General features: G+C 61.8%; 62 protein-coding genes and 1 tRNA gene (1 of these 63 cut by a window edge). 32 read left to right on the plus strand and 31 right to left on the minus strand.

The genetic code is table 11. The annotated features are described in order from the left end of the window. The 3 genes from EV686_RS15785 to EV686_RS15795 all read left to right on the plus strand — a co-directional run. A partial coding sequence (locus EV686_RS15785) for a type I secretion C-terminal target domain-containing protein (protein ID WP_165972646.1) occupies nt 1-3,095 on the plus strand: 3,095 nt, incomplete at its 5' end. A 296-nt stretch (nt 3,096-3,391) separates the two neighbouring features. Next, nucleotides 3,392-4,204, plus strand: a complete 813-nt coding sequence (locus EV686_RS15790) for an RpnC/YadD family protein (protein WP_132477921.1) — start codon at nt 3,392-3,394, stop codon at nt 4,202-4,204. An 8-nt stretch (nt 4,205-4,212) separates the two neighbouring features. Continuing rightward, nucleotides 4,213-4,503, plus strand: coding sequence for a transposase (locus tag EV686_RS15795; RefSeq protein ID WP_132477922.1), 291 nt, complete (start codon nt 4,213-4,215; stop codon nt 4,501-4,503). A 73-nt stretch (nt 4,504-4,576) separates the two neighbouring features. Here the strand turns inward: EV686_RS15795 and EV686_RS15800 are convergent, their stop codons facing one another. Beyond that, on the minus strand, nt 4,577-5,359 hold the full coding sequence (locus EV686_RS15800) for an IclR family transcriptional regulator (protein WP_132477923.1): 783 nt from the start codon (nt 5,357-5,359) through the stop codon (nt 4,577-4,579). Nucleotides 5,360-5,506: 147 nt separating this feature from the next. On the opposite strand from EV686_RS15800, the gene EV686_RS15805 reads away from it, so the two are divergent. From EV686_RS15805 to trxA, 11 genes are all read left to right on the plus strand, one after another. Then, nucleotides 5,507-6,745: a thiolase family protein gene (locus tag EV686_RS15805; RefSeq protein ID WP_132477924.1), complete on the plus strand. Its 1,239-nt coding sequence runs from the start codon at nt 5,507-5,509 to the stop codon at nt 6,743-6,745. Between the two features lie 9 nt (nt 6,746-6,754). After that, nucleotides 6,755-8,299, plus strand: coding sequence for a class I adenylate-forming enzyme family protein (locus EV686_RS15810; protein ID WP_132477925.1), 1,545 nt, complete (start codon nt 6,755-6,757; stop codon nt 8,297-8,299). Nucleotides 8,300-8,332: 33 nt separating this feature from the next. Then, nucleotides 8,333-9,313, plus strand: coding sequence for a Bug family tripartite tricarboxylate transporter substrate binding protein (locus EV686_RS15815; RefSeq protein WP_243650918.1), 981 nt, complete (start codon nt 8,333-8,335; stop codon nt 9,311-9,313). A 245-nt stretch (nt 9,314-9,558) separates the two neighbouring features. After that, nucleotides 9,559-10,200 carry a transglutaminase-like cysteine peptidase gene (locus EV686_RS15820; protein ID WP_132477998.1) on the plus strand — a complete coding sequence of 214 codons (642 nt, stop codon included), beginning with the start codon at nt 9,559-9,561 and terminating at the stop codon, nt 10,198-10,200. 30 nt (nt 10,201-10,230) lie between these two features. Continuing rightward, the gene (locus EV686_RS15825) at nt 10,231-12,210 is read left to right on the plus strand and encodes a bifunctional diguanylate cyclase/phosphodiesterase (protein WP_377747824.1); all 1,980 of its coding nucleotides are present in this window, start codon (nt 10,231-10,233) and stop codon (nt 12,208-12,210) included. Between the two features lie 361 nt (nt 12,211-12,571). Then, nucleotides 12,572-14,029, plus strand: coding sequence for an aspartate ammonia-lyase (locus EV686_RS15830; RefSeq protein ID WP_132477927.1), 1,458 nt, complete (start codon nt 12,572-12,574; stop codon nt 14,027-14,029). 250 nt (nt 14,030-14,279) lie between these two features. After that, nucleotides 14,280-15,269 (plus strand): asparaginase, encoded by a 990-nt coding sequence (locus tag EV686_RS15835; protein WP_132477928.1) that lies wholly within the window; start codon nt 14,280-14,282, stop codon nt 15,267-15,269. Between the two features lie 111 nt (nt 15,270-15,380). Further along, entirely contained in the window at nt 15,381-16,001 is a 621-nt protein-coding gene (locus EV686_RS15840; protein ID WP_132477929.1) for a LemA family protein, read from the plus strand. Nucleotides 16,002-16,007: 6 nt separating this feature from the next. Further along, entirely contained in the window at nt 16,008-16,961 is a 954-nt protein-coding gene (locus tag EV686_RS15845; protein WP_207901829.1) for a TPM domain-containing protein, read from the plus strand. Nucleotides 16,962-17,047: 86 nt separating this feature from the next. Then, nucleotides 17,048-17,554 carry a TPM domain-containing protein gene (locus EV686_RS15850; RefSeq protein ID WP_132477930.1) on the plus strand — a complete coding sequence of 169 codons (507 nt, stop codon included), beginning with the start codon at nt 17,048-17,050 and terminating at the stop codon, nt 17,552-17,554. 115 nt (nt 17,555-17,669) lie between these two features. Further along, nucleotides 17,670-18,050 (plus strand): thioredoxin, encoded by a 381-nt coding sequence (trxA, locus tag EV686_RS15855; RefSeq protein ID WP_132477931.1) that lies wholly within the window; start codon nt 17,670-17,672, stop codon nt 18,048-18,050. A 30-nt stretch (nt 18,051-18,080) separates the two neighbouring features. On the opposite strand, the gene EV686_RS15860 is transcribed toward trxA, so the two are convergent. The 13 genes from EV686_RS15860 to EV686_RS15920 all read right to left on the minus strand — a co-directional run bounded on the left by EV686_RS15860 (nt 18,081) and on the right by EV686_RS15920 (nt 29,614). Beyond that, a complete protein-coding gene (locus EV686_RS15860) occupies nt 18,081-19,604 on the minus strand; it encodes a DUF3482 domain-containing protein (protein ID WP_243650920.1) in 1,524 nt (507 codons plus the stop codon). After that, nucleotides 19,601-21,022 carry a DUF2868 domain-containing protein gene (locus EV686_RS15865; protein WP_132477932.1) on the minus strand — a complete coding sequence of 474 codons (1,422 nt, stop codon included), beginning with the start codon at nt 21,020-21,022 and terminating at the stop codon, nt 19,601-19,603. The genes EV686_RS15860 and EV686_RS15865 overlap by 4 nt, the downstream gene beginning before the upstream one ends. A gap of 42 nt (nt 21,023-21,064) precedes the next feature. Then, nucleotides 21,065-21,466: a YkvA family protein gene (locus EV686_RS15870; protein ID WP_132477933.1), complete on the minus strand. Its 402-nt coding sequence runs from the start codon at nt 21,464-21,466 to the stop codon at nt 21,065-21,067. 94 nt (nt 21,467-21,560) lie between these two features. After that, on the minus strand, nt 21,561-21,809 hold the full coding sequence (locus tag EV686_RS15875) for a GlsB/YeaQ/YmgE family stress response membrane protein (protein ID WP_132477934.1): 249 nt from the start codon (nt 21,807-21,809) through the stop codon (nt 21,561-21,563). Nucleotides 21,810-22,015: 206 nt separating this feature from the next. Beyond that, nucleotides 22,016-22,303 (minus strand): hypothetical protein, encoded by a 288-nt coding sequence (locus EV686_RS15880; protein WP_132477935.1) that lies wholly within the window; start codon nt 22,301-22,303, stop codon nt 22,016-22,018. A gap of 111 nt (nt 22,304-22,414) precedes the next feature. After that, nucleotides 22,415-23,932 (minus strand): polyphosphate:AMP phosphotransferase, encoded by a 1,518-nt coding sequence (pap, locus tag EV686_RS15885; RefSeq protein ID WP_132477936.1) that lies wholly within the window; start codon nt 23,930-23,932, stop codon nt 22,415-22,417. A 129-nt stretch (nt 23,933-24,061) separates the two neighbouring features. After that, nucleotides 24,062-24,367, minus strand: a complete 306-nt coding sequence (locus EV686_RS15890; RefSeq protein ID WP_132477937.1) for an antibiotic biosynthesis monooxygenase family protein — start codon at nt 24,365-24,367, stop codon at nt 24,062-24,064. A gap of 113 nt (nt 24,368-24,480) precedes the next feature. Beyond that, a complete protein-coding gene (locus EV686_RS15895) occupies nt 24,481-24,666 on the minus strand; it encodes a tautomerase family protein (RefSeq protein WP_132477938.1) in 186 nt (61 codons plus the stop codon). Nucleotides 24,667-24,720: 54 nt separating this feature from the next. Then, a complete protein-coding gene (locus EV686_RS15900) occupies nt 24,721-25,701 on the minus strand; it encodes a Bug family tripartite tricarboxylate transporter substrate binding protein (RefSeq protein ID WP_132477939.1) in 981 nt (326 codons plus the stop codon). 91 nt (nt 25,702-25,792) lie between these two features. Further along, nucleotides 25,793-26,869, minus strand: coding sequence for an isocitrate/isopropylmalate dehydrogenase family protein (locus EV686_RS15905; RefSeq protein WP_132477940.1), 1,077 nt, complete (start codon nt 26,867-26,869; stop codon nt 25,793-25,795). Between the two features lie 36 nt (nt 26,870-26,905). Next, nucleotides 26,906-27,319 carry a cupin domain-containing protein gene (locus tag EV686_RS15910; protein WP_132477941.1) on the minus strand — a complete coding sequence of 138 codons (414 nt, stop codon included), beginning with the start codon at nt 27,317-27,319 and terminating at the stop codon, nt 26,906-26,908. A 25-nt stretch (nt 27,320-27,344) separates the two neighbouring features. Then, on the minus strand, nt 27,345-28,715 hold the full coding sequence (locus EV686_RS15915; RefSeq protein WP_132477942.1) for an NAD-dependent succinate-semialdehyde dehydrogenase: 1,371 nt from the start codon (nt 28,713-28,715) through the stop codon (nt 27,345-27,347). Further along, nucleotides 28,712-29,614 (minus strand): amidohydrolase family protein, encoded by a 903-nt coding sequence (locus tag EV686_RS15920; protein ID WP_132477943.1) that lies wholly within the window; start codon nt 29,612-29,614, stop codon nt 28,712-28,714. The genes EV686_RS15915 and EV686_RS15920 overlap by 4 nt, the downstream gene beginning before the upstream one ends. Before the next feature lie 169 nt (nt 29,615-29,783). On the opposite strand from EV686_RS15920, the gene EV686_RS15925 reads away from it, so the two are divergent. The 4 genes from EV686_RS15925 to EV686_RS15940 are packed head-to-tail and all read left to right on the plus strand — an operon-like array spanning nt 29,784 to nt 31,879. Continuing rightward, nucleotides 29,784-30,662: a GntR family transcriptional regulator gene (locus EV686_RS15925; RefSeq protein ID WP_132477944.1), complete on the plus strand. Its 879-nt coding sequence runs from the start codon at nt 29,784-29,786 to the stop codon at nt 30,660-30,662. Beyond that, nucleotides 30,659-31,051, plus strand: a complete 393-nt coding sequence (locus EV686_RS15930) for a YchJ family protein (RefSeq protein WP_132477945.1) — start codon at nt 30,659-30,661, stop codon at nt 31,049-31,051. Before EV686_RS15925 ends, EV686_RS15930 begins: the two co-directional genes overlap by 4 nt. Nucleotides 31,052-31,092: 41 nt before the next feature. Beyond that, nucleotides 31,093-31,374: an acylphosphatase gene (locus tag EV686_RS15935; RefSeq protein WP_132477946.1), complete on the plus strand. Its 282-nt coding sequence runs from the start codon at nt 31,093-31,095 to the stop codon at nt 31,372-31,374. Continuing rightward, the gene (locus EV686_RS15940) at nt 31,352-31,879 is read left to right on the plus strand and encodes a DNA-deoxyinosine glycosylase (RefSeq protein ID WP_132477947.1); all 528 of its coding nucleotides are present in this window, start codon (nt 31,352-31,354) and stop codon (nt 31,877-31,879) included. The genes EV686_RS15935 and EV686_RS15940 overlap by 23 nt, the downstream gene beginning before the upstream one ends. Nucleotides 31,880-31,929: 50 nt before the next feature. Here EV686_RS15940 and EV686_RS15945 read toward each other — a convergent pair whose 3' ends face one another. Together EV686_RS15945 and EV686_RS15950 are read right to left on the minus strand one after the other, a co-directional pair. Then, a complete protein-coding gene (locus EV686_RS15945) occupies nt 31,930-32,913 on the minus strand; it encodes a Bug family tripartite tricarboxylate transporter substrate binding protein (RefSeq protein ID WP_132477948.1) in 984 nt (327 codons plus the stop codon). Between the two features lie 26 nt (nt 32,914-32,939). Then, entirely contained in the window at nt 32,940-33,890 is a 951-nt protein-coding gene (locus tag EV686_RS15950) for an alpha/beta hydrolase (RefSeq protein WP_132477949.1), read from the minus strand. A 123-nt stretch (nt 33,891-34,013) separates the two neighbouring features. Here EV686_RS15950 and EV686_RS15955 point away from each other — a divergent pair, with 123 nt between their 5' ends. Beyond that, nucleotides 34,014-34,910 carry a LysR family transcriptional regulator gene (locus EV686_RS15955; RefSeq protein ID WP_132477950.1) on the plus strand — a complete coding sequence of 299 codons (897 nt, stop codon included), beginning with the start codon at nt 34,014-34,016 and terminating at the stop codon, nt 34,908-34,910. A 37-nt stretch (nt 34,911-34,947) separates the two neighbouring features. On the opposite strand, the gene EV686_RS15960 is transcribed toward EV686_RS15955, so the two are convergent. Beyond that, nucleotides 34,948-35,697 carry a LysR substrate-binding domain-containing protein gene (locus EV686_RS15960; RefSeq protein ID WP_132477951.1) on the minus strand — a complete coding sequence of 250 codons (750 nt, stop codon included), beginning with the start codon at nt 35,695-35,697 and terminating at the stop codon, nt 34,948-34,950. A 41-nt stretch (nt 35,698-35,738) separates the two neighbouring features. On the opposite strand from EV686_RS15960, the gene EV686_RS15965 reads away from it, so the two are divergent. From EV686_RS15965 to EV686_RS15995, 7 genes are all read left to right on the plus strand, one after another. Beyond that, complete coding sequence (locus tag EV686_RS15965) at nt 35,739-36,551, plus strand: Bug family tripartite tricarboxylate transporter substrate binding protein (protein ID WP_132477952.1); 813 nt, start codon at nt 35,739-35,741, stop codon at nt 36,549-36,551. Then, complete coding sequence (locus EV686_RS15970) at nt 36,548-37,033, plus strand: RidA family protein (protein WP_165972648.1); 486 nt, start codon at nt 36,548-36,550, stop codon at nt 37,031-37,033. The genes EV686_RS15965 and EV686_RS15970 overlap by 4 nt, the downstream gene beginning before the upstream one ends. 149 nt (nt 37,034-37,182) lie before the next feature. After that, entirely contained in the window at nt 37,183-37,725 is a 543-nt protein-coding gene (locus EV686_RS15975) for an RNA polymerase sigma factor (RefSeq protein ID WP_207901831.1), read from the plus strand. Between the two features lie 54 nt (nt 37,726-37,779). After that, the gene (locus EV686_RS15980) at nt 37,780-38,682 is read left to right on the plus strand and encodes a FecR family protein (RefSeq protein ID WP_132477954.1); all 903 of its coding nucleotides are present in this window, start codon (nt 37,780-37,782) and stop codon (nt 38,680-38,682) included. Nucleotides 38,683-38,780: 98 nt separating this feature from the next. Next, nucleotides 38,781-41,330 (plus strand): TonB-dependent receptor, encoded by a 2,550-nt coding sequence (locus EV686_RS15985; protein ID WP_165972649.1) that lies wholly within the window; start codon nt 38,781-38,783, stop codon nt 41,328-41,330. A 1-nt stretch (nt 41,331) separates the two neighbouring features. Next, nucleotides 41,332-42,504, plus strand: coding sequence for a YncE family protein (locus tag EV686_RS15990; protein ID WP_132477956.1), 1,173 nt, complete (start codon nt 41,332-41,334; stop codon nt 42,502-42,504). 23 nt (nt 42,505-42,527) lie between these two features. Then, nucleotides 42,528-42,603 (plus strand) — tRNA-Thr (locus EV686_RS15995). Nucleotides 42,604-42,618: 15 nt separating this feature from the next. Here the strand turns inward: EV686_RS15995 and EV686_RS16000 are convergent. The 12 genes from EV686_RS16000 to EV686_RS16050 form a co-directional block, all read right to left on the minus strand. Beyond that, nucleotides 42,619-43,707, minus strand: coding sequence for a site-specific integrase (locus EV686_RS16000; RefSeq protein ID WP_132477957.1), 1,089 nt, complete (start codon nt 43,705-43,707; stop codon nt 42,619-42,621). Between the two features lie 213 nt (nt 43,708-43,920). Beyond that, nucleotides 43,921-44,049, minus strand: coding sequence for a hypothetical protein (locus EV686_RS19030; protein WP_279389491.1), 129 nt, complete (start codon nt 44,047-44,049; stop codon nt 43,921-43,923). Continuing rightward, nucleotides 44,046-44,516, minus strand: coding sequence for a hypothetical protein (locus EV686_RS16005; protein WP_132477958.1), 471 nt, complete (start codon nt 44,514-44,516; stop codon nt 44,046-44,048). Before EV686_RS16005 ends, EV686_RS19030 begins: the two co-directional genes overlap by 4 nt. A gap of 97 nt (nt 44,517-44,613) precedes the next feature. Next, nucleotides 44,614-46,386 carry a ParB/RepB/Spo0J family partition protein gene (locus tag EV686_RS16010; protein WP_132477959.1) on the minus strand — a complete coding sequence of 591 codons (1,773 nt, stop codon included), beginning with the start codon at nt 46,384-46,386 and terminating at the stop codon, nt 44,614-44,616. A gap of 2 nt (nt 46,387-46,388) precedes the next feature. Then, nucleotides 46,389-47,699 (minus strand): reverse transcriptase/maturase family protein, encoded by a 1,311-nt coding sequence (locus tag EV686_RS19035; protein ID WP_279389492.1) that lies wholly within the window; start codon nt 47,697-47,699, stop codon nt 46,389-46,391. Continuing rightward, nucleotides 47,696-48,541 carry a four helix bundle protein gene (locus EV686_RS16020; RefSeq protein WP_132477960.1) on the minus strand — a complete coding sequence of 282 codons (846 nt, stop codon included), beginning with the start codon at nt 48,539-48,541 and terminating at the stop codon, nt 47,696-47,698. Before EV686_RS16020 ends, EV686_RS19035 begins: the two co-directional genes overlap by 4 nt. Before the next feature lie 66 nt (nt 48,542-48,607). After that, entirely contained in the window at nt 48,608-49,321 is a 714-nt protein-coding gene (locus tag EV686_RS16025) for a hypothetical protein (protein ID WP_132477961.1), read from the minus strand. Nucleotides 49,322-49,379: 58 nt separating this feature from the next. Next, nucleotides 49,380-49,841, minus strand: coding sequence for a single-stranded DNA-binding protein (gene ssb / locus EV686_RS16030; RefSeq protein WP_132477962.1), 462 nt, complete (start codon nt 49,839-49,841; stop codon nt 49,380-49,382). After that, the gene (locus tag EV686_RS16035; protein WP_132477963.1) at nt 49,828-50,076 is read right to left on the minus strand and encodes a hypothetical protein; all 249 of its coding nucleotides are present in this window, start codon (nt 50,074-50,076) and stop codon (nt 49,828-49,830) included. Before EV686_RS16035 ends, ssb begins: the two co-directional genes overlap by 14 nt. Further along, nucleotides 50,076-50,354: a hypothetical protein gene (locus EV686_RS16040; RefSeq protein WP_132477964.1), complete on the minus strand. Its 279-nt coding sequence runs from the start codon at nt 50,352-50,354 to the stop codon at nt 50,076-50,078. Before EV686_RS16040 ends, EV686_RS16035 begins: the two co-directional genes overlap by 1 nt. A 2-nt stretch (nt 50,355-50,356) precedes the next feature. Then, a complete protein-coding gene (locus tag EV686_RS16045; RefSeq protein WP_132477965.1) occupies nt 50,357-50,632 on the minus strand; it encodes a hypothetical protein in 276 nt (91 codons plus the stop codon). Between the two features lie 307 nt (nt 50,633-50,939). Then, entirely contained in the window at nt 50,940-51,395 is a 456-nt protein-coding gene (locus tag EV686_RS16050) for a hypothetical protein (RefSeq protein ID WP_132477966.1), read from the minus strand. On the opposite strand from EV686_RS16050, the gene EV686_RS16055 reads away from it, so the two are divergent. Continuing rightward, a complete protein-coding gene (locus EV686_RS16055) occupies nt 51,394-51,693 on the plus strand; it encodes a helix-turn-helix domain-containing protein (RefSeq protein ID WP_132477967.1) in 300 nt (99 codons plus the stop codon). The two genes, EV686_RS16050 and EV686_RS16055, sit on opposite strands and share 2 nt — an antisense overlap. Nucleotides 51,694-51,697: 4 nt before the next feature. Here EV686_RS16055 and EV686_RS16060 read toward each other — a convergent pair whose 3' ends face one another. Both EV686_RS16060 and EV686_RS16065 read right to left on the minus strand, forming a co-directional pair. Beyond that, nucleotides 51,698-51,946 (minus strand): hypothetical protein, encoded by a 249-nt coding sequence (locus EV686_RS16060; RefSeq protein WP_132477968.1) that lies wholly within the window; start codon nt 51,944-51,946, stop codon nt 51,698-51,700. Nucleotides 51,947-52,093: 147 nt separating this feature from the next. After that, entirely contained in the window at nt 52,094-52,336 is a 243-nt protein-coding gene (locus tag EV686_RS16065) for a hypothetical protein (RefSeq protein WP_132477969.1), read from the minus strand. Nucleotides 52,337-52,686: 350 nt separating this feature from the next. Here EV686_RS16065 and EV686_RS16070 point away from each other — a divergent pair, with 350 nt between their 5' ends. From EV686_RS16070 to EV686_RS16090, 5 genes are all read left to right on the plus strand, one after another. Next, on the plus strand, nt 52,687-53,139 hold the full coding sequence (locus EV686_RS16070; protein ID WP_165972650.1) for a phage regulatory CII family protein: 453 nt from the start codon (nt 52,687-52,689) through the stop codon (nt 53,137-53,139). A 33-nt stretch (nt 53,140-53,172) separates the two neighbouring features. Continuing rightward, nucleotides 53,173-53,421 carry a helix-turn-helix domain-containing protein gene (locus EV686_RS16075; RefSeq protein WP_132477971.1) on the plus strand — a complete coding sequence of 83 codons (249 nt, stop codon included), beginning with the start codon at nt 53,173-53,175 and terminating at the stop codon, nt 53,419-53,421. Between the two features lie 133 nt (nt 53,422-53,554). Continuing rightward, entirely contained in the window at nt 53,555-54,043 is a 489-nt protein-coding gene (locus tag EV686_RS16080) for a hypothetical protein (protein ID WP_132477972.1), read from the plus strand. A gap of 313 nt (nt 54,044-54,356) precedes the next feature. After that, nucleotides 54,357-54,794, plus strand: coding sequence for a hypothetical protein (locus EV686_RS16085; protein ID WP_132477973.1), 438 nt, complete (start codon nt 54,357-54,359; stop codon nt 54,792-54,794). A 175-nt stretch (nt 54,795-54,969) separates the two neighbouring features. After that, on the plus strand, nt 54,970-55,110 hold the 5' end (the start) of the coding sequence (locus EV686_RS16090; protein WP_132477974.1) for a hypothetical protein. Its footprint extends 330 nt past the window's final position; only the first 141 of its 471 coding nucleotides appear in the window; it begins with the start codon at nt 54,970-54,972; its stop codon lies beyond the right edge, outside the window.

Genomic DNA, 55,110 nt, shown 5'->3' on the forward strand with positions numbered 1-55,110 from the left:
ACACGCTTGATGGCCGTGCGGCGCATGATGATGCCGCGGCAACGGGTGCGTCCGACCAGAAGCAGGATGACTTCGCGGTACGTGCGACGGACAGCGATGATGACGTGTCGCCGGAGGCGACGCTGAGCATCAGCATCAACGACGATGGTCCTGCGGCGAATGACTTTATTGGAGTAGGAGAAGTAACGGAAGACAGCGCAGCAGCCAACAGTGTGGGTGGCAATCTGCGCACGGACGGTGGCAACACCTTCGGCGCGGACGATGCAGCTGCAGCGAATGCGCTGACGTACACGAACGTGCAGGCGACGCTGAACGGCAACCCGGTTGATCTGGCTGACTACGGCACGCTGAGCGTGGATACGGCCACGGGCGAGTGGAGCTTCGTGCTGGATAACACGAAGCCCAAGACGCAGGCGCTGGGCGCGGGCGAGACGGTGAACGTGTCGTTCGACTACACGCTGACGGACAAGGACGGCGATACGGACGGCGGCAAGGTCAACTTCGCGATCAATGGCCAGAATGATGAACCGGTTCTAGAAGCTCACACTAAGGAAATCCTTGAAGATAATATTGCTACTGGCAATGTGCTCGTTGGTGCGGCGGATGCCGAGGACGATGATCTGAGCGTCACGCAGTTCACTGTGAACGGCACACCTTACGCCGCCGGTACGACGGCGATAATTGCCGGCATCGGCGAATTCACCATTTCCTCAAATGGCGATTACATATTCACGCCGGCACAGGATTGGAATGGTGCCGTCCCACAGGTCACGTACGAGGTTTCGGACGGCACGGACACCAGCAGTTCTACGCTGGACATCGATGTTCTGCCGGTCAACGATGCTCCGACATCCGAAGATGCTTCCGGCAACGTCACAGAGGGACTGACTTACGTCTTTGGTGCAAGCGACTTCGCGTTTGAAGATGCGGTGGAAGGCGATGCCATGCAGTCCGTGATCATCGACTCACTGCCTTCCGGCGGCACGCTGCTGCTTGACGGTGTGGCGGTGACGCCGAATACGTCGATCAGCGCGGCTGACCTGGCTGCGGGCAAGCTGACGTTTGTGGCCGATGCAAACCCTGGCGAAAACGCCGAGTTTTCGTTCAACTTCCGAGTCCAGGACGCTGGTGGCATTGACAATGGTGGTGTTGATACTTCCGGCCAGCACACATTCACGTTGACTGTGGACCAGTTCATCAGTGGCAATAATCTGAACAACAACAATATCAAGGGCGGGGCGGGCGACGATGTGCTTCTGGGCGACCAGGGCGGTCTGCGCACGAACGTGGTGTCCGGCGCCAGCTACAACATCGCGTTGGTTCTGGATGTGTCGGGTTCGATGAACGATAAATGGGGTCCAGGTGCTCCTACTTGGCCTTGGCAGGCTGACAACAGGCCTACCCGCCTGGATACGGCCAAGGCATCCCTGAAGGCGCTGCTGAGCAACCAGCTCCTGACGCACGATGGTGACATTAACGTCACGCTAATCACCTTCGGTGGAAGCAGCAGCACCAACCAGATATCGATTGAAGGCCTGAATGCCTCCAACATTGATAGCATCCTGGACAAGATCACGAGCCTGACGGCAAGCGGCAGCACGCCTTATGGTTCTGGATTCAACTCGGCTAAGAGTTGGTTCGATTCTATGGGTAATAATAGCGACTATGATGATTACCAGAATTTGACCTTCTTCCTGACGGATGGTGCGCCTACTGATAACGCTAACAATCGGGATAACGCGTTCGACGCCCTGAGTAATGTCAGCATGGTGCATGGTATCGGCATCGGCAGCGGTATCTCTCAGAGCACACTTAATCGTTATGACAATACAGATGTGCAAAGCGTGGTGATCGATACCGGCAGGTCTGAAAATCATGCTAATTTTGATAACAACTCGGGTGTCAATAACGTCGACAACTGGGGGCATACAGGCAGCGGATCCGTCACCAAGAACGACAACGCCATGCGCATTGCGGACAACAATTCCGCAGCGAACCAGTCCTCTACCGTCACCATGGCGGAAGCGCACAAGATGGTCGTAGCGGATGGCCTGGGTGCGTTCTTCCGGTTCAGTGCGTCGACGGGTTCGTGGAGCAATAATAACGATGTCTTTACATGGCGCTTGTTGAAGTGGGATGCCGATGCCAACAATGGGCAGGGAGATTGGGTGGTCGCACAGTCCGGTAACAACACTGGCACTGTGACGACTTCGCATCACGGACCTGGTGAATACCTGCTGCAGTTCGATGTCAATAATCAATCCGACAATAATGCTCATGTCACCATCGACAATATCCGGATCCACAAGACCATCAGTACGGGTCAGTCCCAGGTCGTGACTGATCCGTCGCAACTGGAAGCGGTTTTGGTCGGCGGTACTGAGTTCGATGAGCCGGCGCCCGTTGGTGACGATACGATCTTCGGTGGCGACGGCAAGGACATCATCTTTGGCGATGCCATTAACACGGACAGCCTGCCGTGGGGTGTGGACGGCAATCCTTCCAAGCCCGCCGATTACAGCCAGACCGGCCTCGACGCGCTCAAGGATTTTCTGGCGTTGAAACTCGGCCATGCAGCGACGGATGCCGACCTGTATGAGTACATCACAGAGAACCACGAACTCTTCAATGTGGTTGGCGACACGCATGGCGGTACCGATACCCTGCATGGCGGCAAGGGTGATGACATTCTCTATGGTCAGGGCGGCAACGATACCCTGATCGGTGGTGAGGGGGATGACATCCTGTATGGCGGCGAAGGCGACGACATCTTCAAGTGGGAAGAAGGAGATGCTGGCGTTGATGCAGTAGCGGTCGATACCATCATGGATTTTGGTGTTGGTAACGACAGCCTGGATCTGGCTGAGCTTCTGGTTGGTGAGAACAGTGGCAACCTGGATCAGTTCTTGAGTCTCGAACAGATTGGTGCGGACACCGTCATCAAGGTCAGTACTGATGGAACTCTGGGCCAAGGCCATAATCAGGAGATCATCCTCAAGGGTGTTGACCTGAGCGACCTTACCGGAGGCGCCACTACGCAGGCCGATATGATCCAGAACCTGATCCAGCAGGGCAAGCTGAATGTCGATCAGTAATTTCCGCTAGCGGAGTTTTCTGCACGACACTCTTCCCCCGCCAGACAACCGTATCACATGGTTGTCTGGCGGGGGATTGTTTTTCAGGGCTAAAGCGCTATGGCGGCAGTGCGGCCGCTCCCTGTGATATCGCAACGTTATATTCAGAATGTCTTTTGTCAGTACTGTGGGCAGTTGCGGAGGCGTCGTCCCTTGGCAAGACAATTGCATCATGCGTACTTCCCGATCTGACGTAAAAGCGAATGTTTCTGTAGAGTGATCGCATGTTCGATGCATTCCACAGGAAGCGCCGCCTTATGTCCCATACGACATCTTCCGTGTCAGCAGCATTGCCCGTCTTTCGCTACGGCAGCGCCGTCTGGCGCAATGCCGTCTTCCGCCTGGCCGAGCCGTCCGCTGTCGACAGCATTCCTGACCAGCCCGCAGTCGACGGCGCAGCGGGCAAACCCGCCGCCAACGACTACGATTCCCCCTGGAAAGACGCGCTGGAACAATTCTTCGAACCCGCCATGGCCCTGCTGATGCCCGAGCTGCATGCGCGGGTGGACTGGTCGAAGCCGGTGGCGTTTCTCGACAAGGAATTCCAGGCCTTGTCGCACCACCTGCCAGCCGGGCGGCAAGTGGTGGACAAGCTGACGCGGGTGTCTGGCCTGGATGGCTCTCTCATGTTTATCCTGGTGCATATCGAAGTCCAGGGCGGGGCTGCGCGATTGTCGCTGTTGCGGCGTATGGCCGAGCGCATGGCGTTTTATGCGTTTCGCATCCGCGATGGTTTCCGGCCGGATTCCGCCAATGGCAATCTGGCCTTGTTCAGCATGGCGGTTCTGACCAACAGCCATCGTGGACCGCCGGTTTTGACGCGGGCGTGGGAGTTCCTGGGGTGCGCGTCGACGTTCCAGTGCCCGGTGGTTCATCTGGGCAATGGTGGGAGCGCTGGGAGGAACTGGAAGCCCTGGCGCGAACGAATCCATTTGCCGTTGTCGTCATGGCGCAGTTGCTGGCGCACCGGCACAAGGGAGGGGATCGGCTCGTTCCGAAAACCTGGCTGGTTCGGCTGTTATACGAGTACAACTACTCCCGCGACGCTATACTTTCCGTATTGCGTCTGATCGACTGGATGCTGACGCTGCCGTCCGCGCTGGCGCCGGACTTTGAACAGGCCACGCGAGCCATCGAACAGGAGTACACCATGTCATTTGTCATGAGTTTCGAGCGCAATGCCGAGGCGCGTGGTAAAGCAGAGGGCATGCTTTCCATTCTGCAGTATCAGCTATCCCGAAAATTCGGTGCACTGCCCGATTGGGTCGATACACGCTTGAAGCAGGCCGATACCGATACCCTGGTGTTGTGGTCCGACCGTATTCTGTTTGCGGATACGCTGGAAGAGGTATTCGAGGTGCGGAACTGAACTGCGCCCAGCAGCCGCCTTAAACACTGAGCGGGCGTTGTCAATGTAACGGCGGTTTTCCCCGAACCTGCCGTTAATCCTCATGGCCGCAATACGGCCGTTCCCTGTGATACTGCAGCGCCATATCCAACATGCTTTGCGCCACTTCGCGTTGCCGCTGGGGCTGCATACGCGATTCGATGCTGGCAATGCTCAGTCCGGCGATGATGCGTTCGTTGGCATCGCGCAATACGATGCCGATGCCGATGACGCCGGGTACGGCATAGTTGCCGATGACGGCGTAACCGCGCTCCCGGCTTTCCGCGACTAATTCCATCAATGCAGTATCCGACAGACCGCCGTAATGGTGCAGCCGCCAGGCGTTGGCCTGTACCAGTTGCCGCGCCTGGGGCTCGGGCATTTGCGCGAGCATAGCCAAGCCGCCCGAGCCGACGCCGATAGGCTGGCGATTGCCGATGTCGATGGCCAGTGCCTGGATGGGGTAGGTTCCTATGGCGCGGGTCACGCATAGCGTGTCGAAGCCGCTGGGTACCACAAGGAATGTGGCATCGCCCAACTGCAGGGAAATCTTCAATAGCAGTGGGCGGAACCAGTCTTTGATGTCAGCGGGCGCCGCCAGGTGCTGCGCTAATTGCGCGCAGTAGCTTCCCAGGATGTAGCGGCGGTCTGATTCCCGCTGCTGAACCAGTCCCTCATCGATCAGGCTGGCCAGCAGGCGGTGCGTCGTCGGGCGTTCAATGCCGCTGACGTTCGCCAGGTCCAGCAGCCGCATGCCGCCTGGGTGGTGTGCGGCGATCAGCTTGAGCAGGGTGATGGCGCGCTGCACGCTTTGGGTGCGTGGGGTCGGTCTATCCATGGGTTTTTCCTCTATCGGTTCTTTAGTCCGTATATCGGACTTTTATCTGATGTGTTGGGATTGACCCCTGTTTAGTCTATAAACATAATTGAAGTCAAGAATAATCGCCATGGATATAAAGTCCGTTATACGGACTTATGGATACATATGGATATTTTCATCACCGGGATCGCACAGACGGCCCTGGGCAAGCATCCCCAGTTGTCCGTCAAGGAATTGACGCGCATGGCGGTGGATTCCGCGCTGCAGGATGCCGGGTGCGCCGCGGACGATATCGAGGCGGCGTGGTATTCCAGCGTGCGGCAGGGCCAGATGGAAGGACAGAACTCCATCCGTGGGCAATGCGCACTGGTGGATTACGGGTTCAGCGGCCTGCCCATCTTCAATGTCGAAAACGCCTGCGCCAGCAGCAGTTCAGGGCTGTTCCAGGCGTATTGCGCCATACGCTCGGGAATGTTCCGCCAGGTGCTGGTGGTAGGCACGGAAAAAATGTTCTACCCCGACCGCAAGGAAGACATGATGCGCGCGTTTTTCGGGGGAACGGACATCCATGAGCTGCAGTCCACCTGGGAGCGCCTGAAAGGGCTGGGGCAAGGAATCGGACCTCAGGCCAATGCGCCCGGAAAGTGGGATCAGCAGAGCTTCTTCATGGATGTGTATGCGGCCCTGGCCAGGGATCATATGCAGCGCTATGGCACGACGCAGCGCCAGATCGCGTTTGCGGCGGCGAAGAACCATGTGCATTCGACCATGAATCCTCTGGCGCAATACCGAACGCCGATGACGGTGGACGAAGTCATGGACAGCCCCCTTATCGCCTGGCCGCTGACACGCGCCATGTGCGCACCCATTTCCGATGGCGCCGCCGCTGCCGTGCTGACGGCGGGCAGCGCCATGACGCCGTCGCAGCGTGCGCGTGCCGTGCGTGTGCGCGGCATGGGCGTTTCCAGCACGGTGCATCGTGAGCCGCAGGATCTGGATCGCCACTGTGTGCTGCTGGCGGCGCAGCGGGCTTACGACATGGCGGGCATCCGCCCTGCGGATATCGATGTGGTGGAGGTACATGATGCGTCCAGCTTTGCGGAGATATTGCAGATAGAGAATCTCGGTCTTTGCGGCAGGGGCGAGGGCGGAGTCTATACGGAGTCGGGCGCGACCAGCCTGGGAGGCGAGTGTCCGGTCAATGTGTCCGGCGGCCTGGTGTCCAAGGGGCACCCGATCGCGGCCACGGGGCTGATTCAATGGCACGAGCTTTGCACGCAATTGCGCGGCGAGGCCGGGGAAAGGCAGGTTGGGGATTGCCGTGTCGCCGTCGCCGAGAATGGCGGCGGCTTCCTGCGGCATGAGGATGCCGCCGCTGTCGTGACCGTGCTGGACAGGGAGTGAGGCAAGATCATGCGTCCGATTGATCTGTTTTATCGTGCGGCGCGGATGGCGCCCCAGGCCCTGGCGGTTGCTGGCTCAGTCAGCAAGCTCGCGCCGGACGGGAAGCTGAGCTATGCGGAACTGGAGCATCATGCGCAGGCGCTGGCGGCTGCACTGCAGAAGCTCGGCGGCAAGCCGCGCCCCGTCGTGGCGCTGCTGACGGAGAACAGCCCGGAGATGCTGGTCGCCATCCTGGCTATCTATGCCTGCCAGGGCGTGCTGGTGCCTTTGACGAGCAAGTATCCAGCGGCGGAGATCCACAAGCAGATTGCCACGGCGCAGCCCGATGTCATTGTCGCCAGTCCGAAGCTTGCCGGTGTCGTGCGGGATCTCTCCACGCGGGTGGTATGGACGGCCATGTCCGAGGATGCGCGCGAGGGCGATGCCTGCCTTGGAGATTTGCTGCGGGAATGGGATGGCCGTGTTCCTGCCGAGACGGCCTACGATGCCGCCGATGTGGCTGCCATCAAGTTCACTGGGGGTTCGTCCGGCCAGCCCAAGGCCGTGCTGCAGTCGGCGCGTTGCCTGGTGACCATGGCGGTCAGCATGCAGCAGGTGTTCGGCCTGTCCGACGACGACCGCTTTTTGCTGGCGCCGCCCATGACGCATGGGGCGGGGACATTCGTCCTGCCGCTTCTGATGGCGGGTGGCTCGCTCATCATTGCCGATGGGCCGAAAGCGGATGTGCTGCTGGACCTGATGCAGGCGCACGATGCGACAGGCACGTGGGTGCCGCCTACCTTGCTGTACCGGATGCTGGATGCCCAGGAGGCCGTGCCGCGCTCCTTGCCGCGCCTGCGTCATCTGCTGTACGGCGGCGCCGGAATCGCGCCGGATCGGTTGGCGCAGGCGCAGTCCCTGTTTGGCCCCGTGGTGGGGGTCTGCTATGGCCAGACGGAAGCGCCGGTCATCATCAGCGGCATGGCGGGAGCGGAGGCTGCGCAGGACCATGCCAGGGGAAGCGTGGGCCGCGCCGCGCCGCTGACCCGGCTCGCCATCATGGCGGCGGACGGTGCGCTGCTGCCGCCGGGAGAAGAGGGTGAAGTAGTGGCTCGTGGCGATCTTCTGATGTCTGGCTACCTGAGCATGCCGGATGCCACCAGGGAAACGCTGAAGGACGGGTGGCTGCATACCGGCGACCTGGGCTATCTCAGTCCTCAGGGCTATCTGTTTCTCAAGGGCAGGCTCAAGGAAGTCATCATCAGCGGCGGCTTCAATGTCTACCCGTCGGATGTGGAAGCGGCATTGTCCGAGCACGCCGCTGTGGCGGAAAGCTGCGTCTTCGGCTTGCCGGACCCTTTGTGGGGCGAGCGTGTGGAAGCGGCGGTCGAGCTGAAGCAGGAAGCGTGCGCCACCGAAGAGGAGCTGATCGGGTTCCTGAAAGAAAGAATCGGCGCGGTACGCACGCCGAAACGCATCCATTTGTTTGAAAGCCTGCCACGCAGCGCGCTTGGAAAGATCCAGAAGCGCGAGCTGCGCGAAGGCTTGATGTCCGCGGCCAAGAGGGCCGGTTAGCAATCACGATAAATAATAGAAGGAGACAACATCATGAAACGTAGACAGATACTGCAAACCGCATTGCTTGCGGCCGGGGCCGGCATGTTGCCGCTGCGGGCGCTGGCTCAGGCGGGGGACTATCCGAACCGACCCATCCGGTTCATCGTGCCGTTCGCGCCGGGCGGCGTGACGGACTTCATGACCAGGCTGATGGCCAAGGAGTTCGGTGAAGCGCTGGGCCAGCCTGTGATTGTGGAAAACAAGGGTGGCAGCGGCGGCATGATCGGCAGCGACTTCGTGGCAAAGTCGGCTCCCGATGGCTACACCATTCTGCTGGGCACCAGCGCGACGCATGCGATGAATCCGCACATCTCGAATGTCAATTTCGATCCGATCAAGGATTTTGCGCCTGTCGGGCTGTATGGCGCCAATAATGCGGTGCTGGTGGTGAATCCGGATTTCCCGGTCAAGACCTTCCAGGAGCTGCTGGCGTACGTGAAAGAGCGGCCCGGTCAGTTGAGCTATGCCTCGCAGGGCGTGGGTACCTCCGGGCATCTGGCGGGCGAGTTGCTGAAGCAGCACGCTGGCCTGGATCTGGTGCATGTCCCGTACAAGGGCAGCGGCCCTGCGCTGACGGACGTGCTGGGCGGGCAGGTGCCGATGATGTTCGATAACGTGACGCCGTCGCTGCCGCATATCCGCGCGGGCAAATTGCGGCCTTTGGCCGTGACATCGCTCGATCGCTCGCCTCTGCTGCCCGATGTGCCGACGATGGCGGAATCCGGTTTGTCCGGCTTTGAGGTGGTGGGCTGGATCGCGATCTTTGCTCCTGCGGGAACGCCGCCAGCCGTCATAGAGAAGTTGAACGCTGCCATGAAGACCGCGATCGATCGCCCCGAGATTCTGGAAAAACTGCGTGAGGCGGGAATCAAGCCTACGCTCAGCACGCCGGAAGATCTCGGGGATTATCTGGTGGCGCAACACGAAAAATGGGGCAAGGTCATTCGCCAGGCCGGAATCCGCAACGGCTGATTGCTTTCTTTTCTTTAGGGCAGGCCTTGTTCTGCAATTCCAGGCGCTCCGGACGCAGGTCCGGAGCGCCGATTGTTTATGTGGAGCTTTGTGTTGGTATAAATACCTAAGGAATCCCCGCGTCCTGCCGTTAACGGTTACTGTTACGATTACCCAGATTTACGTCAGCTTGTATTGCAGCGGACAGGATCATATCTTTGAAATCAGCAACAGTACTGCCATCGCTTCTCAGCCGATGCCTGGGCATGCCATTGGCGTTGCTGGCATGCTGCCTGGCGACCGCCGTATTCGCGCTGCAGTTCAATGCTTCCGCCATCCAGCAGCGGGCTCAGGCGTCGTACGGGGCGCGTGGCGTGTCGAATGTGACGGCCTGGCTGGAGATGCTGGCGCAGTCCCGGGATCTGCCTGAAGAGCAAAAGCTGCGCGTGGTCAACGATTTCTGGAACCGCCATGTCTATGGCTCGGAAGACAGCATCGTCTGGCGCCAGACTGATTACTGGGCCACGCCGCTCGAGAGCCTGGGCAAGGGCGCGGGCGATTGCGAGGATTTCGTCATCGGCAAGTATTTTTCGCTGGTGCATATGGGAGTGCCGCCGGAAAAACTGCGCCTGATCTATGTCCGGGCGCGGATCGGCGGCATGGGCAGCGCGGACTCGATTGCGCACATGGTGCTGGGCTATTACCCGACGCCGGACGCCGAGCCGCTGGTGCTGGATAATATCTCCGGGACAATCATGCCGGCCGGCAGGCGCAGCGACCTGACGCCAGTGTTCAGTTTCAATGCGCAGGGCATCTACATGCCGGGCGCAAAACCCGCTTCCGCCGATCGCATCACCCGCTGGACGGGGCTGCTGACGCGTATGCGGGCCGAGGGGTTCGCCCCATGATCGATGTGCAAGCTCAGGCCAGGGTGTGAAATGTCTTTGCTAAAACAACTTCTGCTCAGCGTTACGATAGCGATTGCTGCCATTCTGACGGGCGTGCTGGCATTCAGTATCGATGCCGCGCGAACCTATCTCGACGGACAGCTGCAGTCGGAAAGCGACAATACGGCTTCCGCGCTGGCGCTGCTGCTGTCGCAGCCCGCCAACCAGGACGACACCACGCGCGAGCTGTTGATGATGGCAGTGTACGACAGCGGCCAGTTCAGCCAGATACGCTTGCGCGGGCCCGACGGCAAGCTGCTGTTCGAGCGCTCGCGGTCGGTCGAGCCGGCCGATGCCGGCACGGCGCCCGCCTGGTTTTCGCGCTGGCTGCCGCTGGAGCAGCCCCTGGCCGAGCGCCAGGTGAGCGACGGTTGGCGGCAGGTGGGCGTGGTGTCCGTCTCGGTGGACAACAGCTATGCGCGCGATGCGCTGTGGAAGAGTTCCGTGCGCATGCTGGTCCTGGTGCTTGCGGCCGGCGCCATATGGGCGCTGTTCGTCATCCTGCTGGTGCGCTGGCTCAAGCGCGCCCTGCGCGAAGAGATCGCGGCCCAAGTGCGGTCGATCGGCGACAGCAATGCCCTGATGTCCGGCGCTGGCGCTTCCCCTGGCCCTGCGAAGTCGCGCGTGGCGGAGCTGACGCAGGTCGTGCAGGCGATTGCGGATACGCGCGAGCGCGTGCGGGCGACGGCGCAGGAACAGACGGCGCGCATCGAATCGCTGCAGCTGGAGCTGCACCTCGATCCTGTCACGGGCATGGCCAACCGCAAGTATTTCGTCAATGAGCTGCGACGGACGCTGCAGTCTTCCGCCGATGCCCAGGAAAGCGGCCAGTCGCACAGCGGCAGGGTGCTGATTTTCCGGCAGCGCGATCTGGCGGCCATCAATGCTTCCCTGTCGCGGGCGGCGGTGGACGAGTGGCTGCGTTCCGTCTGCGAGCGTATTTCCCAGGTGATCGAGGACGAGTCTGAGCCCCGGCCTCAGGTGGCGCGCCTGAACGGCTCGGACTTCGTGGTGTTCATGCCGGGCTACAGCGGTCCGCAGGCGACCAGGCTGGCCCAGAGGATACGGCAGGTGTTGCTGCCCGCCCGTGTGCTGACGAGCAGCGGCCACCTGTGCCGCTGGGCGTTCGCGCTGACCGATTTCACGCCGCAGTGCGATGTCAGCAGCGTACTGTCGCGCCTGGACCATGGGCTGATGGCGGCGGAAAGCGCGGGCCATGGCGATGTGGAATATGTGGCGCTGGATGCGGACCGCCGCGCGGGCGCGACGGAGTCCGAATGGCGCACGCTGCTCGACAACGCTCTGCGCCATGGAGACCTGGGGCTGGCCATCGAGCCCGATGGCTATCGCGGCGAGGATGGCGAAGTGGATGCGCAGCGCTATCAGGCTTCGCTGGTGCTGCACGATTGCGGGCAGGAGATGTCGGGCTACCTGTTCATGCCGGCCGCCGCGCGGCTGGGGCTGTCGGCCGATTGCGACCTGCGTGCGATCGAACTGGGCCTGGAGTGGCTGGGCCAGAACGAAGACAGCGAGCTGGTGGTGAAGGTGTCGCTGCCGTCGCTGATACAGCCCCAGTTCCTGCCCGAGATGCAGCGCCATCTGCAGGGCCTGATGGCGCATCCCACCCAGACCCAGCGCCTGCTGCTGGAGATCGATGCGCACGGATTGGTCGCCTACGAGGGCGATGTGTGGACGTTCTGCCGGATGGCTGCCGAGGCCGGCGTGCGCGTCGGCCTGCGCCGCCTGGCGCAGCAGCCGGCGGCCATCATGCGGCTGCATCGCGTGCCGCTCGAGTACGTGAAGCTGGGCGGCGACTTCATCGAGTCCCTGCTGACGAGCCCGGGCTGCCAGCAGATGCTGTCCGCCATCGCGGCGACGGCAGGCGGGCTCGGCATCCGGGTGTATGCGGACGGAGCACAGGACGAGGAGATCGTTGCGCTGCTGTTGAAGCAGGGAGTGCTGGTCCGCTGACCTCGCATCAAAAACAGGGACGCATGCCGCCGGGCATGCGCTTTGTTTTTGCGCAACGCTGATGTGCGGTCAGGCGCCGTCATTGCGCGCAGCATCATCGACAAGTGGAAAAATTCTTCGCTTGGGCGTACTCTAGCCGTTTCCATCCTATGTCAAAGCGCCAGCCTGTTCTCCGGAGCGAGGCCGGCGGAGCGGTTTCATTGTCGTTCAAGACGCCTGGGCATTGCGACGGAGTTGTTTCGGCTTTCGGGCCGGAACGCTTCATGGCATCGGTCGGCCGCCGCTTGTTCGCGAAGCGCGAATCCGAAGATTTTATTTTGGGGACAGACCCCGTTTTTTTTGCCTCAACCCGGAAGACATTATGTCCAACAATAATTTGCCTGAACCCGATACGCCAGCAGCCTCCTTGCGGGGCGCGACGCGCCTGGAGCACGATCTGATCGGCAACCTGGAAATTCCCGATGCGGCCTACTATGGCATCCAGACGTATCGCGCCATCCAGAATTTCCGTCTGTCGGATATCGTGCTGTCGGATTACCCCGCGCTGGTCAAGGCGCTGGCGGTGGTCAAGCACGCCGCCGCCGACGCCAACCATGCCCTGGGCGGGCTGGAGCCCAAGCGGCACGAAGCTATCGTGCATGCTTGTGAGCGCATCGCCGCAGGCGAGTTCATCGACCAGTTTCCCGTGGACATGATCCAGGGCGGCGCGGGCACATCGACCAACATGAACATGAACGAGGTCGTCGCCAATGTCGGCTTGGAGTATCTGGGGCATGCCAAGGGCGAATACGCCTATCTGCACCCGAACAACGACGTGAACATGTCGCAGTCCACCAACGACGCCTATCCCACGGCGATCCGCCTGGGCCTGCTGATGGATCAGCAGACGCTGGTCGATAGTCTGGATCGCCTGATCCAGGCTTTGGCGGCCAAGAGCGCCGAGATGGCGGGCGTGGTCAAGATGGGCCGCACGCAATTGCAGGACGCAGTGCCCATGACACTGGGCCAGGAATTCCAGGCATTCGCCTCCACGCTGAGCGACGATGCCCGATATCTGCGCGAGGATGCGCCCAAGCTGCTGCATGAAGTGAACCTGGGCGGCACGGCGATCGGCACGGGCATCAATGCGCATCCGGACTACCCCCGCGTGGCGGTAGACCGCCTTGCCGCCATCAGCGGCCATCCCATGCGCCTCGCGCCGGACTTGATCGCGGCCACGTCCGACATGGGTTCGTTCGTGATGCTGTCGTCGGCGTTCAAACGCCTGGCCGTGCGCCTGTCGAAGATCTGCAACGACCTGCGCCTGCTGGCCAGCGGCCCGCGCACCGGCATCCAGGAAATCAATCTGCCCGCGCGCCAGCCCGGCAGCTCCATCATGCCCGGCAAGGTGAACCCCGTAATACCCGAGGCCGTGAATCAGGTCGCCTTCACTGTCATGGGCAACGACCTGGCCATCAACATGGCATCCGAAGCCGGCCAACTGCAGCTGAACGTCATGGAGCCGCTGGTTGTGTTCAAGCTGTTCGAGTCGTCGCGCCTGCTGGCCCGCGCCATCGATATGCTGCGCGAGCTGTGCATCGAAGGCATTACCGCCAACGAAGCGCACTGCCGCCATCTGGTCGAGCACTCCATCGGCCTGGTGACTGCGCTGAATCCGCTGATCGGATACGAGAATTCCACGCGCATCGCGGCCCAGGCATTGGCGACGGGGCGCGGCGTGGTCGAGCTGATCCGCGAAGAAAAGCTGCTGGATGACGCTACACTGGAAAAAGTGCTGAGCCCTGAAAGCATGTTACGTCCGGGCGTGGCTGCGGCGTAAGGTTCTGCAGGCCGTCCCCTTCGCCGCCGGTCGCGGCGAAACGAACTTCAGGCCCTTTGCCTTGTCTGGCGAAGGGCCTTGTTGTTCACGTTGTTTGTCGTCGCGTGGTGGAGCGCACGTCTGCACAGCGTGGGGCCTTTCCAGACCGATCCGGGCTGATATGATTGCAGGCAGTCCGGATAGCCCGGGACTCGCGCAGCGGGCGAATGCCGCTTCACACTCCTTTTGACTCCCGTCCTGCCTGGCAACAATGAAAAAACGGATTCTCGTCGTCTATACCGGCGGCACCATCGGCATGGTGATGACCGATGCGGGTTATGCGCCCGATAGCGGCTTCGAACGCAAGATGCGCGAGGCGCAGAATGACTGGCCCGAGGTCGGCGCCGCGCTCGACTGGTCCTGGCTGGCCGTCGAGCCGCCCATCGACAGCGCCGACATGACGCAGCGGCACTGGCTGGAGATGAGGGATCGTATTGTTGCCGCTTTGGCGCAGGAAGCGCATGACGGCGTGGTCGTGCTGCATGGGACGGATACGCTGGCCTACACGGCGTCGGCGCTTGCGTTCCTGCTGCGCGGCCTGCCCGCGCCCGTGGTGCTGACGGGCGCCATGCGGCCGGCGGGGCAGCCGGATACGGATGCCTGGGGCAATCTGTTCGGTTCCATGCTGGCGTATCGCGAAGCCTTGTCGCCGGGCGTGCATGTGTATTTCCATGGCCGCCTGCTGCCCGGCGCCAGGGTGACCAAGCTGCATAGCGACCTGGATGACGCCTTCCATGTCCTGCGGCCTGAAAGCCTGCCCTTGCAGCCTCTGCGGCAGCAGATCCCCTTCGATTATCGAACCAGGGTGCAAGAGGTGAAGCTGGCAGTGGCGCCCTTGTATCCCGGCTTGCGGGCGGAGGTGCTGCGGGCGCTGCTGTCCGGTGGCGTGCAGGGGGCCGTGCTGGAATGTTATGGCACGGGTACGGGGCCGGCAGGCGATGCCACCCTGATGGATGTCCTGCGCCAGGCGGTGGCGCGCGGTGTCGTGATCGTCGGTATCAGCCAGTGCCCGGCCGGGCGCATGGCGCCGGGGCAGTATGCCGCGGGCAGCCTGCTGCGGCAGGCCGGCGTCCTGCCTTCGGGAGGCATGACGCGCGAAGCCGCGCTGGGCAAGCTGTTTTGCCTGCTGGGCGCGGGCGTGTCCGCCGCCGATATGGCGTTCTGGTGGGAGTGCAATCTGTGCGGGGAGCATGGGCAGTAAGATTTCTTTACCTGAATTGACACGGCACTTGTTGGCAAGCCGGGGACAAACTGCTGTAATTCCGGCAGGTTCGGCCCCGCCGCAATTTCTCATTCATAGAAGACCAGCGCCATGAAACGACGTTTCCTGCAATTATTCGCCCCTTTGCTCGCCCTGTTCCTGACAGGCTGCGGGTACAACGAAATCCAGCAGCTCGACGAGCAAGTGAAGGCCACCTGGTCCCAGGTGCTGAACCAGTACGAGCGTCGCGCCGAGCTGGTGCCCAAGCTGGTGAACTCGGTCAATGCGTACATGGTGAACGAGCGCACGGTCCTGACGGAAGTGACCGAGGCGCGCGCCAAGGTTGGCAGCATCCAGATCAGCGTCGATGACCTGGACAATCCCGAGCTGATGCAGCGCTTCGAGCAGGCGCAGAGCCAGCTGTCGTCGGCGTTGTCGCGTCTGCTGGCGGTTTCGGAGAATTATCCGCAACTGAAGGCGGACGGCCTGTTCCGCGACCTGATGACGCAGCTCGAAGGCACGGAAAACCGCATTGCCACCGAACGCGGCCGCTATGTGGAAGCCATCCGGGCGTACAACGTGTTCATCCGCCAGTTCCCGACGCTGATCACCGCCAAGATCTTCGGCTACAGCGTCAAGGAAAACTACGGCGTGTCGCGCCAGGAAGAAATCATGCGCGATCCTGAAGTGCGCTTCGATGTGCCTTCGTCCGCCGCGCAGCCGGCGGGTTGAGGCGGCATGGACAGGCGCTTGCATACAGGGCCGGCAATCGGCAGCGGCGGCTTGCGGGGATGGAGCCGGTGGCTGCTGCCGCTGATGCTGCTGTGCCTGGCGTTGCTCGGAACGGCCGTGCGAGCGCAGCAGGTGGATGTCCCGAAGCTGACGCAGCGCGTCACCGACCAGACCGGCACGCTGGATGCGGCTACCCAGGCGCAATTGACGCAGCAGCTGGAAGCGCTGGAGCAACGCAAGGGCGCGCAAATCGCGGTGCTGATGGTGTCCAGCACGGGCGAGGACACCATTGAGAGCTATGCACGGCGCGTATTCGATCAATGGCGCCTGGGGCGCAAGCAGGTCGATGACGGCATCCTGCTGCTGGTGGCCAAGGACGATCGCCGCTTGCGCATCGAGGTCGGTTATGGCCTGGAAGGCGCAGTGCCCGATCTTCTGGCGGGCCGCATCATCCGCGAGCAGATCACGCCGCAGTTCCGGCAGGGCGATTTTTCGGCCGGTGTGGTGGCTGGCGTGCAAAGCCTGATCAAGCTGGTCGATGGCGAAGAGCTGCCCGCGCCTGCACCTGCTCCGGCGGCGGGCGGCAGCGCCGATTACAGCGACGATACGCCTTACATCATGTTCCCCGCAGTAGCGCTCATGACGTATGTCATGCCTGCCGGCATGGCCATGCTGGTGGGCGGCGTGTTTACCTATCTTTTGACAGGCAGCGTGCTGCTCGGCATCCTGGGCGCGCTGGGAGGTCTTCTGCTCAGTCTCCTGGGCCGCGGATTCCGCCGCAAGAATGCGGAGCAGCTTGCCAGGGCGTCGCGCCGGGGAGGCGCCGTTGGCGGCTTCGGCGGCGGGTTCTCGGGCGGCAGGGGCAGCGGCGGCGGCTTTGGCGGAGGCTTCGGAGGGGGAGGCGGCTTCGGTGGTGGCGGCGGTAGCAGCGGAGGCGGCGGCGCCTCGGGCAGCTGGTAAGATCGCCTTCGGTCCCGCGAGAAGCGCGGGCCGGAATACATGGATGAGCTTGCGCCAGGGCGCGCAGCGATTGTTCAGGAGTGAATGTGGGGCGTAATCGCAGTATCTGGAAGGAATATACCGGCTGGGCCACCCTGGAAGGGCAATGGCTCAGGCGCAGGCATTTCACGCAAGAATGCCTGCAGCATATTGCGGGCCGCATCCAGGCGGCGGAGCAGCAGCATACCGGCGAACTGGTCATCGCCATCGAGGCGGTGTCGCCCGGGCATGAGCGCAACAGCCATCTGCGCGCGCTGGAGGTCTTCGGCCGCCTGCGCGTATGGGATACGCCTTGGAATACGGGCGTCCTGCTCTATCTGGCGCTCGACAGCCATAGTATAGAAATCATTGCGGATCGCGGCATCGCGGCTCCCAACCAGGCGTGGACGGATGTCTGCGAACGCCTGCAGACGCGCTTGCGGGCAGGCGACTATGTCGATGGCGTGCTGTCGGCGATCGACGCGATCGAAACCCTGCTGGGCATGTATAGTCCGCCGGTGCCGCAAGGCGAGGCAAACCGCAACGATCTTCCGAACAAGCCGGTGCTGCTCTAGCGAAGCCGCGCGGCGGGCAAGGTCGCTCCGGGCTTGTAAAGACCTCCTCCATCCCCATATGATCGGGAACAAGGGCGATAACATTCCTGTTCCGTCGCCCGATCCCGGAGCCCTCATGAGCGTCATCGAACTCACCAAAGACACATTCCAGGCCGCCACCAAGGCCGAGCAGCCCCTGATCATCGATTTCTGGGCGCCATGGTGCGGTCCCTGCCGCCAGTTCGGCCCGACCTTCGATGCCGCCTCCGAGCAGCATCCGGACGTCACCTTCGCCAAGATCAACACCGAAGAACAGCAGGAGCTGGCGGCGGCCCTGCGCATCCGCTCCATCCCGACCCTGATGGTCTTTCGCGAGAACGTGCTGCTGTTCCAGCAGGCCGGCGCGTTGTCCGCTTCGCAGCTGGAAGATCTCCTGACACAGGTGAAGGCAGTGGACATGGCCCAGGTCCATGCGGAAATCGCAGCCCAGGAAAAGGGCGGCGCGGCGGCTCACTGACGGGCCAGGGCCCAAGCCCGCATTACAGGGTCAGGCGTCGATGGCGGGCTGCAGCAGGGCAGCCATGGCGCGCACGGCCTGTTCCCGGCGGCTGTCGGGCGAGTGTTCGGCCGACATGCTGCTCCAGCCGGGCTGGACGCGGGCGGCCTGCAGCGGTTCCGGAAGCGCTCCTTTGCGCAGTTCCGCAGGCAGCAGCGCATCCGCCTGCGCATGACCGTTGCAGTCTTCCTTGTCTGCCCGTTCAGTCGTTTGTCCGCCTTCCAGGCGGATGGGCGTTTGCGCGGCATGGCCGCGCTGCTCCAGGGCCTTGACCAGGGCCAACTGCCGCGCCGCCAGCAGGCGGATGACGGCATCGTCTACGCTCAGCTCCCGGTAGCCTTTCAGCTTGCCGCCGATGCGCTTGCCCCAGTGTTCCATGCCTTGCCAGAGACCGCCCGCGGTCGCGCCGATGAGCGTCGCCGCGCCCAGGCTCAGGCCCGCCATGAACAGATCCATGGTCGCGCCCGCCATGGCGCCCGCCGCCATGCCTTTGCCCAGTTGCAGGCCCATGTCCTTCAGGGCCTGGGGATGGAACAGGTCCATGCCCCAGCGCTCACCCTCCAGCGGCAGCTGGGTGTGGGGGAAGTCGCGCAGACTGAACTGGTAGCGGCGCAGCAGGGCGCGCACGCAGCGCTGCTCGCGCTCGCGCATGGCCTGGCGCAGTCTGTCGCCGGCGGCGGCGATGGAGTCGTTGTCGGGCAGGCAACTAACGCGCCATGCGGCGGCGTCGATCAGCAGGTCGGCGATCAACTGGCTGGCGTCGTGGCGGCGCAGCGCGCGCTGGCGCGCGACATCGTCTTTCAGGGCATGAAGCGCGGGCGCATGGTGGTCCAGCATCAGCGCCAGTTTTTCATACAGCTGTGTTTCTCCGTCCAGCGCGGGCGCGACGGTGTCGAATTCGATGCTGGCGTGCAGGCCCAGGCGGGACAGGGCTTCGCGCCATTGCTGCGTGCGGGTCTCGGGACTATGCACGAAATTCAGGACGGGCAGCAGCGGATGGCCGCATAGGGACAGCGCGTGCAGTTCGTCGCGGTGCTTGCCCAGCACCGGATCGCGCACGTCGATGACATAGAGCGCGGCATCGCAGGCCAGCAGCTTGCGCAGCACGCGCGCTTCCTGCTCGAAGCGTCGCTGGCTTTCCGGGCTGTCCAGAAAGCGGCGGATGCGGTCGGGGCCATCAATCCGTTCGCCCGGCTTGGCCAGCGTGTCCAGGTAGTCCATCAGGGCGACGCCGTCTTCCATGCCCGGCGTATCGAACAGTTCCAGGACGACTTCGCCGTCGACAAGCAGGCGCGCGCCCTCCACCTGCCGTGTGGTGCCGGGCTGGTCCTGCACCACGCCGAATTCCGGGTCGCGCAGCAGGGTGCGCAGCAATGAGGTCTTGCCGGTGTTGGTATGTCCCACGACCGCGATGCGCAGGATGGAGGAGGTCTGCCTGGCCGTATCCGGCTGTCGCGGCGCGTTGTTGTCCAGGCGTTCGTCCTGGCCGGCGGACGGATGCGGATCCATGCTCATGCCGGCTCCTTGGCGTCTGCGTTCAGCCAGTCCGCGGCGGCTTGCGGCGCATCATGGATTTGCGCATCGGTAAAGCCGGCGGCGGTGAGCTTCTGGCGCCATTGCCGCTGCCGTGGCGCGGCTTGCGAAGCGGAAGAGGCATTTCCGGCCGGGAGTGCGTCTGTCCGGGGGCCGATGAGCGCGACCGCCGGCTGTTGCGCCAGTCCGGCCAGGTCGGCGATGAGCGCAATGGTGCCGCGATCCGGCGTCTGTCGCGCGTCGCAGACGATAAGCAGTTTTTCCGCCCGGTGTTTCTGCAGATGGTCGAGCACATGATGGCGCTGCGCGCGGGTATCGATGATGCCCAGGTCGGTGCACGAAGCAAGCGGCGCTGGCGGCCAGGGCGTGTCGGGCGCCAGCTCGATGCCGACGATGGCCGATGCGACCGCCATGGAAAGGGCATTGGGCGAGGAAGCGGTGGACGGCAGGAATTCGGGCGCCAGCGGGCTGTCTATGCCGGTGCGTTCGCTGGACGGCATCAGGCGGTAGCGCAGGTCGGCATACGATGGCAGCGCATCGTCCAGCGTCAGGCTGGACAGGTTCAGGCGCGCCAGCAGGATGCTGACGATAAAGGCCAGCAGACGCGGCAGAAGGCCGTAGGTGACGATGCAGCCGATCAGCCAGCTGGTCCATAAAGCGTGGACGTAGGCCGGGGCGGAGCCGGCATTGCGGCTGGCGCGGATCATGCTTTCCGTCGGCATCTGGAAGCCGAGTTGCGAGGGCAGCCATCCCAGGATGCCGGTCAGCGAGACGAAGGCCTCGTCCGGCAGGATGGTCGTTTCCCAGTGGAATGTATGGCTGCGGGTGGCCAGCAGTGCCGTCAGCGCCAGCAGCATGCTGATCAGCAGTACCAGCCACAATAGATGGCTGATGCTGCCCAGCCCCCAGCGCAGGCTGCTGTTGCGGCCAAGCAGGGAGACCAGCGCGGTGGGCGCCAGGGCCGCATCGGGGCCGCGGGCGAGCTTGCGTGTCAGCCACAGCCAGGCTTCGCCCAGCCATGCGCCGCCCTGGCCGCGGCCGATGGCCAGGCTGAAGAGCCACAGCAGCAGTGTGAAGCTATGGATGCCCAGGGTGGTGGCCAGCGCGATGTTCAGGTTGATGGAGCGGGCGCCGTCGCCCAGTGCGGAAAGCGCCGTGCCGATGCCGGCCAGCGCGGCGGCGGCCAGCATGGCCAGCAGCGCGAGGCGGGCGACGCGCTGCCACTGCCGCAGCACCTTGTCCAGGGACTCGCGCCTGGCCAGCAGGCGTGCGCGCAGCAGCAGGCGCTGGACAAAGCCATGGCCTTCGGCGCGCGCCTGGCGCACTTCGGCGCTGTCCTCCAGCGGCCCCCAAAGAGCCTCGCGCAGGCGTATGGTTTCCGCCGTCCAGAGGTCTGTCAAGGAGCCGGCGCCGCCGGTCGGACTGGGGGGCTGCCGCATGCGTCAGGATCGATGGTGTTCCGGCTGGCTGACCGCCGTGGAGCCGGTATCGCCGGCATCCTTGTCGAACCATTGCGCCAGTTTTTCGTGGGCCTGGGCCTTGACGTCGGGTGTAATGTAGAACGCGACGGTCGCCAGCGCGGCGGCCATCACACTGGCGTCATCCGTGTATCCGATGAGGGGCGCCAGGTCGGGGATCATGTCCAGCGGGAAGATGAAGTAGCCAAGCGCGCCATAGATGACGCGCTTGGCCCATTTGGGCGTGTTTTCGTTCTGCACCGCATAGTAGAGGTACAGGGCTTTTTCCAGGACGCCGCGGCCGACAGACTTGCCGCGCACGGCGATTTTCTTCCAGAAGTCGGTACTGGAGAAGAAGCGCTGGTAGCGAGAGGTGTCAGTTTCCATCAGGCCTCCTGGACGATATGCATCAGGGTATTGTACCGGTACGTCGGGCCAGGAGAACGGCAAGGCGGCATGCGACGCCGCCTTGCCGGCTTACTCAGCGTTTCTTCGTGATCAGCCCGTAGATGAACAGCACGATGATGGCGCCCACGATGGAGCCGATGAAGCCTGCTCCCTGGCCTGCCTGGTAAAGCCCCAGCGCGCCGCCGAGAAAGCCCGCGACGACGGAGCCGACGATACCAAGAAGCACTGTCAGGATGAAACCGAGCTTCTGATCTCCCGGCATGATGGCGCGAGCCAGAAGACCAACGATGAAGCCGATGATGATCATGCTGATGATGGCCATGCTGCTGTCCTCCTTCAAGGGCGATAAGAAGCTTCATCATAGGGATGTCCCGTGACAGTGTCCATCGCAGCGACATGCATTTTGTTTCAGGTTGTTATTGCAATGCTACTGACCATGCGCCCATGTACAAGCCCGGACTTCAGTCCCAGGTCAAACGAGGGTAGTTTTGTTGCGGCGGGGTGCGGCGCGCGGCGAAGCCGGAGCGATCAGGCGTGCGGATGATGGCGCCTGTCGCGCACGCGCCGCATGACCAGGGAAGCGCTGAAGGCAATGACGGACGAGAACATGAACGTGGCGATGACGATCAGCCCGATGAAGCCGTCAGTCTGCACGGACTGCGCCAGGAACAGGATGATGGCTGCCAGGACGGCCCCCAGAAGCAGGCAGGCCGTCAGACTGGCGCGTATGGTGGAGGCGCGGCTGGCCGCCCAGCCGCCGGCGATGGCGGTCAGGACGACGAAGGCGAGTGCCATGAAAAAAGAATCGTAGGACATGATGTGAGTCTCCTCCATTGGGAGCGAATGCGCAAGCCGCCAGGCTGCGCGGCGCCTGCTTTTCGTCCGGCCCGTTTTGCGGCTCCCTTGCCGCCTGACGGACGGCGGCGCTCAGGAAAACTCGCTGGTCTGCTTCTGTATGGGCGGTTCCTGGTGCGCGGGTTCGTGGCCATCGGCGGATTCCAGCGCGGTGGCCACGGCTTCCAGTATCTTCAGCCTTGCCATGCGCTTGTCGTCCGCCGGGATGCAATGCCAGGGTGCGTGGTGTGTGCTGGTGCGTTCCAGCATGCTCTGGCTGGCATTGCGATAGGCGTTCCATTTGGTGCGGTTGCGCCAGTCGTCCTGCGTGAGCTTGAAGCTTTTGAAGGGCGAGGTTTCCCTTTCCTTGAAGCGGCGCAATTGCTCGGCTTTCGAGACTTCCAGCCAGAACTTGAGGACTTGCGTGCCGTTGGCGCATAGCTGGGCCTCGAAGTCGTTGATTTCATCGTAGGCGCGCTGCCAGGTCGCGGGCGTGGCCAGCCGTTCTACGCGCTCGACCAGCACGCGTCCGTACCAGGAGCGGTCGAAGATGGCGATCTTTCCGTGCGGCGGCAGCTTGCGCCAGAAGCGCCACAGATAGGGGCGGGAACGTTCATACGCGTTGGGGGCGGAAACCGGATGGATGTCGAAACTGCGCACGTCCAGCGCGGCCGTGATGCGGCGGATGGCGCCGCCCTTGCCGGCGGCATCCTGCCCCTCGAACACCAGTACCAGGGAGCGCTCGGAAAACGCCCTGGATCGCATGGCCTGGGCGATCCGGCCCTGCCAGTGCGCCAGCTGGGCCTCGTAGACGTCCTTGCCGATGCGTTCGGGCGGCGCGGCCCGGCGCTCCGGCGCGGGCAGGCATTGCACCGGCAAGGGCGTGTCGGCAACGATCCGCGTGGCGGGCGGCTGTTCGAGCGCCTGCAGGACGGCGTCCGCGGTGTGGATCGCGCGGGTATCGTCGTTCGCGCTGGGGATGATGTACCAGGGGGCGTGCGGACGCAGCGTCTGCGTGATGGCGATTTCCCCGGCGCGGCGCAGGCGGTGGAAGCGCTTTTGCGCCTTCAGGTCGGCGCGGCTGACGCGCCATGCGGTTTCCGGGTTTTGCAGCAGACGCTCCGTGCGTTCTTTGTGCGCCTCGCGCGACAAGTGGAACCAGAGCTTCACCACCTGCACGCCTTCGGCTGCCAGCATGGCCTCGAACCGGTTGATGATCCGGGCGTACTGCGCCATCTTTTCCGTATCGGGATGCTTGCGCTGCGCTTCGGCCAGCAGGGCGCCATACCAGGATCCGAAGACGATCCCGGTCTGTCCCTTGGGCGGCAGGGAGTTCCAGTAGCGCCACATGGCGGGACGCATGGCTTCGCGTTTGTTCAGCTTTCCAAAGGCCAGCGTGTGGACATGGCGCGGATCCATCCAGGTGTTGAGCAGGTTGATTGCCGAGCCTTTGCCTGCGCCGTCGATGCCTGCCACGACGATCAGCAGCGTCTGTTCCGCCTGCTGCAGCCTGCGGTACTGGTGCTGCAGCAGGCGGATGCGCAAGTCGGCCTCCAGCTCCCTGGCTTCGTCCTTGTCGATGACGGGATCCGTTTCGGCGTGGGAAAACATGTGTCTGCGGGCTGCGTGCAGCCGGGGATGGTGGCTGATGACACGATTATGCATCACGGACGAAAAAGCGCGAAACGCCTCGTCGGCGATGAGCGAGGCGTTTACCAGGATGGAGTAAAGATCCGCTTTCTATTGCGCGGGCTTCTCCACCAGCGCGAAGTGTTCGACAGCCGGGGGCGCCGTGAAGAACGGGCCGACGATGGCGCGCCATTTCGGGAACAGCTCCGACTCGCGGAAGCCGACGGTGTGGTCTTCCAGGGTAGCCCACTGGATCCTCAGCAGGTAGCGCTCCGGCGTTTCGGCGCTGCGGCTGACGCTGTAGCCCTGGAATCCCTTGGCATTGGCGATGACAGTCGTGACGCCCTTGTGGATGGCGGCTTCGAATGCCTGCTGCTGGCCCGGCTGGATGCGCAGGTCGGCGACTTCTTCAATCATGCTTGTCTCCTGGTTTGTGAATGGGACAATGCCCCCACGCTGCGCAGGCTGACGCCCGCTTGCTGCCCCCCAAGGGGGCGCTTTTTACCTTGGGGCGGCCCGGCGGTAAAAAATCAGCGCTCGCTGTAGAGTACACCGCCGCGAGATTTATGGTCGGGATCCGCTTCGACGATCTGCACGATGACACGGTCGCCATCGATGCCGAAGCTTTCGACGACCGCTTGCGTGATTTTCTGCATGAGCATTTTCTTCTGCTCGCGGGAACGGCCTTTGACGGCGTAGACGACGACTTCGGGCATGATGGATTCCTGTGTCAGTTATGGGAAAGAGGGCTTGGTCTTTGTGGCAAAGCGTCAGTTTGCACTGATATCCGCGCTTTTGACAACGGCCGCCCAGCGCTCGGACTCCCTGGAAATGAATTTGCCGAAATCCTCGGGCGTGCCGGGAACGGTGACGGATCCCAGCTGGGTAAAGCGCTCCCTGGTTTCGGGCTCTTCCAGGACGAGATTGACCTGCTCGTTGAGGTAAGCGACGATGGCGGCCGGTGTTCCGCTGGGAGCCATGAGGCCATACCATGCGGGCGCGTCGAATTCGGCATAGCCCGCTTCGGTGAAGGTGGGCACGTCGGGCAGCGCTTCAAGCCTGGCCTTGCCCGTGACGGCCAGCGGTACGACTTTGCCTCCTTTCACCTGGGGAACGGCGGAGGGCGCCGTGTCGAAGATGGCCTGGATCTGCCCGCCGATCAGGTCCATCATGGCGGGACCGCTGCCCTTGTAGGGGACATGGGTCATGTCCAGCTTGGCAATGGAGTTGAACAGGTGGCCCGCCAGATGGACGGAAGTGCCCGAGCCGCCGGAACCGTAGTTCACCATGCCTGGATTCTTTTTGGCGTAATCGACGAGCTCCGCGACGGTCTTGACGCCGGTGTGCTGGCTGGTCAGCAGCACGGTCGGAGAGCTGGCGAGGTGGGCGACGGGCGTGAAGTCCTTTTGCACGTCGTAGCGCAGGTCCTTGTAGATATGCGGATTGATCGCCAGCGTCACCTGGGCGAACAGAAGCGTGTATCCGTCGGGATTCGCCTGCGCGGCAAGGCCGTTGCCGATGTTGGTGCCGGCGCCTGCGCGGTTTTCCACGATGATCGTTCCGTTCGTGCGTTCGTGCAGGCGCGAGGCGATATAGCGCGCGATATTGTCGCTGCCGCCGCCGGGAGCGAAGGGAACGATGATCGTCACCGGGCGGTCCGGATAGTTGTCGGGGCCATTGCCGGCCAGGGCGGGCGTGATGGGCGCGGAAAGTGCGGCGATGAATGCGATCGTGCGGGTAAGGCGGAACATGAGTTGTCTCCTCGATGTGGTGGATGTCGCACTGGCTGGTCCCCGCGGGGCGGCTGCCAGTGCCGGTTGTCCGGGTTTTGCGGGAAATGCGTTATTGCTGTGCTTCGATGTGCGCGATGACGGCTGCGCTGAATGCTTTCGTGCCGATCGCGCCCTTGAGGTCCGGCGTGCGCGTGCCGGGGTTCGCCAGCGTTGCTTCGACGGCGGCATGGATGGCTTGTCCCGCAAGGCTGCAGGCGGCAAGCCGGCGGTGTTCGCCCAGCCATTCCAGCAGCATGGCGGCTGACAGGATCATGGACGTTGGATTCGCCTTGTCCTGGCCCTGGATGTCGGGGGCGGAGCCGTGCTGCGCCTGGGCGCAGCACAGGTCGTCGCCGGCCATGACCGAGCCGGCAAGACCGAGACTGCCGGACAGCTCGCTGGCCAGGTCGGACAGGATGTCGCCATAGAAATTCTCGGCGACCAGCACGTCGAATTGCTCCGGATTGCGGACCAGGTAGGCGGTCGAGGCGTCGACCAGCAGGTCGTTGAACGCGACTTCGGGGAAGTCCGCGGCCACCTTGCGCGCGCACTCCAGGAACAGGCCGTCCGTCATATGGAAGCTGTTGGCCTTGTGGATGGCCGTGACCTTCTTCCCGCGCTTCATGGCGAGCTCGAAGGCGCGCCGGGCGATGCGCTCGCTGCAGTGGCGCGTGATCTTGCGCACGGAAATGGCCATGTCCGGCGACGGCATCATCTCTCCCCAGCCGCGCGACATGTTGCGGTCGGGATAGAAGCCTTCGGTCGCCTCGCGCATGATGACCAGGTCCATGGTCTTGCCCGCGCTCAGGTTGCTGGGCAGGAACGGCCGGGTGCGGGCCGGGCGGACGTTGGCATACAGGTCCAGCCCGACGCGGAATGCGCCGGAGATATTGCGGCCGCCCTGCTCGGGAGCAGGGTAGTCTGCGTGGGACTGCGTTCCCAGCAGGATGCCGTCGAACTGGCGGGCGCCCTGCAGTACGTCTTCGCGCAGCGTGGTGCCGTGTTTTTTGAGGCTGGCGAAGCCGATGTCTTCGTAGGTGAATGCAATGTCCAGGCCGAACCGGCGGTCGGCCGCTTTCAGGACGTCGACCGCCGACGACACGATTTCGGGGCCGATGCCGTCTCCGGGGAGTACGAGAAATTTCATGATGGTTCCAACGGGAAAGAGGTTGCCTGCAAGGGATCAGGTGTTGTGCTCGGCGGCGATGGGGCGTGTTTCTCCCGTTTCCACCAGCGTGCGGTTGGCATCGGGAGAACCGTAGATCCACATGATCTTCATGGGCTCGGTTTCCGACGCGTTGCGGAAGCGATGGGGCACGCCCGCGGGAATGAAGGTGACGTCCTGCGGGTTGACCTCGAACTCTTCGCCGTCGATATCGAAGAGTGCGTTGCCTTCCAGCAGCAGTACGCTTTCCTCGCAGTTGTGATAGTGGAAGGGGATCTTTGCGCCGCCCTTGAATTCCGTATAGCCCGTGATGAATACGGATGCGCCCAGCCCCTTGGTAACGAGCGGCGTCGTGCTGGCGCCGCCGCCGCGATCATGCTTTTTCAAAGTGCCGGGCTTCAGGAGAACCGAGTTGGATTTGGTCTTGATCATCGGAGTGAGTCCTTGAAAGAGGTGCTTAGCGGGCAGGCCCGATCCACAGGGTCTTGATGTTGGTGAATTCGCGAATGCCGAACTCGCCGAGTTCGCGTCCGTAGCCGGATTGCTTGATGCCGCCGAAGGGAAGCCGCGCGTCGGAGGCGACCATGCCGTTGACGAATACCGCGCCGGCCTCGATACGGCGCACGAGCGTTTCGGCGGCCGACAGGTCGCTGGTCCAGAGCGCGGCGCCCAGGCCGAACTCCGTCGCATTGGCGATGCGGATGGCGTCTTCGGTATCGGCTGCGCGGATGATGGCGGCGACCGGGCCGAAGGTTTCCTCGGTGGCGGCGGTCATGTCCGGCGTGACGTGATCCAGGACCGTGGGTTCATAGAAATAGCCGAGGCCCGCGACGGGCTTGCCGCCCAGCAGCAGGCGCGCGCCTTCTTGCAGGGATTTCTCGACCTGGGCGTGGATGTCGTCCCGCAGGTTTGCGCGGGCCATGGGGCCGATGGTCGTGTCGCGGTCCTCCGGATTGCCTGTCTTCAGCGTTGTGGCGGCCTCGCAGAAGGCGGCGACGAACTGGTCGGCCACCGAGGCGTCCACGATGAAGCGCTTGGAGGAGATGCAGCTCTGGCCTGTGTTGGAGAAGCGCGCCTTGACCGCAGCCTTTGCGGCGGCGGGGATGTCGGCATCGGCCAGGACAACGAAAGGATCGGATCCGCCAAGTTCCAGCACCTGTTTCTTCATGAGCTGGCCCGCCTGCGCGGCCACCAGCTTGCCTACGGAGGTGGAGCCGGTCAGCGTGACCGCCGCGATACGTTCGTCCGCCAGTACGGCGGCGACGTCGGAGGCTTCAATCAGCAGCGTGGCGACCAGACCGTCGGGAGTGCCTGCCTCCTGGAATGCCTGCTCCAGGGCCAGGGCGCAACCCGGAACATTGTTGGCATGCTTCAGCAAGGCGCCGTTTCCGGCGGCCAGCGCGGGAGCGGCGAAACGGATGAACTGCCAGAACGGGTAGTTCCAGGGCATGATGGCCAGCACGACGCCCAGCGGATCGAACACGACGCGGCTGTCGCTGGCGTTGCTGGCAACGGGCGTGTCCGCCAGGAACACGGGCGCCGTCCTGGCATAGAACTCGCAGGTGACTGCCGATTTCTCGATCTCGGCTTCGGCTTCCGTGATGGGCTTGCCCATTTCCCGGGTGATCAGCAGGGCATAGGCTGCGCTGTTGCGCCGCAGGACGGTGGCAAGGGACAGCAGCAGCGATGCGCGTTCTTCGACGGGCTTCAGCGCCCAGTTCTTCTGGGCCTTCGCGGCATTTGCCAGCTTTTGCCCAACCTGTGCAGGCGTGTGCAAGTCGTAGCTGGCGATGCGCTGTTCGGTTGCGGGGTTGATGGCGTGGATCATGAGAGGACACCTTTGGAGGAAGCGGTGGATGGCTGGAAGCCGTAGAGCTGCGCGGGGTTGTCGACGAGGATGGCGTGCAGCCGGGCGGAATCACCCGCCCAGCGCGCCAGGCGGGCAAGCGCCTGCAGGGCGTCTTCCCGCCGGAATGGTTCGATGGCCTGGCTGTCCGCGTTTCGTACGCCGTTGCCGCCTGTATGCGGCCAGTCCGATGCCCAAAGCAGTTTTTCGGACGCCAGCGACAGATAACGCTGCGTGGCCCGGGCGAGGTCTGCGTACTCCGGCTGTGTGGATACCCGGTATGGCGCGGACAGCTTGACCCAGGTATTGCCGGCGAGAAGCAGGTCCGACACCAGGTCGACGGCGCTGGCGCCTCCGCCGAAGTGATCCAGCACCAGAGGGACGTTCAGCGCTTCCAGCATCGACGCCAGGCGTGCGAGCAGGGCGGCGTCCAGGTGCAGCTGCAGATGCCAGCCCAGCGGGCGGATGCGGTCGGAGGATTGACGGCACAGGCGGACGATGCGATCCAGGCCGCCGGCGTCTTCGGGCTGCACGCGCAGGTTCAGGCGCAGGCCGCGCACGCCGCTGTCGTGGAGATGGCGCAGGGCCTCATCGGTAATGGATGCTGGATCGATGACGGCGATGCCGCGCGCCGCGCCGGTGCCCAGTGCTGCCAGCGCGGAGAGCATGGCGGCGTTGTCGGTGCCGTAGCAACTGGGCTGGACCAGCACGGTGCGCCCGGTTCCCAGGCGCCTGCGCAGCTCGAGCAGCTCGCCGATGGTCGCGGCCGGAGGGGTATAGCTGCGGCTGGTGGCATACGGAAACTGCTCGGGCAGGAAGACATGGACATGGCAGTCGCATGCGTCCGGCGGAATGGAAAAAGGGCTGGTCGGGCTGTTCATGCGGCTAGTATATGGTACTTTGTTTAATCAAAATACCATAAAGATCAAAAAATAAGGGAAAACACCTAACGGGTTGCCGATGGCAGCACCGCCGTCGATACCATGTCTGGTGGGGTCGGGAGCGGGCGCGTTACCATAGCGGCTCGCCGCGATCGTCGATGAGTTCCGCATGCCAAACACACTGCCGTCACAACTGGTCCGGGATATCCTGCAGCATATCCGCGTGAATGCGCTGGAGGCCGGCACGCGCCTGCCCGAGCGCGGCCTGGCCGAGGCGCTGCGCGTATCGCGCTCGCCCGTCAGGGCGGCCTTGCAGCAGATGGCGCGGCAGACCTTGATCGAGCGCCATCCGGACGGCGGCTTCATGGTGGGAGAGCGTTCGCACGAGCAGCCTGTCCTGCCGGAGGAGACGGAGTCTCCGATGGAGAGCATCTATCTCCAGATCGCGCAGGATAGGCTCGCGGGCCTGCTGCCGGACAGGATCACCGAGAATGAGCTGATGCGGCGCTATGGCGTGACGCGCTCGCAGCTGTCGGATATCTTGCGGCGCATCGTCCAGGAAGGCTGGATCGAACGCTTGCCCGGCCACGGCTGGCTTTTCATCGAGGCGATGACATCGCCGGATGCGTATGCCCAGGGCTATCGCTTCCGTTTGCTGATCGAGCCGGCGGGAATCCTGGAGCCGGGCTTCACGCTGGATGTGCCCCGGCTGCTGCAATGCCGCGAAGAACAGCGGGTCCTGACCGAAGGCATGGTCAACGTGGTGTCGCCCGCGCAGATTTTCGATGCCAATACCCGGCTGCATGAAACCATCGCGGCCTGTTCCGGCAATACCTTTATCCTGGATTCGCTGCGTCGCCTGAACCGCATCCGCCGGCTGATGGAATATCAGAAGGCAGTGGATCGCGAGCAGGCCTTGCGGCGCTGCAAGGAGCACCTGGTGCTGATCGACCTGTTGCTGGAGCGGCGCACCGTGGAAGCGGCGGAATTCATGCGGCAGCATCTGCAGAGTGCGGCGCGCGAGAAGCAGTTGTCGGCGGCGGGATGAAGGAGGCCGTCGGTATTTGTCCTTGCGGCAGCGGGCGGGCCTATGCGTCCTGCTGCGGACGCTGGCATGATGGACCGCAATACCTGCAGGCGCCGGATGCGCCGCACCTGATGCGGTCGCGCTACAGCGCATTCGTGCTGGGCCTGGCGGATTATCTGCTGGAGACCTGGCATCCGAGTACCCGTCCGGCGGCGCTGGAGCCCGACCCGCCGGGTTTGAAGTGGCTTGGCCTGCAGGTGCGAGGCAGCAGGCAGGAGACGGAGGATGCAGCGTTCGTCGAGTTCGTGGCGCGCACGCGCCTGAACGGCAGGGCGCAACGCCTGCATGAGGTGAGCCGTTTCGTCAGGGAGCAGGGCCGCTGGTTTTATGTGGATGGCGAGTTCCGTTGAATCCCGCCGGGATTCGCGGCAGATAGCAGAGAGGAGTGCCGATGGATGAAGAGGTGGCTACCGTTACGGTAGTAGTGACAGGAAAAGTGCAGGGCGTCGGCTACCGCCACGCAACCGTCCGGCAGGCGCACGCGCTTGGTGTCAAGGGATGGGTGCAGAATATGGAAGACGGCAGCGTGCACGCATTGCTGCAGGGAAGCCTGGATAGCATAGACCGCATGCTCGCCTGGATGCGCATCGGCCCGCCTCGTGCCCGCGTGGACGATGTCGCGCACCAGGATTCCGACACGGAAAAACGCTATGCGTTCTTCCAGCAGGTCTGACGTTCCTGAGGCCGCCAGCTTCCCTCCCGTCGTCGGACACGATCCGGGCATCCTGGTGCTGGGTTCGATGCCGGGCGTCAGGTCGCTGGAACGGCAGCAGTATTACGCGCATCCGCGCAATGCGTTCTGGCCGGTGATGGCCGAGGTGTTCGGCTTCGATGCCGCCCTGCCTTACGAAGCGCGGCTGGCGCAACTGGCAGCGCATGGCGTGGCGCTGTGGGACGTGCTGGCTCAGTGCCGCCGTCCGGGCAGCCTGGATGCTGCCATTGAAAGGGACAGCATCGTCTGCAACGATTTTTCCGCTTTTCTTGCACGGCATGGCGGTATCCGTCGCATCTGCTTCAACGGCGCGACGGCCGAGCAGCTGTTCCGGCGCCACGCCTTGCCTGGCCTGGCGGAACGGCAGTTGCCGGAACTGGTGCGCCTGCCGTCGACCAGCCCGGCGCATGCGGGCATGGTGTTCGAGGAGAAGCTGCGGCAGTGGCGCGCAGCGCTGGCGGTGTAGGGTGCATTGCGAGTCGCCTCGCAATGCCTGCGCGCCAGTGCGGCCGGACCTCAGTTGCTGAGCGAAATCCCGGCCTGGGTTGCGACACGCTTCCATTTGGCGATGTCATTGCGCATGACCTCGCGGAATTCTTCGGGGGTGCTGGCGACAACCGTACCGCCGATCGATGCGAATGTTGCCACCATCGCAGGATCCTTGAGCGCCTGGACTGATGCCTCGTGCAGGCGGGCCTGGACGGCTTCGGGAATGCCTTTTGGAGCAAGCAGGCCGTTCCAGGCTTGCGCATCGTAGTTCTCGATGCCCGCTTCCTTGAATGTCGGCACGTCGGGCAGCTCCGTCGAGCGCTCATTCGAGGCGATGGCAATGGGCTTGAGCTGGCCGTTGCGGATGAAAGGCAGCTCCGCCGCGATGGGTTCCCAGATCATGGAAACCTCTCCGCTGATGACGTCGGTGAAGGCCGGGCCCGCACCCTTATAGGGAATATGCAGGATGGAAACGCCGGCGCTGGACTTGAACAATTCCATGGCGAGATTTCCCAGGCCGCCCGCGCCGGACGATGCATAACTATAGGCATCCGGCTTGGACTTGAGCGTCGCGATCAGGCCCGCCATGTCATCGGCGGGAAACGATGCGGTGACGCTCAGCACGCCGGGGATGGTTTCCATCAGTGTGATTGGCGTAAAGTCTTCCACGGGATCGTATGGCAGGTTCGTGTAGACGGCCGGGTTGGAGCCGTGCGTGCTGGAAGAGGCAAGCAGCAGGGTATAGCCGTCGGCGGGGGCGTCCGCGACAAAGCGCGTGCCGATCGAACCGCCCGCGCCGGCCTTGTTTTCCACGATGATGGTTTGCTGCAGCGCCTGGCCCAGCTTGTCGGCGAACAACCTGCCGATGATGTCGGCCGTTCCGCCGGGAGCGAACGGTACGATCAGCCGTATGGGCTTTTCAGGGTAGTCCGCGGCGGCGGGCAACGCGGCAGTGACGCCGAGGGCTCCTGCAAAGGCGATCAGCCATCTGGAAAGGGGGTGTGCAATCATGTCTTTTCTCCGTGGTTCTGGTTTGTTTATGCCAGTTGTGCGTGCAGCCACTGGCACATGAGGTCGGCGATCTGCCGGGTATTACGGTCGAGCATCAAAAAGTGGGAATTGCCGTGGATCTCCTGCCGGGGCAGATCGATCAGCGCCGTATGGGTCGTCTGGCCGAGGCTCTGCCAGAATGCATCCGCCGTCTTGCGGTATGACTGCCACAAGGGGCTGTGTTCGATGTGGTCGCCCCAGATGGCAAGATGGGGAGCTTGCGAGCAGTGGCTGGTATCGGGCATGCCGGTCGGCTCCAGGGCAACCACGGCTTTCACATGGGATGGCAGCCGTTGCGCGACTCTCAGTGCGTAGCCGCCGCCCTGGCTGTGGCCGATGAGAATGCAAGGGCCTATGCGGGACACCAGGGCTTCGTAGGCTTGCTGTTCCAAGGCCATGTGATCCGTCCAGCGCGGCACGAACTGCTTGCTGAAGTCGTCGAATGCGTCGCAAGGAAATTGCTGGCCGGCAAAAGCGTTGCGCTGTGCGGGTTCGGCGGCATAGCCGCCGGCGGGACCAATGCGGAAAAGCGACCAGGCTTCTTCCTTGCTGCGGTAAACCGGCAGGTCGTCCTGCGAGGCCAGCAGCCAGGACGAGCGGCCGCGTTCGGGGCCATCGGCGATCATGACGTCGAAGCCGCTTTGCAGCAGCAGCCATAGCCAGCCATCTTGCTGGTCGGGCGTCGCTTCCCACTGGCTGCCGCACATGCCGCCTCCGTGCCAGAGGAGGACGGGATACGGATGGCGCGGATTTGCCAGTCGGTATTCCTGCACATAGATTTGTCCGACGGTATAGCTGCCGTTCATATCGATGGCGCGTGGTTCCGCGTCCGGCACGACGTGCCGCGTCTCTATGGGGGTATTACGGATCTGGTGCGGAGATCCTCCGACATAGAAGCTGCGGATAGAGCGAAGGGACAAGGGTGCGGTGGACGGCATGGATGGCAAATGCAGGAAGAATGGCCAGTCTTGAATCGTAGGGATATTCTTTGCCGGGATTGGTCTTTTTTTGGCATCACTGTGCCAGAATGGCACAATACGTAAGGTACTGGAGGAGGCGGGATGCAGATCAAATGGCTGGAGGACTTTGTCGTGCTGTCGCGTTCAACGACTTTTCTGCGGGCGGCCCAGGAGCGCAACGTCACGCACCCCGCGTTCGGCAGAAGAATCAAGGCGCTTGAGTCATGGGTTGGCATGCCGCTGCTGGAGCGGGGCATACATCATGTGGAACTGACGCCTGCCGGACGCATATTCCTGGCATCGGCAGTGGAGATACTGGCGGTCCTGAAAGATACGAAGGCGATTCTCCATGAGCCGGAACGGCAGCGCACGCGGCGGATCTCCATTGCTTCGGGGCGCACCTTGTCTCACTCCGTCCTGCCGGCACTGATTTCACGGGTGCGTCGGATATATCCCAGGCTGCACGTGAGCGTGACGACCACCAGCCTGTCGTATGGCATCGATATGCTGGTGGATGGCAAGGTCGATATGCTGCTATGCCATGCGCACGATACGCTGCCGGACAGGATCGATACGCAGGATTACGTTTATCACAGAGTCGGCAGGGACCGGCTGGTGGCGGTCAGCGCCGCAATAACCGGCGGGCATCCCCGCTACCGGGTTCCAAGACAGCCGGGCGATCCCATTGTGCCATTTCTGGACTTCGCTCCCTCCATGTCCATGAGCCGCATTCTGCGCAGCCGTTTGCATAGCGTGTGCATTCAGGACCGCCTGGATCTGGTCTATGAGTCTGATCTGGCCGAGGCGATCCACGCCATGGTCAAGGAGGGCGTGGGGCTGGCATGGTTGCCGTTTTCTCTGGTTGGCCGGGATATCGAAGCCGGAAGCCTGGTGCGGGCGGATGCGGCCAGTTCCGATATAGAGATGGAGATCCGCCTGTATCGCGCCCGGAAAAGTCCGAAAAGCCTTTTGCAGGAAATCTGGGAGCATTGGAGCTGAATGCGGGGCGGAGAGCCACAGCTTGCTGCTGTTGCCGTCAGAACTTGACCTGGCCCAGCGCATCCAGGACGTGCCCGTAGAAAAGCTGGCCCGCCGGGCTGAGGGATCGCCGCGCCAGGGTCAGGATGCCGATGCTGCGTGTGACTATGGGATTCGCCAGGGGAATGTAGCGCAATTCTTCCGTGGCCCCCGACGACAGGACTAGCTGGGGAAGAATGGTGATGCCCATATTGGCCTGCACCACCGCCAGCAGGGATGTCGTGTTGGGAAAATAGAACCGGTCGTGCTGGTCGATCGCTTCGCGCGCGCGGCCCCTGATGATATCCATGGTGCCGTTGCCGATGAGGCGCTCGTTTTTCAGATGCTTCCAGGTGGCCTGCTTCAGGTTCGCCAGGGGATGGCGCTTGCTGCACACGATGCCCATCCGGTCGTGGAAGATTTCCTTGTAGACGAGCCTGTTGTCCGGCTCGCTTTCCCCGCAGAAACCGAAATCTACATCGCCCGACAGCACCGACTTTCTGACGAACGCGGTGTCGCCGTCGCTCATGTGTATGTCCACATCGGGATGCCGCGCCACGAACGGTTCTATTGCGTAAGGCAGCACTGCTCGCGCCAGCGAGGGAACCGATGCGAAGCGGATCGACCCTTTGCGCCCGTCCGCCAGTTCGGCCATCGCCTGCACGGACCGCTGGTATTCATCCAGGAGCTGATGGGCGATCCTGCAGACAGATTCGCCATAGGGAGTCAGCTGGGATCCCGTTCCTTTCTCGAACAGCGCAACCCCCAATGTCTTTTCCAGCTCCTTGACCGCAATGGAAACGGCGGGCTGTGGGCCAGAATATCGGCCAGCCCCTGGTCATCGAAAACAAGGCTGGGGCCAGCGCGGCCATCGGCACCGAATACGTTGCGCGCTCGCCCGCCGATGGCTACACCCTGCTGTTGGCCAATCTTCCCGTCATGGCCATCAACGAGCTGCAGTTTCCCAAGCTGCCCTACAACGCGAAAAAGGATCTCGAGCCCGTCGTCATGCTGGCCGACCAGCCCTACATCATCGCGGTGCATCCGTCGACAGGGGTGAAGACGCTCGGTGAATTCATCGATCTGGCCAAGAAGAGCCCCGACAAGTTCACCTTCGGCTCGGCCTCCAGTTCGACATACCTGGCCGGCGAGCTGTTCAAGATACGCGCAGGCATTCAGATGACGCACGTTCCCTACAAGGGGAGCGCCCCGGCCATCAACGATCTCCTGGGCGGGCACATCACGCTCCTGCAGGATCCCGTCATTACGCTTCTGCCGCACGTGAAGGCGGACAAGGTGGTCGCCCTGGCCGTTACGGCGCCCAAGCGTGTGGATATCGCGCCCGAGATTCCCAGCTATACGGAAGCCGGCCTGGTCGACATGAACATCACGTCCTGGCAGGGCATCGTGGCGCCCGCAGGCACGCCCAAAGAGATCGTGGAAAAGCTGAACGCCGAATTCAACAAGGCGCTGCAGGACTCTTCCGTCATCGAGCAATTGCAGAAGCAGGGCGTGACTCCGGTGGGAGGATCAGCGCAGCAGTTCGCCGATTTCGTGCAGCAGGAGCGCGAGCGCTGGAGCGACATTGCCAGGCAGGCCAATTTCAAGCCGGAGTCGATGTGAGCCTGATCGAGGATGCAGCCGTGCGGCGGCTGCAAGCCCTGGGACATGAGCTGCCTGCTCCCACGGGCACGCAATTCGACTACCTGCCGGCCAGCCGGCATGGGCGGACGGTGTATGTCGCCGGACAGATCCCGAAAGTGGCGGAACGCCGTCTGCTTGCCTACGGCATCCTGGGGAAGGAAGTGGATCAGGACCTGGCGATCCGGTCCACGCAGTTGTGCGTCCTGCATGCGCTGGCCTGGGTGCGCAGCCTTGTCGGCAGCCTGGACGAGAATGTGGAGCGCATCCTGCGGGTCAACTTCTTCTTTCAGGTGCCCGAGGAAACATTCGGCAGCATGTCGGAGATAGCGGACGCGGGTTCCCGCCTGCTGGTGGCGGCGCTGGGAGAGGAGCGCGGCCGCCATCCGCGCAGCGTCATCGGGGTGCGGGAACTGCCGCGCAATGCGCCGGTCCTGGTCGATATGGATGTTGCGGTGCGCTGACGGAATGCAAGCTCGGGCAGTATAAAGTTCCGGTTTTCCGCTGTTGTGCGGCTGGGCAGTAGTAAAATAAAATGAAAATGATTTGCATTTGATAATATGCTTTATCTGATGCATTCTTTCATTGTCATTTTCTCTTCCTGCCTGCTGCTATGCCTGCCAATGAATCCATGGCGCCTGAAGCCGCCAATGCGGATGCCGCGCCAGAATCGCTATTGACGGCGCTGGTGGCGCACTACGATGAGCTGGTGGATCATGTCTATCGCCGATTTGGGCGCAAATCCATGGCGCATGAAGTCGTGCATGAGGCCTGGATCCAGATCCAGATGCGCAAGACCGCCAGGGCCATTCATTCGCCGTTGGGGTTGCTGCGCCGAATTTTGCATCATCTTGCCGTCGATCACTGCCGTCGTTCCGATACCAGGCAGGCCTTGGCCTGCTGCATGGAGGCGTTGCCCGATGCGCCCTCGGACCAGCCCAGCGTGGAACGGGTGCTGGATGCCAGGCGGGAATTGCTGATGCTGGCCGAGGCCATCCAGAATCTTCCGCCGCGCTGCAGGGAGGTGTTCATCCTGCATAAAATACATGGGCTTTCCCAACGAGAGGTTGCGGAGATTCAGCAGGTTTCCCTGAAGACGGTGGAAAAACACCTGCGTCTTGGCATGCGGGCGTGCCGTTCCTGCCTGCCAGCCTGACCGCGGGCTTGCGCTGCGCAGGGACTTCTCCCGTCAATTTCTATTGATTCCCTCATGACTGATCCATTGTCTCGCCCCGAACATGATGAGCCGGACTGCGGCGCCGCCGATGCACGCCCCGGACGACGTGTCGATGGGCGTCTGGCCAGGCATAGCGAGGAGTTGCAGGAGCTGTTTCCAATGCCCGATCTGGCGCAGTTGCGGGCGCAGGCCCAGGCGCGAGCGGACAAGCGGCGCGGCCGAAAGCGTTTGGCGGGCGGCCTGGGAGCGTTGGCTGTTGCCGCGCTGCTTTGGCAGGATCCCGCGTATCGTACGGAAACCTGGACGACGGCCAGGGGCGAGCAGCAGAGACTGTCGCTGAGGGATGGCTCTGCGTTGATGCTTGATTCCGGCTCGGAAATTCGCGTGTCCTGGCATCTGCGCAGCAGGCGTGCGCAATTGCGGCAGGGGCGCGCTTTTTTCGATGTGGCCAAGGCCGTATACCGCCCTTTTGCCGTGCAGGCCGGATCCGCGCAGGTCGATGTGGTCGGGACGGCGTTCGATATCGGCAGAATGGGAGAGGATGTCAGTGTGCGGCTGTACCGGGGGGCGGTTGATGTGTCGCTGCCGGTGGAAACGCCGGCGAATGTTCGGACCTATCGCCTGGAGCCCGGCATGGCGATTGATGTTGCTTCGGGGAAGATACTGAGACGGCAAGGTCTGGCCGAAGGTATTCCCGACTGGGCCCAGGGGCAATTGGTATTCGAGCGGCAAACCTTGGCGCAGGCGCTGGTTGCCATCCGGAGATACCGTCCGGAAACTATTGTGCTGGAGGATCCGTCGCTGGCCGAATTGCGTGTGTCGGGGGTATTCCAGATAGCGCGGCTGGATCAACTGTTCGATCTGCTGCCGCAGATATGGCCTGTACAGGTCCGCCGGGATGGCGATGCCATTCATATCGGCAAGGCTGGCGGCTGATTTGAAATAAATTGTATCTTCAGGGTGGGGTTTTCGGCTTGCCAAACGGCAGAGGGTGCATGTCATCCGTTTTCACTGTTTCCAGGGGACCCTCTGCCATGAATCTGACGCATCGCCATATCCGCGGTTACCGCCTGCTGCCCGCCATTGCGCTTGGCATCGGCCTGGCCACCTCGGTGCATGGCCAGGCTGCCAGGATGGAGTTCAACCAGCCAGCCATTGCGCTTGACTCCGCCATCAACCAGGTTGCCCGGCAGTCCGGCGTACAGGTGTTGTTCGATAGCGACCATGCCAGCCGCCTGATGGCCCCCGCGCTGCAGGGAAGCTACACGGCAGACGAAGCGCTGCAACGCTTGCTGGCGCGCTCCGGCCTGGTTCTCGAGGCCCGGGGCGCAGGCACATATGTCATTGTCCGCGATACGGCTGTCGGCCAGCCTGTGCAGTCCGCCGGTGCGATATCTGGCGTGGACACTCTGCCAATGGTGACTGTCGTAGCTTCGCGAGCGCCGCGCTCCATCGATGAGACGCCGAACACGGTCTGGGTCATCGAGCGTGAGCAGATCGAGGCCCAGGCAAGGGCGGGGGTGCCCTTGAAGGAAATGCTGGGCCAATTGGTGCCGGGCCTGGACATGGGCGGCCAGATGCGGACCAACTTCGGGCAAAACCTGCGTGGGCGTCCGGCCCAGGTCATGATCGACGGTATTTCCCTGAATGGTTCGCGCCTGCTGAGCCGCCAGTTCGACTCCATCGATCCGTTCAATATCGAGCGTATCGAAGTGCTGTCAGGCGCGACTGCGATCTATGGCGGCAACGCCACGGGCGGCATCATCAATATCATCACCAAGCGGGCCGATGCGTCGGCGCCGACCTTCACCAGCGAGGCCGGCATTCGTACCGGCGGCCGGGGATCGGATGATTTCAGCTGGCACGGCGCGCAATCCATCCAGGGCGGCAATGATGTGGCGCAGGGAAGGCTGGCGATAGCCTATAGCCGCAATGGCGGTTCATACGATGGCAATGGCGATCGAGTATTGCCGGATATTACGCAGACCGACCTGCAATGGAACCAGTCCATCGACGTGCTGGGAACCGCGGACATCGATCTGCAGGAGTGGGGAACGCTGAAGCTGCTGGCCCAGTACTACGACTCCGGATATAAACCAGGCAAGGCGCTGTGGATGCAGCCAGGGCCGGGCAACAACATCCTGAACCCGTCCGACCTGGACGTCCGCGATGGGTTTTCCTCGGACGTTGAGCCCAATACCAGGCGGCATCTGCTGGCGGCCGATTATCACAAGCCCGGCGTGTTGGGAGGACAGGAACTGTACCTGAAGGCTTATCACCGCGACGAGTCTTTGAAGTTCTATCCATTTCCCGGCGCGGATGCGAATCCGCTTGGCGGCGCTCGTGTCCCCTATTGGAGCACGTCGACCCAGGAAACGACGACGTATGGTTTCAAGGCCATGCTGCTGAAGGACTGGTCACGCCTGCGCTTGAGTTATGGCGTGGATTACGACCATGAAAAATTCAAGGCGAACCAGACGATGTTCGACGTGAATCGCGCTATAGGCAGCGGTGGCTTGCAATTCAGGGAAATGTCGAGTCTTGGGCGTTATCCAGGTTTCGAGACGGATATCTGGAGCGCCTATGCGCAGGCGGATGCCAAGCTGACGGATCAGTTGACTTTCAGTGCGGGCATACGCCACCAGAAGGTGGATATCGAAGTGGCGGACTTTGCGCAAGTGGCCCAGCAGCGTCTGGTTGCCGCGGGATATGGTGTTGCGGCGCAGGCCATACCCGGAGGCAAGAACGATTATTCCACGACATTGATCAATGCCGGCCTCGTCTACCGGCTGACTCCCGCCCAGCAAGTCTGGATCAATTATTCCGAAGGCTTCGAACTTGCTGATCCGGCCAAATACTACGGCACTGGCGCGACCTACAAGCCGCTGGCCGGGGCGAATTCCGTCTGGGAGCTGGATCGCTATCTGAGCGTTTCGGGCACGAGCATGGCGGCAATAAAGACCAAGTCCATGGAGGTGGGGTGGCGCTTCAACCAGGGCGGCTGGCATGCGCAGGCGGCGCTGTTCCATTCCCAGTCCGACAAGTCGATAGCGGTGGATCGGTCCACATTGACGATTCAATTGAACGAATCGAAAGTCCGCAATTATGGATTGGAAGGGCAGGTCGACTATCGCTGGGACAGCGGGTGGTTCGTCGGCAGCTCATTCCTGTTGCTGCGCACGGAGCAGCAAGATGACGGCACATGGAACCGGCGAGGCGTCTATTACGCCAGCCCCTCGAAGGCGACGCTGTATGCGGGACGCCAGACGGACCGGTGGGGCGTTCGCCTGCAGGCTGCGCATAGCCTGCGCCTGAACAGCGATGTACCGAGTTTCGGTACCGGCCCGGGCGAGAGCCTGCCCAGCCTGACTCTGTTCGACCTGATGGCAAACTACCGCATGAAGCACGGCAATGGCGCTAGGGGCACGATCAGCCTGGGCGTGCAGAATCTGTTCGATAAAACGTATGCCACGCGTTGGAGCGAACAGGCCAAGCTGGCCTATGCCTCGTCGATTGCGCCTTCCGTCCTGGACTTCAAGGGGCAGGGCCGTACGTTCGCGCTGACATACACCCTGGAGTACTGATATGCGCTCCCTGACGATGCGTATCGGTCGTTCCAGGCGTCTGCTGGCGGCAGCATGTCTGGCATGCTTCCCGCTTGCGCAGGCCATGGCCGCTGCCGCCGCATTGCCTGCAGAACAGGCCGGACATGCGATATGCGGGACCGCCGGCAATACCGTGCGCGATATCGGCGCGGGACTCTACGAGCTTGCATACAGCCCTCGCCAGAATCTGCTGTATGCGGCTGTTTCCGGAGGTTTTGCCGAAGAGGCGCCGCCCAGTCGTATTGCCGTGCTGGATCCGGAAACGCTGGAGGAAAAAGCGGGCATTCTGCTGCCGTACAAGGCCTTTGGTCTGGCGCTGGATGATGAAAGCGGGCGTTTGTATGTCGGGCATTCCCTGCATGGCCGGATCAGCGTCATCGATACTGCGAGGCGTCGCAGCGTCGGAGAAATCGTGCTCAGCCAGCCTCGCCCAGACGGTAAGCGCTATCGGCATGATCTCAGAGGCCTGCTGCTGGACCCGTCGGCGCGACGCTTGTACGCGCCTGGGCTTGCCGCGGGAAACAGCGTGCTGTTTGTGATCGGACTGGATAGCCTTGCGTTGGAGAAGACGGTGCATGGACTGGGCTTCTATCCGACGGGCATGGCGCTGGACGATGTGCGCGGACGCTTGTTTGTGTCGACAATGGCTGGCGAGATCCTGGTCCTGGATACGGCGACGCTGAAGGTCGTCCGGCACTGGAAGCATGCGGGAGTCGAACAGCCGGTCAGCCTGTCTTACGATAGCGGAACGGATCGGCTGTATGTCGCTGATCAAGGGATGGAAACGATCCGGAAATGGCAGCAGCGCCTGCTTCCGGACTTCACGTCCCGCCATCCCGGCAATCGCGTAGCCGTGCTGGACGGCGGTTCTGGCAGCCTGGCGGCTTCCGTCGATGTCGGGGAGAATCCCTTGGCGATGTGGCTGGATCCCGGAGCGCAACGACTGTATCTGACGGAGCGGGGAGGCGGTCATGTCGCCATGCTGGATGCCCGGACGCTGGAGCGCTTGGAGGACTGGTCCGTGGATGGCTTGCCCAACAGCCTGGCTGTCAGTCCCGGGCAGGGCGCCCTGTGGATTTCGGTGAAGAATCCTCCCGGGCAGGACAAGCTGGCAGAGGAAAAACTGGCGAAAATATGCCTGACTGAATTCTGAAATCAAGCTATAATTCCAAGTTCGCCGGCTTAGCTCAGTTGGTAGAGCAGCGCACTTGTAATGCGAAGGTCGTCAGTTCGATTCCGACAGTCGGCACCAAATTTTAGTTATAAATCAAGCTACTAGCGCCTCCTTGTCGGGAGGCGTTTCTTTTTCCGATTCCGGGATTGACCAAAAGTTGACCGTACCGGCATGGGCGGCGATGTGGCTCGGCGCCAGGTGTGCGTACTTCTGCACCATTTCGATCGTCTCCCAGCCGCCGAGGTCCTTGAGTACCATCAGCGGAGTGCTGGTGCCGGTCATGATGCCCTGGACATGCCAGCTCGCCCATGTGTGACGCAGGTCGTGCCAGTGAAAATCCGTGATGCCGACAGCTTCGCATGCTCTTGCGAACACGCGCCGGTCATGCTGGCCGATGCGCCTTCCGTCGCCGTTGTCCCGCGTGAATACCCATTTTGCGGGGCGTTTTAACCGGCGCTCGAACACCGCATAGGCATCATCGTTGAGCGGAACAGCGCGACCGCGCTTGGATTTTGCTGTATCGTGCGTCACCCATGTGTGTCGCTGGGCAAGCATGACTTGGCCAGGAGCTAGGCTGAACTGCTCCGTTTCGCGCATGCCGGTCATTACGGCAACAATCACCGCATCGCGCATCCAGGGAACGGTTATGGCGTCGACCATGGCCATAATTCGATGGGGTGGTTCCCATCGTATGCGGGCAACCGGCTCATCGAACCTGGGCAGCTTCGGTGCTCGATCCAGCCATTCCCACTCGACGCAGAGATTGAGCAGGCGCCGAATCGTGGCGATGTACTTATTTTTCGTGCCGTTGGCCAGCGTGTTGCACGGCTTACCTTTGATCACGCGGTGCGTAGGCAGGCCGTCGAGGATTTCGTTCGCTGTTAAAGAGCAAAGTTCGCGACCGGCGAATAGAGACCGCCAATACGCTACGTGCAGCTGCTTCGTTGCATAGTCACGTTGTCCTGCGCACAGCTTGAGGAAGCGAACGGCAGCCTCCTCGAAAATATAGTTGGGCTTATCGCCCAACATGCCTTGACGCCAGTACTGTGCTCTTAGGCGGTCGTGATATTCCTGGGCCTGGACTTTGTCTTTCGTCCGAGCAGAGCCTCTAACTCTTTCACCGCTTGGCGTGTAGAAGTCGACGTGATAGACGCCGGTTTTTTTATCTTTGCGGATTGGCATTCATCATCTCCACCGACCCGCAGCGATAGCCGGGTCACATTGTTCCTTGGTTTTGTGAGCTCCGCAAGTCGCGACGGCCATACTCGCCAGACCCTTGATCCTGGCAACTGAAATCCGATCTGTTTCCGTTTGGCGAATATGGTGCTGTATGACAGGCCTAGCTGCTCTGCGACCTCGCGTAGGCTGAGGGCTTTTTCGTCCATCGCTGCCTCCTCATCCCCCGGGTAACCGCCGGTTCAGCCAGCGCAGGGCTATCTCGCATGCGTCACGTGCCAGCATCAGCGGCCCCATGATCAGCACACGGGCCGCGATTCCGATGATCCATTTCGCGTTCAGTTTCATCGCTGCTCCTTCGCGGCAGCGCGGACTGCCTCTAGCAGCATGCGTTCAGCCTTTGCCCATTGGTGTTCATCCAGTACTGTCGCTAACCATGCGCCTAGATGGCGTAGTGGCTCTGGCGAACTGCCGATTGCCGCCTGAATTAACTGCTCGCTGGGCAGGGCGGGAGCGGTGTAGGCAAGCTCGATATGGCCGCCATACCATGCTGACCGTTCATTGGGTGCTGGCGCACCATCAATCCAATCGGTCAGCGGCCTCCCGTCACTATCGACAGTGCGCCATGCGGCAATGCGTGCCGGACGCTGCGCCTGGGCGGCGACGTTGTTCCGCTCGATTTTCCGGCCTGCGGTGATGCCGTCGTGCCAGGCATCCTGAATTTCAAGCTCTTTCTGGCTGCGTCCCTCGTCCAGCCCGGCATGCCATGCGGCTTGTTCTGCCGACGTGATTTGTTCGCTTGATTTGCCAGTCATAATGCCCCCGATGCATGTAGGATCCCTGCGATAAGAGCGGGGATGGTGATTACGAAAATGCAGATAAGTGCAGCCCATACCGTTCGTTTTTTGAGCTTCATGCCGCCGCCTCGATCTCGTTGTTTTGTTCTGTGGCCGTGGGTTCGGTCGCTCTGGTGGCGGGAGTGGGTACTAGGAAATCGTCGCGGGATTGGCCGCTTTCTTCTGCGGCTACAATCCAGCGCGGCGGCTTGCCACGGCCCGTCCAGGTATCTCCGGTTTCCGGGTGTTGGTAGCGGACGGCAGGTAGGTTTGTTTTTTTGGCTGCCGGTTTTTTTACAGGTGCTTTCTTGGCGGGTGCGGGCTGCATCTTGCGTTTGATGGCCTTGGGGTCAATCCCGTACCGCTCGCACGCCAGTAGCAGGTCGGTCGGCTTTGAGCCGTCAACCGAGTATTGGCTGACGTAGGTTTCCGGAGCGAGGGCGCAACTGAGCATCAACAGTGCGAGCTCGGCGGGTTCCATGCCGTCGATCTGCTGCTGCGCGGTATCGACTTCTCTGTTCGGCCATCCCCATAAATCGGCAACCGCAGGGCGCCAATCATGAGCGAGGTCGCGGTACATTTTTTGAGCGATCAGGCGCATTTCATCGACGGAAAGTGTCGTGCCGCCTTCGAGTTTGGTGCGTGCTGCCTGGTGTATCTGTGCAAGCAGTTGGCGGCGGTACTCGCGTTCCGCCTTGGCTTTTTTCATCTTCTCCCTCTCGGAAGCGGAAGAGGACGAGCTGGCGCGGCTGATCGTGATGCCTTTCGCTTTGAGCGCTTCCTTTGCCTTGTCTTCCGGGATGGCCTCGATCAGGTCGCCCTTGTGGGGGCATTCAATCAGGACGGTTTCCGGCATGTCTTTGCCCAGGACCTTCTTTAGGCTTTTATCGCTACCCATCCACCAGGGGGAGTCATTGGTTGGGATGTAGCCTTTCATGTCGCCGTATTGGTAGGGGCGGATCTTCTGCGCTTCTTTGCCGGTAATCACTTTTTTTCCGGACTCGACGGCAGCGGCGCGGATCCTGTCTCGATGCAATGTGACCTTTTGGTTGTAGCAAGTCGGGTCCGTGCATACGTCTGCACGGCTCACGTCGCTGAATAGATCCGGGTTCGCCCCGGTACGCTTCGGGCAGCTGGAACATGCGCCAGCTGCGGGGTGCAGTGTTTCGTCTGATGGCTTGAACGGGGCCTGGTCCAGGCGAGTCATGTAGTTGTCCTGGACATGGCGGGCGGCCTCGCGGTAGGACATGGGGCCGCTGTTTCCCCAACGGCCTTGCGTGACTTCTTTTAGTGCTTGCTCCTGCAGTGCCGGCACAGGAATGCGCGCCAGCAGCAGGGCGACGGAAGGACTGATTTTGTCTTCGTAAAATGCGGTGCGGGCTTTCGGCTGCAGGGCGCATAGCTTCAGACGTGCGTAGATAAAGGCGCGGCTTTTGCCAAGCTTTGCCGCTACCTGGTCAACGGAGTAATCGGGATCGTCTTTGTGCTGCGCCAGCAAGCTCTCGTAGCTTTCGGCTTCCTCCAGAGGATGAATGTCTTCACGTTGCAGGTTTTCGATGATCTGCATTTCGAGCATCTGCAGGTCGTCGACTGCGATGATGTTCGCGGGTATGTGCTCTAGTCCTGCGGCCACGCTGGCGCGCCAGCGACGCTCGCCGGCAATGATTTCGTACCATACCGTTCCATCAGGGTCTGTGCGTTCGCGCGCCAGAATAGGCTGCAGCACGCCGTGCGTTTTGATACTTTCCTTTAGCTCGTCCAGGCTCGCCTGATTGAATGTTTTGCGAGGATTGGTTTTTGATGGCCGGGTACTGGCTGTCAGGATCAATGGGTAGTTGCTTTCGCTCATGGTTATCTCCGATGGGTTTTTGATGTGGCGGCCCAGCAGCTGGGGCCGGTGTGCTTGAGTGCAGCCTCGTATGAGGCAAGGGATTCGGAGCGGTCAATGCCTTGCGTCTCGTGTTGACGGAGGCGGTGCAAATATCGGCTGCGCAGATACCGACCGGCGGATATATGTGTTGGCCAGACCACGTAGCCGAGGAAGGGGATGCCGGCGTTGGCCGGCGCCAGGCGTATCTTCTTGGGGTGCACGACAAGGCCCTCGGCGCTCAGGCGCTCGATGATCTTTTCCTTGGCCTCCAGCAGCTCGTCGCGTGACTTGGCGAGGAACACCATGTCGTCGACGTAACGGATATAGCAGCGCGCGCGTAGGTCCTGCTTTACCCAGTGATCTGTGTCGTTCAGGTAGATATTGGCGAACCATTGCGACAGCAGGCCGCCGATGGGCATGCCTTTGGCTTGGGTCAGTCGGTACGGGCTGTCTGGTGCAAACAGTTCGTCGAACAGGCCGTCTGTTTCGAACGACCTGATGAGAGAACTCAGCAGCTGCCTGATGTCGTGGTCGCCGATGTATCGCAGCGCACGTGGCAGTAGCTGTTCATGCTGGACGGAATAAAAATACTTCGATATATCCAGCTGCAGCGCATACTGCGCATGCTCGCGCCTGGCGAACTGGGCCAGGCGGTGGACGGCGGCATGCGTGCCTCGGCCTGGAATGTTGCCGTAGTTATCGTGGATGAATCTCGGCTGCCAGATCGGCAGCATGTACCGATACAACATCCAATGCACGATGCGGTCCTTCATTGGGGCATCGACAACATGCCGGAATTTCTTCTCCTGCACGGTGAATGTCTTGTATGGACCGAAGGTGTACCGTCGTTCCCTCAGCCTCTGCTGGATTGACACCAGGTAGCGGAGCGCGTCGTCATCGAACCGCTGGATTCTCGGATGACTGGCCTTGCCTCTGCGGGCGTAGAGCCAGCACTGGTAGAGGTTTTCCAGGCTGGTGATCCGGATGAAATCAGATTGCTGCCTGACTTCCGTTGCGGCGCCCGTAGGCCCCGCAACGGTTGCCAGATTGGCCGATGGCCGTGCTTTCGGGGATGGTTCCCCGGGAGAACTTCGACCAAGAATAAGCTTCCCGTGGGCATGCCCAGCGTCCAAGCGTGAAATTATTGGGTCAGCGGAACCCGACGTTGTCGTACTCGTTGTCGGGCCAGTCGTTGTCGAGGTTGAAGACGCCGGCGTTCTCGTGCGAGTTGAAGCAGCCCCCGCGTATGAGCGCGTTGCCAGACCTCCAAGAAGTTCCCCCTTGTGGGTCATTGTGCAGCCTCCTGGGCGTTGATGAGACCGCCCACGACTTGCCCAAGCCCCACGGATAAGGTGACTGCGCTTTCGAAGGAAATTTGCAGATTGTTTATCTTTGAGGCCTGCGTCAGGTGGTACTTGATGACATCGACATCGGCAGAGATATCGAGCAGAAGGGTGTACTTGTTGCGAGCCTTGCCGTAGGCAAAGACGTTGCGAATGATGCGGGCCAGGCAGGCGCGCAGGTTTTCGCCATATACGGCGCGGACGTCCCGTGGCATGCGGATGATCTTGTGCATCAGCAGCGTTTCGAGATCCAGCGCTTTGGTTTTCAGATCGAATTCCGACCCGCTTGGATTGGCCAGCAGCTTCTTCGTGGCGGCGACGTTGACGGAGTTGATCTGCTGCAGGTCCAGGATGACCTGGTGCACGATGTCGTCCGTGACTGCGCCCAGCACCGATGCATTGCCTTCATTCTTCTTTGATCCGTAGGTCTGATATCCGTCCTTCTGGTTGCCGAGGGCGACAACGTACGGGATATCGAATTCGTTCATGATCGACCACAGGCGGCGCTCGGCTCGGCCTGCGGGGAACCCTATGCGCAGATGCGGGGCGCTTGTCGTTCCGACCAGCTTGAGCTTGTATTTTTTCAGTACATGCAAGGCGTATGCCGTCTTGTCGAAACCATGCAGAAAGGTGCCGGCCTGGATGAGTACCAGGTGGCCGGGGTGTTGCTGCGCGATCTTGGCCGCGAGCTCGGCTAGCGGTTCGGCCTGGCCCAGGGCGACATCAATGCCGCGATACGCCGAAATGGCGTAGGTGGATTGCTCTTGTCCGGTTGGCTGTTTTGCTTTCATTGGGGTGCCTGCTGTATTAGGAGGGGGAGGGGACGCCGCTGCGCGGCGCCCGGGACCAGTGACCCGTTACCTGGGCTTGGTGCAGCGGAACCCGACGTTGGCGCACTCGAGGTCGGGCCAGACGACGACGAGGCAGAAGACGCCGGCGTACTCGAGCGAGTAGAAGCAGCCCCCGCGTATGAGCGCGCCGCCAGACCCGTCTGCGCCAGCCTTCGGGTACCAGCCCATGCCTTTTTCCAGACGTGGATATGGTGCTGTTGCGATGGATGGGGATCCGGCGATGAATGGCTTGTTGACCAGGCCGGTCTTGGGGTCGCCCTCGATGTCGGCCACGACCCACGAGAACAGGTGGCCGGCAACGTCATAGATCCGCTCGCCGGACGGCAGGACGAACCAGCGGCGCTCGTCGGGATCGCTGGGCTCGTAGTCGTTGGCCTGAGCAGCGAGCACGCTACCTTTGCGCAGGCCCTGGCGCAGGCTGCCTTCGCCTACGGCTCCGCCAGTCCAGTTTTCGGAGGTTTCGGCGATGAGCTGGGCGATGGCCAGGTACTGCAGGTTTGTGATCAGCTCGAAACCGGCCTGGTGGCAAGCTTCGCGGCTGTCGTAGAAATTGATGCGGGTCGTCGGCTTTTCGGTGGCCGAGATATAGGCTGCTCCGGTGTCATCCTTGCAGGCCAAGTACCGCGACACCAGGAAGGGCGCAACAATGACTTCGCTTCCGCGTAAGGTTGTTTCGGGGATCTCGACGAAAAGCGAGGTGTCGGTCGTTGTGGTTTGCATAGTGGTGTCCTATGGATAGTCGGGTGGGGTGGTAAATCGGATGCAGGCCCGGGCCGGGCTAGCCGAATGGGTTGTCATCATCAGGATCAACATGGCTGCCGCCGGCAGTGGCAGCTGCGTATGTGTTCTGAGTGGGTTGCTGGGCTGGCGCAGCGGTCCGCGGCTGCTGGCTGTCATCGCTGTCGCGACCGCCCAGCATTTGCATCTGATCGGCGATGACTTCGGTGATGTAGCGCTCCTGGCCGGTGTTCCTGTCTTGCCATTTGCGCGTCTTGAGGCGCCCCTCGACGTAGACCGAGCGGCCCTTGCGCAGGTACTCGCCAGCGATCTCGGCCAGGCGGTTGTGAAACACCACGCGATGCCATTCGGTATCCTCGCGGCGCTCGCCGGTCTTGCGGTCCTTCCAGGCGCTGGTGGTGGCAATGGAAATAGCGCAGATGGCAGCGCCGTCCGGGCTGTAGCGCACTTCGGGATTGCGGCCCAGGTTGCCGACCAGGATGACCTTGTTAACGGATGCCATATTCGGCCTCCGCCTCTTGCTGGTAGAACTCTTTGGCGAGCTCGTCGGTGGCCTGCTCCAGCTGGCCGAATGCATCCACGATTTGCGTTTCGTCGATCGCTGCATCCTTCGGACTGAGGGCGCGGGTCTGCGCCAGCGTGATCAGGCGACGCGCAGCGGCGAGCTGGCGCTTGATGGTGATGCGTGTGATCACCTGGTAGGCCGGCTTGGCGGCGGGGATTGATGGTTGAGGCATCACGATGTTTCCTTGTCGAGATCCCCGGCGCGTAGCCTCGCAAAGTCTGTCGTGCCGGCCATCGATAGCAGCCGGCGCGCCCATGCCAGCTCCCGCGAATCGGTTGATTGCGGGGCTGTTGTCGCGTCAGGGGTGTGGCGCTGCATGGCCTGGGCTGTGAGCCGCAGACAGCGAGCGATGGTTGGGTTTGCCAGCGCGTCGTCCAGGCTGAGGCGGCAGCCGGACGCAATGAGCGCCTGCTGCAGCTGTTGCCGGTCGATTTGCTGGGCGGCGGGCATGGTCAGAATCCAGCGGCGACGGCGACGTGCGTAAAGGCCACGGCCAGGGCAACGACTGCAATCACCATCAGCCAGGCGCAAGGCCATCCGCAGGACGGCTTATCGCTGCCTGGCGCATAGCCAGAGACGGGTTGCCGATAGCCTGTGATTGTGTGTGCCGGTCGGCTCTTGCGACGATCTTTCCTTCGTGCGAGCCAGCTTGCGGCGGCGATGGCGACGAGGGCTGTCAGGCCGCACGCCAGGATCGTGTTTGCAAACGTATGCACAGTCATAGTCATGGCTGGCCTCCGGGTTCAAGTGCCGCCAGCCTTGGTATGTGCTTGTATTTCATCTCGTCCTCCTGGGCCGCGTAATGCGGGGACGACGAAATATTACCTGTAGGTAAACACAATATCAATACCTGTAGGTAAACTTTTTTTCTTATGAGCAGGCCAAACTGCCGGGCGGCAAGTGGCACGAGATGTCTTTTTGTTGGGGGAATAGGGGTGGAGGGCTGTGTTTAAATCAAATGTAAATCAATTCTTAATTAGATACATTTAATCTAAAAAAACTCCGTCGGACCAAATCAGCTTGAGCTTAGTTGTCTCAGGCGGCTTGCTCTTTGCTTTTGGTCGGCAATGCGCCCGCGATGTATGCCTTAACCATGATGTCTAGCTCGTGTTTCTTGGTGTCATCGAGTCCATCGTATAGCTCATACGGGGCGGAGAATGGCCAGTTTCCAGAGGAGTTCATTCCATCAAACCAATAGTCCGGCTTCTTCAGTGACTCTTCAAACTCGCGGACCAGGTCTTCGCCCAGTTGTTTGGAGCCATTGAGAATGCGCGAAATGTAGTTCGCTGGCCTTCCTACTGCGTTGGCGATGGCAGCCTGTTTCCCGCCAAAGTCTTCATTCATGACTTGGCGAAACCTAACCAGGCGAATTGCGTAGATCCTTTCCATTTTCATTCTTGAATTTTTGCCCGGCTTTATCCTTGGGTAAATGCACTCAAGGTAAACAATTCTCTTGCCTAAAAAATTACCTACAGGTAAAGTACGCGGCATGAAGACCAATTCAATTACTCAACATCGTCGCGTAGAGCCGCTGCTTCGTTGGTTGCGCGAGACTCCAAAGGATGAGGCGAAGCGTAGGTGTGCTGAGCGTGGCACGTCTATCGGTTACTTGCGTCAAATTGCATACGGGTACAAGCAGGCGGGGCTCAATGGTGCGGAGATTGAGGCGATTACAGGTAATGCTGTGACTCGCCGTGACCTCCGGCCTGATGATTGGGAGCGGATCTGGCCGGAACTGGCCGGGAAAGTCGAGCCCCCGAAAGGGCCTGCCGAGGTCGACTATGTGTGATGTCTCAATGCAGTGTTCGAATCGGTTCGTCCAGCGGTGCATCCGATCGCAAGCAAACCTCTCGGAATACCGCCAGCACAGCAGTCTCGCTCGGGCGCTCCAGTGCATCAATCGACACCGCCATAGCTCCGCGCAGCAGGCGCGCGGTCGTAATCATCGCGGCCTTTTCCTCCGCCTCGGCTCCCCAGGTGTCGGCATCCTGCAGCCAGCGCTCCAGGCGTGGGCCGATGAGTTCGGAGTTGCTGTCGTCCATGATTTTCCCCCGATTGTTTTTTCAGATGACGCATTGTCCGCTGCGTGCGGCGTGCGCGCTATGTCAACGAGGACAAATAAATGACATCACATTGCTATCGGATGCGGGGCGTGTCGACTGCATGCTCCAGTCAGGGCGGTTCTTATCTTAGTGCCTTGGACCTTCGGGGGCTTGCTCGGGTGAGTTTTCCAGCCTTTCAAGTGCCGACTGCATTTTCTGTATCAGCTCACGAAGTTGAGCGGGGGTTAATGCGTAGTAGCGCCCCTCGTTTGCCTCTTCCGGCTTCTGGAGTGGGTGAGTAAGGAAATCAAATTTGATGGTTGCTAGGCCAAGTTTAGGTATTGGGCCAACGGCCCATCCTGCAACAGGAAACAAAGAAATATCGCTCATGGTCGGGTCCTTGTGAATGGTTTGAAGATATGGGAATCAGCATTCTGTCACAAGCGAGCCCGACCGCCAATTTGTGTAGGAAGGTGTATGTCGAACTTGAGAAATGTCCGTCAGCCAGCAGTATCTCTCGTATATATCGAGAACGGTTCTCGTTTGATTTTACCTAGCGGCCAGACCGCTAAGTTTGTTCGCTGGCGTGTCCGCCCTGTTAAGCGCGGCGATGCGGCCCAGGGGGAAGAGCGTGTGGCCGTCGTGCGTGTTGATGGCTTGCTTGAGGACACGGAGTTCTCCGTGTCATTTATGCGAGCAGTGACAGTGTTTGCCGGACCGGAGGTGTAAGTATGCCAACAATGACATTCGAACAGGCTGCGCTTGGTACGGCGGCTGACTATCCTGGCGGTGCTCGCGGCCTGGCGGCTGCTATCGGGATGAATGGCTCCGTCCTTGCGCACAAGGTCAGCCTGACTGATCGGGCAAACCAACTGACAGTTCCCCAAGCTCGCACAATCATGCTCGCTACCGGGGACTATCGCATGCTGCATGGGCTGGCGGGTGATCTCGATCATGTCTGCGTGCGCGTGACCGGACTTGGCGATAGTGAGTGTGTGGGGAAGTCGATATCAGAGACCGCCCGGGAGTTCGGCGAGTTTCTGACAGCCGTGACAGTAGCAGTTGCGGACGACGACGTGATCCCGAATGAGATGCGCCGCATCGACCGCGAGCTGACCGAGATGATTGCCGCCGCAAACCATCTGCGGGCATTGTGCGCAGCAATGGGGCGGCGGCGCGGAGGTCGTAAGTGACTGGTTACGCGATTTCCGTGTGTGGAGGGTTGTATGGCTAGACCGTTGGGCGAAATTGCGCGGGCGGCTCTGTCGCTGCTGGAGGAAGAGCAGTTGACGGCGCGGCAAATGGCGGAGCGCCTGCGGGTGCCTGAGCGCACGATTAAAGACACGTTCTACAACCTGAAGGCTACTGGCCGCGTTGGTGTTGTCGATCGGGAGAAAGGCAATGCTCGAAGGCCGGTGGCTGTTTATACCGCTCGGCAAGCGGATGCCTGCAGCTTGGAGGCGATATGGGGTTGACCCCTTTGCGATGTCGCCCTGGGCGTTTCAAGCCGCCCTGATCTGTTTCTGATTTTTCCTTCTGTTTTTCGTTGACCGGCGCGCCTGACTGATTGGCGTGCGGGACTTTTTTTGTCTGCAAAAAGGAGAGCGCATGAACGCGCGGCCACTATTTGCGGATGCCGGCACTGGCTCGCCTGATGCGCGTGAGCTGGTGGGTAAGTGCATCCCTACATTCGATGAGTTTTGGTCGGCCTGGCCCAAAAGGGAGGCTAAGAAAGACGCCCGGCGAGCCTGGGACAAGCTGCGACCGCAGGACAGGATCGCTGCACTGGCGGCAGTGCCGGCGCACATTGCGCGTTGGAAGCGTGAGGGGCGAGCTCGAAACCATATTCCCCATCCTGCGACCTGGCTGAATGGTGAGCGCTGGGAGGACGAGTTGGGCGAGATCTTTGCGCCAACGCAGCCGCAGCGCCCTGCACAATCGGGGCCGGCTTGGTGGACGTCTCACACGCTGATGGAACGCAAGGGCAGAGAGGTGGGCATAGGCCCGGCTCGGCCCGGCGAGTCATCCGACCAATACCGGGCGCGTATCCAGGCAGCGATCGAGGACCAGCAGCGCTACGCAGCAGCGAGCGGCTGACAGCGGGACGAGGGCTCCCGCGCACGTAACAGGGCCTGAATGGGCTGGCAGGAGCGAATACACAGGGTCGACCGTGTGACCCGATCACAACCACGGTACCGGTAAGCGCGTGAGCGCTAGGGGTGCAATTCCCCGAATAGTCCGGCGAGCTGGCCGTATCCACAGGCTCGGGGGCAGGCGGTATGCCTGAAGTGTGGATCCCGCGTAAGCGGGGCGGAAGGCCGGTCCTCCCTGCCTCCTGGCGCGTCATGGCGCTGGGGGGTAGGGGGGGCCTTTGGCGGAAGTAATCAACTGCTTTAAGAGGAGTAAATCAATGTCTCAACCCATTTTCGGCCAAAAACCGGCGAGACCGGCTGTGCAAAACTTTCGGCGGATCCCTGAAATCCAGCGTCGGCTCGACCTGTGGGCAGAGTGGCGGTTAAACCAGGGCGGCGGTGGAGGTGGCGGCGGCTCGGTCCTTGGCTATCTGGTGGATGTGGCTGCGGGGCGTCGGGTTGATGGTGACGCGGATAGCCCAAGGTCAATTGTCCCTGTCGATAGTATCGAGTGCTCGATCACTGATGATGCTGTGATGGCGCTGCCCGATGAACTACGCAAGGCGGTGAAGGCGTGGCATTGTGCATCGAGCGGGACGCTTGATGAGATTGCTCGGGAGCTGGGGGTGGTGCGCGGCACTCTGCATCGACGGTTGTGCCATGCGGATATTCGTATTCGGGAGTGGTTGCGGGCAAGGCGTAAGGCAGTTTCGTAACATTTAGAATTATGCGACATATACTGGATTGGCTAATATCTGGCATATTCCGGAGGTAGTCGCGTCAGGGGACGCGGCGACAAGGCCCGACAGCTCGCGTTGTTGGGCTTTTTTTATGGGTGCTCTATCGGGCTTAGTGCGGCATAATCCCCTTTGCTAATTTTTGGGGTGGAGCATGAAGAACCTGTATGCATTTGGTCTTGGCGCGGTTGCGGTACTGTGTGCTGCGAATGTGTCTGCCATGCAGCTGACGAAGGATCAGCTGGATAAGGGGGTAAAGCAGTACATCAAGGAGATCCCGCAGTGTGTTGCGCTT

This window comes from Paracandidimonas soli (assembly GCF_004342005.1).
In the GTDB taxonomy this organism is placed as follows: Bacteria; Pseudomonadota; Gammaproteobacteria; order Burkholderiales; family Burkholderiaceae_B; genus Paracandidimonas; species Paracandidimonas soli.

Coding starts and splice junctions, on each gene's coding strand:
- EV686_RS15790 (WP_132477921.1), top strand. CDS start 3,392: ATGTCCCATACGACATCTTCCGTGTCAGCAGCATTGCCCGTCTTTCGC.
- EV686_RS15795 (WP_132477922.1), top strand. CDS start 4,213: ATGCTGACGCTGCCGTCCGCGCTGGCGCCGGACTTTGAACAGGCCACG.
- EV686_RS15800 (WP_132477923.1), bottom strand. CDS start 5,359: ATGGATAGACCGACCCCACGCACCCAAAGCGTGCAGCGCGCCATCACC.
- EV686_RS15805 (WP_132477924.1), top strand. CDS start 5,507: ATGGATATTTTCATCACCGGGATCGCACAGACGGCCCTGGGCAAGCAT.
- EV686_RS15810 (WP_132477925.1), top strand. CDS start 6,755: ATGCGTCCGATTGATCTGTTTTATCGTGCGGCGCGGATGGCGCCCCAG.
- EV686_RS15815 (WP_243650918.1), top strand. CDS start 8,333: ATGAAACGTAGACAGATACTGCAAACCGCATTGCTTGCGGCCGGGGCC.
- EV686_RS15820 (WP_132477998.1), top strand. CDS start 9,559: ATGCCATTGGCGTTGCTGGCATGCTGCCTGGCGACCGCCGTATTCGCG.
- EV686_RS15825 (WP_377747824.1), top strand. CDS start 10,231: ATGTCTTTGCTAAAACAACTTCTGCTCAGCGTTACGATAGCGATTGCT.
- EV686_RS15830 (WP_132477927.1), top strand. CDS start 12,572: ATGTCCAACAATAATTTGCCTGAACCCGATACGCCAGCAGCCTCCTTG.
- EV686_RS15835 (WP_132477928.1), top strand. CDS start 14,280: ATGAAAAAACGGATTCTCGTCGTCTATACCGGCGGCACCATCGGCATG.
- EV686_RS15840 (WP_132477929.1), top strand. CDS start 15,381: ATGAAACGACGTTTCCTGCAATTATTCGCCCCTTTGCTCGCCCTGTTC.
- EV686_RS15845 (WP_207901829.1), top strand. CDS start 16,008: ATGGACAGGCGCTTGCATACAGGGCCGGCAATCGGCAGCGGCGGCTTG.
- trxA (WP_132477931.1), top strand. CDS start 17,670: ATGAGCGTCATCGAACTCACCAAAGACACATTCCAGGCCGCCACCAAG.
- EV686_RS15860 (WP_243650920.1), bottom strand. CDS start 19,604: ATGAGCATGGATCCGCATCCGTCCGCCGGCCAGGACGAACGCCTGGAC.
- EV686_RS15870 (WP_132477933.1), bottom strand. CDS start 21,466: ATGGAAACTGACACCTCTCGCTACCAGCGCTTCTTCTCCAGTACCGAC.
- EV686_RS15875 (WP_132477934.1), bottom strand. CDS start 21,809: ATGGCCATCATCAGCATGATCATCATCGGCTTCATCGTTGGTCTTCTG.
- EV686_RS15880 (WP_132477935.1), bottom strand. CDS start 22,303: ATGTCCTACGATTCTTTTTTCATGGCACTCGCCTTCGTCGTCCTGACC.
- pap (WP_132477936.1), bottom strand. CDS start 23,932: ATGTTTTCCCACGCCGAAACGGATCCCGTCATCGACAAGGACGAAGCC.
- EV686_RS15890 (WP_132477937.1), bottom strand. CDS start 24,367: ATGATTGAAGAAGTCGCCGACCTGCGCATCCAGCCGGGCCAGCAGCAG.
- EV686_RS15895 (WP_132477938.1), bottom strand. CDS start 24,666: ATGCCCGAAGTCGTCGTCTACGCCGTCAAAGGCCGTTCCCGCGAGCAG.
- EV686_RS15900 (WP_132477939.1), bottom strand. CDS start 25,701: ATGTTCCGCCTTACCCGCACGATCGCATTCATCGCCGCACTTTCCGCG.
- EV686_RS15905 (WP_132477940.1), bottom strand. CDS start 26,869: ATGAAATTTCTCGTACTCCCCGGAGACGGCATCGGCCCCGAAATCGTG.
- EV686_RS15910 (WP_132477941.1), bottom strand. CDS start 27,319: ATGATCAAGACCAAATCCAACTCGGTTCTCCTGAAGCCCGGCACTTTG.
- EV686_RS15915 (WP_132477942.1), bottom strand. CDS start 28,715: ATGATCCACGCCATCAACCCCGCAACCGAACAGCGCATCGCCAGCTAC.
- EV686_RS15920 (WP_132477943.1), bottom strand. CDS start 29,614: ATGAACAGCCCGACCAGCCCTTTTTCCATTCCGCCGGACGCATGCGAC.
- EV686_RS15925 (WP_132477944.1), top strand. CDS start 29,784: ATGCCAAACACACTGCCGTCACAACTGGTCCGGGATATCCTGCAGCAT.
- EV686_RS15930 (WP_132477945.1), top strand. CDS start 30,659: ATGAAGGAGGCCGTCGGTATTTGTCCTTGCGGCAGCGGGCGGGCCTAT.
- EV686_RS15935 (WP_132477946.1), top strand. CDS start 31,093: ATGGATGAAGAGGTGGCTACCGTTACGGTAGTAGTGACAGGAAAAGTG.
- EV686_RS15940 (WP_132477947.1), top strand. CDS start 31,352: ATGCGTTCTTCCAGCAGGTCTGACGTTCCTGAGGCCGCCAGCTTCCCT.
- EV686_RS15945 (WP_132477948.1), bottom strand. CDS start 32,913: ATGATTGCACACCCCCTTTCCAGATGGCTGATCGCCTTTGCAGGAGCC.
- EV686_RS15950 (WP_132477949.1), bottom strand. CDS start 33,890: ATGCCGTCCACCGCACCCTTGTCCCTTCGCTCTATCCGCAGCTTCTAT.
- EV686_RS15955 (WP_132477950.1), top strand. CDS start 34,014: ATGCAGATCAAATGGCTGGAGGACTTTGTCGTGCTGTCGCGTTCAACG.
- EV686_RS15975 (WP_207901831.1), top strand. CDS start 37,183: ATGCCTGCCAATGAATCCATGGCGCCTGAAGCCGCCAATGCGGATGCC.
- EV686_RS15980 (WP_132477954.1), top strand. CDS start 37,780: ATGACTGATCCATTGTCTCGCCCCGAACATGATGAGCCGGACTGCGGC.
- EV686_RS15985 (WP_165972649.1), top strand. CDS start 38,781: ATGAATCTGACGCATCGCCATATCCGCGGTTACCGCCTGCTGCCCGCC.
- EV686_RS15990 (WP_132477956.1), top strand. CDS start 41,332: ATGCGCTCCCTGACGATGCGTATCGGTCGTTCCAGGCGTCTGCTGGCG.
- EV686_RS16000 (WP_132477957.1), bottom strand. CDS start 43,707: ATGCCAATCCGCAAAGATAAAAAAACCGGCGTCTATCACGTCGACTTC.
- EV686_RS19030 (WP_279389491.1), bottom strand. CDS start 44,049: ATGAAACTGAACGCGAAATGGATCATCGGAATCGCGGCCCGTGTGCTG.
- EV686_RS16005 (WP_132477958.1), bottom strand. CDS start 44,516: ATGACTGGCAAATCAAGCGAACAAATCACGTCGGCAGAACAAGCCGCA.
- EV686_RS16010 (WP_132477959.1), bottom strand. CDS start 46,386: ATGAGCGAAAGCAACTACCCATTGATCCTGACAGCCAGTACCCGGCCA.
- EV686_RS19035 (WP_279389492.1), bottom strand. CDS start 47,699: ATGACCCACAAGGGGGAACTTCTTGGAGGTCTGGCAACGCGCTCATAC.
- EV686_RS16020 (WP_132477960.1), bottom strand. CDS start 48,541: ATGAAAGCAAAACAGCCAACCGGACAAGAGCAATCCACCTACGCCATT.
- EV686_RS16025 (WP_132477961.1), bottom strand. CDS start 49,321: ATGCAAACCACAACGACCGACACCTCGCTTTTCGTCGAGATCCCCGAA.
- ssb (WP_132477962.1), bottom strand. CDS start 49,841: ATGGCATCCGTTAACAAGGTCATCCTGGTCGGCAACCTGGGCCGCAAT.
- EV686_RS16035 (WP_132477963.1), bottom strand. CDS start 50,076: ATGCCTCAACCATCAATCCCCGCCGCCAAGCCGGCCTACCAGGTGATC.
- EV686_RS16040 (WP_132477964.1), bottom strand. CDS start 50,354: ATGCCCGCCGCCCAGCAAATCGACCGGCAACAGCTGCAGCAGGCGCTC.
- EV686_RS16045 (WP_132477965.1), bottom strand. CDS start 50,632: ATGACTATGACTGTGCATACGTTTGCAAACACGATCCTGGCGTGCGGC.
- EV686_RS16055 (WP_132477967.1), top strand. CDS start 51,394: ATGAAGACCAATTCAATTACTCAACATCGTCGCGTAGAGCCGCTGCTT.
- EV686_RS16050 (WP_132477966.1), bottom strand. CDS start 51,395: ATGCCGCGTACTTTACCTGTAGGTAATTTTTTAGGCAAGAGAATTGTT.
- EV686_RS16060 (WP_132477968.1), bottom strand. CDS start 51,946: ATGGACGACAGCAACTCCGAACTCATCGGCCCACGCCTGGAGCGCTGG.
- EV686_RS16065 (WP_132477969.1), bottom strand. CDS start 52,336: ATGAGCGATATTTCTTTGTTTCCTGTTGCAGGATGGGCCGTTGGCCCA.
- EV686_RS16070 (WP_165972650.1), top strand. CDS start 52,687: ATGACATTCGAACAGGCTGCGCTTGGTACGGCGGCTGACTATCCTGGC.
- EV686_RS16075 (WP_132477971.1), top strand. CDS start 53,173: ATGGCTAGACCGTTGGGCGAAATTGCGCGGGCGGCTCTGTCGCTGCTG.
- EV686_RS16080 (WP_132477972.1), top strand. CDS start 53,555: ATGAACGCGCGGCCACTATTTGCGGATGCCGGCACTGGCTCGCCTGAT.
- EV686_RS16085 (WP_132477973.1), top strand. CDS start 54,357: ATGTCTCAACCCATTTTCGGCCAAAAACCGGCGAGACCGGCTGTGCAA.